Source organism: Lewinella sp. W8, from assembly GCF_004375085.3.
Classification (GTDB): domain Bacteria; phylum Bacteroidota; class Bacteroidia; order Chitinophagales; family Saprospiraceae; genus Neolewinella.
In genome coordinates this window covers 1-57,671 of record NZ_SNAQ03000017.1, presented here as the reverse complement: position 1 = coordinate 57,671, position 57,671 = coordinate 1, and the positions used below count along the sequence as shown (strand labels likewise).

General features: G+C 55.9%; 41 protein-coding genes and 5 tRNA genes (1 of these 46 running past the window's edge). 31 read left to right on the top strand and 15 right to left on the bottom strand.

Going from position 1 to position 57,671, the window contains the following annotated elements:
* The 10 genes from E1J53_RS17775 to E1J53_RS17730 all read left to right on the top strand — a co-directional run.
* Positions 1–614: the 3' portion of a response regulator transcription factor gene (locus E1J53_RS17775; protein WP_134273775.1), read on the top strand. Its footprint begins 58 nt before the window's first position; only the last 614 of its 672 coding nucleotides appear in the window; the start codon falls outside the window, past its left edge; the stop codon is at positions 612–614.
* Positions 615–626: 12 nt separating this feature from the next.
* Positions 627–2,192, top strand: a complete 1,566-nt coding sequence (locus E1J53_RS17770; protein ID WP_134273778.1) for a C1 family peptidase — start codon at positions 627–629, stop codon at positions 2,190–2,192.
* A gap of 13 nt (positions 2,193–2,205) precedes the next feature.
* Positions 2,206–5,502, top strand: a complete 3,297-nt coding sequence (locus tag E1J53_RS17765) for a caspase family protein (protein ID WP_134273780.1) — start codon at positions 2,206–2,208, stop codon at positions 5,500–5,502.
* Positions 5,503–6,052: 550 nt separating this feature from the next.
* Positions 6,053–7,030 carry a ribonucleotide-diphosphate reductase subunit beta gene (locus tag E1J53_RS17760; protein WP_134273783.1) on the top strand — a complete coding sequence of 326 codons (978 nt, stop codon included), beginning with the start codon at positions 6,053–6,055 and terminating at the stop codon, positions 7,028–7,030.
* A 240-nt stretch (positions 7,031–7,270) separates the two neighbouring features.
* Entirely contained in the window at positions 7,271–9,808 is a 2,538-nt protein-coding gene (locus E1J53_RS17755) for a ribonucleoside-diphosphate reductase subunit alpha (RefSeq protein ID WP_134273786.1), read from the top strand.
* Positions 9,809–10,094: 286 nt separating this feature from the next.
* Entirely contained in the window at positions 10,095–10,667 is a 573-nt protein-coding gene (locus tag E1J53_RS17750; RefSeq protein ID WP_134273788.1) for a TlpA disulfide reductase family protein, read from the top strand.
* Between the two features lie 85 nt (positions 10,668–10,752).
* Positions 10,753–11,430: a thioredoxin family protein gene (locus tag E1J53_RS17745; RefSeq protein ID WP_134273803.1), complete on the top strand. Its 678-nt coding sequence runs from the start codon at positions 10,753–10,755 to the stop codon at positions 11,428–11,430.
* Between the two features lie 145 nt (positions 11,431–11,575).
* Entirely contained in the window at positions 11,576–11,791 is a 216-nt protein-coding gene (locus E1J53_RS17740) for a DUF4177 domain-containing protein (RefSeq protein ID WP_134273806.1), read from the top strand.
* 4 nt (positions 11,792–11,795) lie between these two features.
* On the top strand, positions 11,796–11,993 hold the full coding sequence (locus E1J53_RS17735; RefSeq protein WP_134273808.1) for a hypothetical protein: 198 nt from the start codon (positions 11,796–11,798) through the stop codon (positions 11,991–11,993).
* Positions 11,994–12,012: 19 nt separating this feature from the next.
* A complete protein-coding gene (locus E1J53_RS17730; protein ID WP_134273811.1) occupies positions 12,013–13,392 on the top strand; it encodes an ADP-ribosylglycohydrolase family protein in 1,380 nt (459 codons plus the stop codon).
* Positions 13,393–13,494: 102 nt separating this feature from the next.
* Here E1J53_RS17730 and E1J53_RS17725 read toward each other — a convergent pair whose 3' ends face one another.
* Positions 13,495–13,851, bottom strand: coding sequence for a hypothetical protein (locus E1J53_RS17725; RefSeq protein WP_134273813.1), 357 nt, complete (start codon positions 13,849–13,851; stop codon positions 13,495–13,497).
* A gap of 119 nt (positions 13,852–13,970) precedes the next feature.
* On the opposite strand from E1J53_RS17725, the gene E1J53_RS17720 reads away from it, so the two are divergent.
* The 3 genes from E1J53_RS17720 (at position 13,971) to E1J53_RS17710 (ending at position 18,115) form a co-directional block, all read left to right on the top strand.
* Positions 13,971–15,260 carry a Gfo/Idh/MocA family protein gene (locus E1J53_RS17720; protein ID WP_173021548.1) on the top strand — a complete coding sequence of 430 codons (1,290 nt, stop codon included), beginning with the start codon at positions 13,971–13,973 and terminating at the stop codon, positions 15,258–15,260.
* A 564-nt stretch (positions 15,261–15,824) separates the two neighbouring features.
* Positions 15,825–16,691: a hypothetical protein gene (locus tag E1J53_RS17715; protein ID WP_134273819.1), complete on the top strand. Its 867-nt coding sequence runs from the start codon at positions 15,825–15,827 to the stop codon at positions 16,689–16,691.
* 257 nt (positions 16,692–16,948) lie between these two features.
* Positions 16,949–18,115 (top strand): adenylosuccinate synthetase, encoded by a 1,167-nt coding sequence (locus E1J53_RS17710; protein WP_134273821.1) that lies wholly within the window; start codon positions 16,949–16,951, stop codon positions 18,113–18,115.
* On the opposite strand, the gene E1J53_RS17705 is transcribed toward E1J53_RS17710, so the two are convergent.
* Positions 18,112–19,107 carry a hypothetical protein gene (locus tag E1J53_RS17705; RefSeq protein WP_134273824.1) on the bottom strand — a complete coding sequence of 332 codons (996 nt, stop codon included), beginning with the start codon at positions 19,105–19,107 and terminating at the stop codon, positions 18,112–18,114. The genes E1J53_RS17710 and E1J53_RS17705 overlap by 4 nt on opposite strands.
* Before the next feature lie 57 nt (positions 19,108–19,164).
* Here E1J53_RS17705 and E1J53_RS17700 point away from each other — a divergent pair, with 57 nt between their 5' ends.
* The 16 genes from E1J53_RS17700 to rpoC all read left to right on the top strand — a co-directional run bounded on the left by E1J53_RS17700 (position 19,165) and on the right by rpoC (position 36,285).
* Positions 19,165–20,181 carry a lipopolysaccharide assembly protein LapB gene (locus E1J53_RS17700; RefSeq protein ID WP_173021547.1) on the top strand — a complete coding sequence of 339 codons (1,017 nt, stop codon included), beginning with the start codon at positions 19,165–19,167 and terminating at the stop codon, positions 20,179–20,181.
* A gap of 250 nt (positions 20,182–20,431) precedes the next feature.
* The gene (locus tag E1J53_RS17695) at positions 20,432–21,361 is read left to right on the top strand and encodes a tyrosine-type recombinase/integrase (protein WP_134273830.1); all 930 of its coding nucleotides are present in this window, start codon (positions 20,432–20,434) and stop codon (positions 21,359–21,361) included.
* A 106-nt stretch (positions 21,362–21,467) separates the two neighbouring features.
* A tRNA-Thr gene (locus E1J53_RS17690) sits at positions 21,468–21,540 on the top strand.
* Between the two features lie 51 nt (positions 21,541–21,591).
* Positions 21,592–21,673 (top strand) — tRNA-Tyr (locus E1J53_RS17685).
* 118 nt (positions 21,674–21,791) lie between these two features.
* A tRNA-Gly gene (locus tag E1J53_RS17680) sits at positions 21,792–21,867 on the top strand.
* Between the two features lie 88 nt (positions 21,868–21,955).
* Positions 21,956–22,027, top strand: a tRNA-Thr gene (locus E1J53_RS17675).
* Positions 22,028–22,181: 154 nt separating this feature from the next.
* A complete protein-coding gene (tuf, locus tag E1J53_RS17670; RefSeq protein WP_134273832.1) occupies positions 22,182–23,384 on the top strand; it encodes an elongation factor Tu in 1,203 nt (400 codons plus the stop codon).
* A 659-nt stretch (positions 23,385–24,043) separates the two neighbouring features.
* Positions 24,044–24,116, top strand: a tRNA-Trp gene (locus E1J53_RS17665).
* A 335-nt stretch (positions 24,117–24,451) separates the two neighbouring features.
* Complete coding sequence (gene secE / locus E1J53_RS17660; RefSeq protein WP_134273835.1) at positions 24,452–24,643, top strand: preprotein translocase subunit SecE; 192 nt, start codon at positions 24,452–24,454, stop codon at positions 24,641–24,643.
* Positions 24,644–24,652: 9 nt separating this feature from the next.
* Positions 24,653–25,198 (top strand): transcription termination/antitermination protein NusG, encoded by a 546-nt coding sequence (gene nusG / locus E1J53_RS17655; RefSeq protein WP_134273838.1) that lies wholly within the window; start codon positions 24,653–24,655, stop codon positions 25,196–25,198.
* Positions 25,199–25,268: 70 nt separating this feature from the next.
* Positions 25,269–25,712, top strand: coding sequence for a 50S ribosomal protein L11 (gene rplK, locus E1J53_RS17650; RefSeq protein ID WP_134273840.1), 444 nt, complete (start codon positions 25,269–25,271; stop codon positions 25,710–25,712).
* 103 nt (positions 25,713–25,815) lie between these two features.
* On the top strand, positions 25,816–26,508 hold the full coding sequence (rplA, locus tag E1J53_RS17645; protein ID WP_134273843.1) for a 50S ribosomal protein L1: 693 nt from the start codon (positions 25,816–25,818) through the stop codon (positions 26,506–26,508).
* Between the two features lie 23 nt (positions 26,509–26,531).
* Positions 26,532–27,059 carry a 50S ribosomal protein L10 gene (rplJ, locus tag E1J53_RS17640; RefSeq protein WP_134273846.1) on the top strand — a complete coding sequence of 176 codons (528 nt, stop codon included), beginning with the start codon at positions 26,532–26,534 and terminating at the stop codon, positions 27,057–27,059.
* Between the two features lie 113 nt (positions 27,060–27,172).
* The gene (gene rplL, locus E1J53_RS17635; protein WP_134273849.1) at positions 27,173–27,550 is read left to right on the top strand and encodes a 50S ribosomal protein L7/L12; all 378 of its coding nucleotides are present in this window, start codon (positions 27,173–27,175) and stop codon (positions 27,548–27,550) included.
* Positions 27,551–27,856: 306 nt separating this feature from the next.
* The gene (gene rpoB / locus E1J53_RS17630; RefSeq protein ID WP_134273852.1) at positions 27,857–31,681 is read left to right on the top strand and encodes a DNA-directed RNA polymerase subunit beta; all 3,825 of its coding nucleotides are present in this window, start codon (positions 27,857–27,859) and stop codon (positions 31,679–31,681) included.
* Positions 31,682–31,923: 242 nt separating this feature from the next.
* Entirely contained in the window at positions 31,924–36,285 is a 4,362-nt protein-coding gene (rpoC, locus tag E1J53_RS17625) for a DNA-directed RNA polymerase subunit beta' (RefSeq protein ID WP_134273855.1), read from the top strand.
* A gap of 110 nt (positions 36,286–36,395) precedes the next feature.
* Here the strand turns inward: rpoC and E1J53_RS17620 are convergent, their stop codons facing one another.
* From E1J53_RS17620 to E1J53_RS17590, 7 genes are all read right to left on the bottom strand, one after another.
* The gene (locus E1J53_RS17620) at positions 36,396–36,701 is read right to left on the bottom strand and encodes a PLDc N-terminal domain-containing protein (protein WP_134273857.1); all 306 of its coding nucleotides are present in this window, start codon (positions 36,699–36,701) and stop codon (positions 36,396–36,398) included.
* Positions 36,702–37,098: 397 nt separating this feature from the next.
* Positions 37,099–38,766, bottom strand: coding sequence for a hypothetical protein (locus tag E1J53_RS17615; protein WP_134273860.1), 1,668 nt, complete (start codon positions 38,764–38,766; stop codon positions 37,099–37,101).
* Between the two features lie 72 nt (positions 38,767–38,838).
* Entirely contained in the window at positions 38,839–39,978 is a 1,140-nt protein-coding gene (locus E1J53_RS17610; RefSeq protein WP_134273862.1) for a hypothetical protein, read from the bottom strand.
* Positions 39,971–41,179 carry a CHASE2 domain-containing protein gene (locus E1J53_RS17605; RefSeq protein WP_134273865.1) on the bottom strand — a complete coding sequence of 403 codons (1,209 nt, stop codon included), beginning with the start codon at positions 41,177–41,179 and terminating at the stop codon, positions 39,971–39,973. The genes E1J53_RS17610 and E1J53_RS17605 overlap by 8 nt, the downstream gene beginning before the upstream one ends.
* 16 nt (positions 41,180–41,195) lie before the next feature.
* Positions 41,196–42,173, bottom strand: a complete 978-nt coding sequence (locus tag E1J53_RS17600) for a M48 family metallopeptidase (protein ID WP_134273868.1) — start codon at positions 42,171–42,173, stop codon at positions 41,196–41,198.
* A 69-nt stretch (positions 42,174–42,242) separates the two neighbouring features.
* The gene (locus E1J53_RS17595; protein WP_134273871.1) at positions 42,243–43,484 is read right to left on the bottom strand and encodes a caspase family protein; all 1,242 of its coding nucleotides are present in this window, start codon (positions 43,482–43,484) and stop codon (positions 42,243–42,245) included.
* Positions 43,485–43,611: 127 nt separating this feature from the next.
* Positions 43,612–46,035 carry a caspase family protein gene (locus tag E1J53_RS17590; RefSeq protein ID WP_134273872.1) on the bottom strand — a complete coding sequence of 808 codons (2,424 nt, stop codon included), beginning with the start codon at positions 46,033–46,035 and terminating at the stop codon, positions 43,612–43,614.
* Between the two features lie 200 nt (positions 46,036–46,235).
* Between E1J53_RS17590 and E1J53_RS17585 the strand changes: the two genes are divergently transcribed.
* Positions 46,236–47,810: a hypothetical protein gene (locus E1J53_RS17585; protein WP_134273875.1), complete on the top strand. Its 1,575-nt coding sequence runs from the start codon at positions 46,236–46,238 to the stop codon at positions 47,808–47,810.
* Positions 47,811–47,943: 133 nt separating this feature from the next.
* On the opposite strand, the gene E1J53_RS17580 is transcribed toward E1J53_RS17585, so the two are convergent.
* Together E1J53_RS17580 and E1J53_RS17575 are read right to left on the bottom strand one after the other, a co-directional pair.
* Positions 47,944–49,731 (bottom strand): bifunctional isocitrate dehydrogenase kinase/phosphatase, encoded by a 1,788-nt coding sequence (locus E1J53_RS17580; RefSeq protein WP_134273878.1) that lies wholly within the window; start codon positions 49,729–49,731, stop codon positions 47,944–47,946.
* Positions 49,732–49,810: 79 nt separating this feature from the next.
* Complete coding sequence (locus E1J53_RS17575; RefSeq protein WP_134273881.1) at positions 49,811–51,373, bottom strand: sulfatase-like hydrolase/transferase; 1,563 nt, start codon at positions 51,371–51,373, stop codon at positions 49,811–49,813.
* A 350-nt stretch (positions 51,374–51,723) separates the two neighbouring features.
* Here E1J53_RS17575 and E1J53_RS17570 point away from each other — a divergent pair, with 350 nt between their 5' ends.
* Positions 51,724–53,031, top strand: a complete 1,308-nt coding sequence (locus E1J53_RS17570) for an aminotransferase class I/II-fold pyridoxal phosphate-dependent enzyme (RefSeq protein WP_173021546.1) — start codon at positions 51,724–51,726, stop codon at positions 53,029–53,031.
* An 84-nt stretch (positions 53,032–53,115) separates the two neighbouring features.
* Here E1J53_RS17570 and E1J53_RS17565 read toward each other — a convergent pair whose 3' ends face one another.
* The 4 genes from E1J53_RS17565 to E1J53_RS17550 all read right to left on the bottom strand — a co-directional run bounded on the left by E1J53_RS17565 (position 53,116) and on the right by E1J53_RS17550 (position 57,221).
* Positions 53,116–53,835, bottom strand: coding sequence for a DUF5131 family protein (locus tag E1J53_RS17565; RefSeq protein ID WP_134273887.1), 720 nt, complete (start codon positions 53,833–53,835; stop codon positions 53,116–53,118).
* Between the two features lie 20 nt (positions 53,836–53,855).
* Positions 53,856–54,701 (bottom strand): three-Cys-motif partner protein TcmP, encoded by an 846-nt coding sequence (gene tcmP / locus E1J53_RS17560; RefSeq protein WP_134273889.1) that lies wholly within the window; start codon positions 54,699–54,701, stop codon positions 53,856–53,858.
* 70 nt (positions 54,702–54,771) lie between these two features.
* Positions 54,772–55,689 (bottom strand): DUF6602 domain-containing protein, encoded by a 918-nt coding sequence (locus tag E1J53_RS17555; RefSeq protein WP_134273891.1) that lies wholly within the window; start codon positions 55,687–55,689, stop codon positions 54,772–54,774.
* Positions 55,690–56,243: 554 nt separating this feature from the next.
* Positions 56,244–57,221, bottom strand: a complete 978-nt coding sequence (locus tag E1J53_RS17550; protein ID WP_134273894.1) for a hypothetical protein — start codon at positions 57,219–57,221, stop codon at positions 56,244–56,246.
* Positions 57,222–57,671: the final 450 nt, after the last annotated feature.

Below are 57,671 nucleotides of genomic sequence, written 5' to 3'. Positions count from 1 at the left end.
TGCGCGCTGACCTGGCGCTGGTGGACAACGTCAGACTCGTAGGGGATTACCGTACCGGCCGGGCCGTTGTGGAAGGTATCCAGGCCCTGGACAATCTGCCCGATCTCATCTTTATGGACATCGACATGCCCGAATTGGATGGCGTGGAGGCCACGCGGCAAATCAAGACCAGGTTCCCCCAGATTCGTATCCTCATGCTTACGGTTTTCGAAGATGAGGAGCATTTGTTCCGGGCGATCAGGTCCGGTGCCGATGGCTACCTCCTCAAGGGAGCAACCCCGGAGGAGTTGGAACGGGCCATTCAGGAAGCACTCAACGGCGGCGCTCCGCTTTCTCCCTTGATGGCCAGAAAGTCTCTGCTCTTCCTGCGGTCTTCCGTTGAGGGGGCAAGGGAATCGGGAACGGAGGCCAGGGAGGTGGAGCCGCTCTCCGAACGGGAGACCGAGGTGCTGCAGCAACTGGCGGTGGGCCTGAAGTATCGGGAGGTCGCCAAAAACCTTCACCTGAGTGAGGGGACGGTAAGAAAGCACGTCGAAAATGTGTACCGGAAACTGCGGGTAAACAATAAAACCATGGCGGTGGCTCGGGGTCGAGACGCCGGACTCATCCCTTAAATATGTTTCAATATGTCTGTTGTTTTTCCACGGTGCCGGGCCATTTGCCCGGTAAGCCTGATGACGCTGCTGTGCCTGTTCTTGAGCTATACGACGCTGGAGGCGCAACGATACCCGACCGGAGAGGTCTTCGACGCCGAGGTCTATAATGCTCTGCCGCTTAAGGCCAAAGTGAGCACCCGAAGCATTTTGCCCCCCCGGGTAAGTCTGGAGCAATACACTCCGACCCCCGGCGATCAGGGAGCCTTTATGACGTGCTCGGCGTGGAGCTCGGCCTACCACTTCCGTACCATCATTGAAGCCAAACAACGCGGAATTACCGACCGGACCCAAATTGATAAACTTACCTTCAGTCCCACCTGGGTCTACGAAATCCTGAAGTCCGAAGACGATAATTCCTGCGGTGGCGGCCTGATGACGGCTAAAACCCTATTAGTATTCAAGGAGCTGGGCGTCCCCTCCTACAGCAGCCTGCCCTTTACCTGTTTAGCGGGTAGCCAGCAGGAGCGTTTTTCCCAGTTGGACCCGCTGATGGAGGAAGCGGCCCGGGCGAGAATCCGGGACCTGCAAATCCTTTTTCTGGCCAAGGAGGGGGTAGACCCTCAGGAGAAAATCCAGGCGATCAAGAAGGTGCTCGCGGAAGGCTACCCGGTATTGATCAGTCATACCCTCTACGACAGCTTTCACAGCGCCGAAGAGGTGTGGTACACCCAGGCCGGAGAGGATCAGGCCAGCGACCGCCACGGAAGCCACGCCATGGTCATCGTCGGCTTTGACGACGATAAGTACGGGGGTGCCTTTCGGTACATGAACTCCTGGGGAAGCAACTGGGGAGACAACGGATTCATCTGGGTGCCCTACGCTACCACCGGTAAACTCTGCTACGGAGCCTACCAGGCCTTTCCCTTTGCTCCGCAGGCGCCACCGGCGCCCGCTCCCGTGCCCGCCCCGGCACCTGCGCCTGCGCCCACCCCTGCTCCCGCTCCGGCCCCGCCACCCCCGCCCCCGGTAGCGGCATCCCTTCCCGCCGGTAGCCTGGATTTTGTCCTGCGCAGCGGAGAAGCCATGCCCGTCAGCCGGGTCAGCACGCGTAATCTGATCGTGGAAGATGATGTCGTGCCGGTGAGCACCTACCGGATGCAAACGGCTTACCCCAGTGGTACCCGCTTCCGCTTCTACCTCAACACGGAAACGGAGGGTTACGTCTACGCACTGGCCACCGATTTGTCCGGAAAGATCAATCAGATTTTTCCCTACGCCCCCGGCGTATCTCCCTTGGTGGGTAGCAGCTCCGTTATCGCCTTTCCGGCGGACGATAAGGTCATCCGGATGGATAACCAGGCGGGCACGGATTACCTGCTGGTCCTCTTCAGCCAACAGGCCCTGGACTTACCGGCCATCAAACGAGACATGGACGCCCTGTCGGGTGGTTTGACCGAGCGACTGGGTAAAGTACTGGGAAAGGCCCTCGTCGATCCGGGCCAGGTTCAGTATGAGGCCGGCCGGGCGGGCTTCCGGGTGCGGACCGGCGCTACCGGAACCGTGGTGCCCCTGATGGTGGCCATTGAACACCTGTAAAACGAATTAAAGCATGACTCGCTCCCTTCTCCTACTCTGCCTGCTTTTTATGGGATTTACCCTCCCGGCCCAGTCGCCGGAACTGGTTATTCCCGGCAACCCTCCCTACCAGATCCGGGACGTGGAGGTAAGTCCTGACGGACAACTGGTGGTATCCTCTTCCGGGGCTCAGGTGCGCTTTTGGGATTATGCGTCGGGTAAGCTACTGCGTACGCTGCGCATTCCTAACGGGTCGGTCTTCACCGACAACATCAACCACCTGGCCTTTAGTAACGACGGGCAATACCTGGCGGCGGTTAGTGAGAACACCTTCAGCCTGCTGTCGGTGGCGGACATGGCGGTAGTGGACCAACGGGAAATTTATCCCGCAAAGTTGGACCGGACCCGCTTTCTGGGGGACGTGACGGCCCATCCGAGCCGAAATGAGTTTTACTTCTTTCTCGCCGGCGGAAAGGAATGCCAGATTGCGATGTATAAAATCGGGGAACGGGCCCTGTTTACGAATACCAAGTACACCTACCCGGGGGAGGAGCCGAGTCCCGCCAAGCGGCTGAGCTTTACGCCCGATGGACGTCAATTACTGGTCACCTACCTGGCCCGTCGGGAAGCGTCCATTGTGGACATTTACGCCGCTACGGCCAGCGCACTCCCCGGCGGGCAGGCAATACTGCCCGACGGCAACTTCCTGTACGAAGATCGTCAGGATGGTGCCATCACCCTGACGGTCGCTAAGACGGACGGACAGCTGGTCTGGAGGAAAAGAATCACCCATCCAGACATCAAAAAGCTCGGAAAGCTATACCAGAACTTTGTCGCCGATGCGGGGCAGGAAACCTTCTACTACGGGCTGGAAGGGGAGGGGATGATCAGCGGAAATTACCGGACCGGTGCGGGCGTAGCCTACGTGACCAAACCGGGCGGCAGCTCCAACAGCGTGCTGCAGTTGTACCGGTCGGGCAAATTGCTCGTCACCAACCGGGACCCTAACCGGATTGCGGAAGCAAGAAACGGTCAGGTATTCCGCCATTTTGGTGCCCCCCTGCTTTCCGTCAGCGACCTGCGCACCACCCCCGATGGACTTCAGTTTGCGATGGGCAGCCGCTCCGGAGAAATCCGGCACGTTCGCCTGACGGATCGCGGGCCCCGCCAGGCGATTATTTCCCCGGTGGGAAAATCGGAACATCTGGCGATCAGCAGGGGGGGGCGGTACGTGGCCTCCAGTCATCCCGATGGCCGGGTGAGCTGGAGTGATGCCCAAACCGGCAGTACGGTCATGGTGACCCTCGCGTATCCGGAACCCCGGGCCGTCGGCCTGGATGAGCAGGGGAATATGCTGGTTGCCAGTCCGGGAGGCGTGGCCTACTATCCCGCGGGAAGCACCCGGGCCAGCTGGACGGTGAAGGGCAACGATTACCCCAAGGCTTTTGCCGAGCATTGGTTCGTAGCCTTTTCCCCCGATGGACGTCAGGTACTCAGCAACGATTTTGTGGAGGTTGATAACCCGGGCCAGGCCACGGTACTTACCGCCTACGATACCCGCCAGGGGAAGGTACAATGGCGGTCCCGTATCCCTTGCGGGACCTTTCAGTACCGGCCGGACGGCAAGACCGTCATCGGTGGTAGTTTCCTCAAGGACGTGGTCACCATCAACGCCCGCGATGGTAAGGTGATCAGGACGTACACCCGTCGGGACGGGACGCACTTCGAGGCGGCCTTCAACGCGGCGGGGGATAAGCTTACGGGGCAGGAGCGCCCCACCGAAGGAAGTACGGACGAAACGATTACGGTGGTCGGGGCCGCCAGTGGGCAGATTGAACAGCGCCTCGCGGGGCACCAGGGCACGGTGAACGCAACCGGTTTCCTGGACGGAGATTTTCTCCTCTCGGCGGGCTTTGACAACACCGTTCGCCTGTGGGATTTGCGCTCCGGGCGGGAGGCCGCCAAGTTGTTTTTCTTCGATGACCGTGGCGACTGGGTGATCATTACCCCCGACGGTCGCTTCGACGCTACACCGGAGGCCATGAAGTACATGTACTACACGCTGGGGAAGGAAATCCTGCCGCTGGAACAGTTGTACGCGGGCTTCTTTACGCCGGGATTACTCGGGGCCGTCCTGAGTCGTAGTGAAGGGCCGGTCCGTCCCCTCAGCATCGGGCAGGTGGAGAATCCGCCTTCGGTCTCCATCCGCTATTCCTCGGGCACCCGTAACCTGATCGTAGAGGATGATCAAACGGAAGAAATAACCAAAGTTTTGGCGCAGGCGCAGGATGCCGTGCTGACCCTTTCGGCCGTGGGCAACGGTGGTGGTGTGGCCGATCTGCGGTTGTACCACAACGGGAAGCTCGTGGGAAGTGGTGCCCGCAATCTGATCGTAGAGTCGGATAGCGAGGCTGATTTGGAGCGGGATTACCGCCTCCAGCTGCTGGCGGGAGAGAACCATTTTCGGGCCGTAGCCATCAACGGACAGGGCACCGAAAGTGCGCCGGCGGAACTGATCGTGAGCTTTCAGCCCCCAAAACCCGCCGCCGGCCCCGCCGCGGAAGACGTCATCACCCTACACCTGCTCACGGTGGGCATCAACCAGTACAAGAACCCCCGCTACAACCTCAACTACGCCGAAGCGGATGCCGCCGGACTGGAGGCGGCCCTCCTGTCGGGCATGGGGGGCATCGTGGGACAAACGAAGGTGTACAGCGTCCGGAACCAGGCGGCTAAACGGGAAGATATTCTGACGGCCCTGCAACAGGTGACGGCCGCCGCAAAGCCCCAGGACGTATTCGTTTTCTACTACGCTGGCCACGGTACCATGTCCGAAGGTGCCGAGCCCGATTTCTTCCTGGTACCCCACGATGTTACCCAGATTTACGGCAACGAAACGGGCCTGGCCCAGCGCGGGATTTCGGCTACGGAGCTGCGCACCCTGGCCGCCGCCATTCCCGCCCAGAAGCAGCTGTATATCCTGGATGCCTGTCAGAGTGCCGGCCTGGCCAGCAGCTTCGCCCGCCGCGGGGCGGCGGAGGAGCGCGCCATCGCCCAACTGGCCCGCAGCACGGGAACCCACTGGCTGACGGCTTCGGGAAGTACGCAGTTTGCGTCCGAATTCGATGAGCTGGGCCACGGAGCCTTCACCTTCGTACTGCTGCAGGGATTATCCGGCAAGGCCGCCGGCAGCGACCGGCGGGTGAGCGTCAACGAACTCAAGGCTTATCTGGACGCCGAAGTGCCGGAACTGACCCAGCGGACGAACGGCGTACCGCAGTATCCGGCCAGCTTCGGGTTCGGGCAGGATTTTCCGTTGAGTGTGCATTAGCGGCCATTCCAGGAGAGGAAAATTTATACAACAAAAAATTATATAATGCGAGGCGCCGGATTCCGGCGCCTTTCGCGTTTATTGACCTGACAAGAGTGTGGAAAGGGTTTTTATCCACAAATTTTTGAGGTTTTCCACATGTTGATAACATTATCCACATTGTTGATAAATTTCATTTATGGCCTAAGTAGCTGTTTTATAATTGGATACAAATTAATTTCCACAGGCTGTGGATAAAAAATGGTGAAATAGGTGCCCGGAAAGCATATCTTAGCCTGAGCACGAGAGAAAACAACGAATTGTTAGTGGTTTTCATCCCGTAACGGACTTACTGATACCACTTGGGCTAAGGCGGCATCTTCCTTGAGGTGCCGCCTTAACTAGGCCCGAAAGCAAGGGCTCCGGTAGTCCTTGAACCTACTCACGAACAACGACCAGGGTTTTACTATCTGCTCTTTCAGGGTGCTGTCCGCCCGGAAGAGTGCGGGAAAACCTCGGCATTTATTTCACAGTGCATTAACCCTCTTTCGCACCTTATTAAATCGTCATCATGACCGCACCGATCGAACCGATCTTAGTTGACAATCCCAACCGCTTCGTGCTTTTCCCCATCGAGCACGACGATATCTGGCAATTCTACAAGCTTCAGGAAGCCTGTTTCTGGACGGCAGAAGAAATTGACCTGAGTGCTGATCTGAACGACTGGGCCAATAAACTCAACGACAACGAGCGCCACTTCATCAAGCACGTCCTGGCCTTCTTCGCCGCTTCTGACGGTATCGTAAACGAGAACCTGGCCGAAAACTTCGTTTCCGAGGTACAGTATACGGAAGCCAAATTCTTCTACGGTTTCCAGATCATGATGGAAAACATCCATTCGGAAACCTACTCCCTGCTCATTGATACCTACATCAATGACCCCAAGGAAAAGGATTACCTCTTCAACGCCATCGAAACGATGGACTGCGTGAAGAAAAAGGCCGACTGGGCCCTGCGCTGGATCGAGAACGGCAACTTTGCCGAGCGCATCGTGGCCTTCGCCGCCGTAGAGGGTATTTTCTTCAGTGGTTCCTTCTGCTCCATTTTCTGGTTGAAGAAGCGCGGCCTGATGCCCGGACTGACCTTCAGTAACGAACTGATCAGCCGGGACGAGGGCATGCACTGCGACTTCGCCTGTCTGCTCTACAACGAGCACATCCAGCACAAGCTGGATCCCCAGGTAGTGCGCGACATCATCGCCGATGCCGTGGCCATCGAGAAAGAATTTGTTTCGGACGCCTTGCCGGTGAACCTGATCGGCATGAACTCCGACATGATGTGCCAGTACATTGAGTTTGTCGCCGACCGTCTCCTGGCGGAACTCGGGCAGCCCAAGATTTGGAACGTAGAGAACCCCTTCCCCTGGATGGACATGATCAACCTCCAGGGTAAAACCAACTTCTTCGAGAAGCGGGTAGGGGAATACCAGAAAGCTGGGGTAACCAGCGACCGCGAAAAGCAGTCCTTTTCGCTGGACGAAGACTTTTAACTCGTACCGTACCGGCGCCCGGCAGTGGGGCGTCGGTACGGTTACCATACTCGCTTCACTGCCGCCGCTTATTCCCACATGGGATCGTCACCGATTCAGGCTCCCGGCTTAATAGTATTGTCGCACATCTCGCTCGGAGCCCTCCTGTATTCACCAGTCATTAAAATCCACGCGAACACCTTCCTGCTGGGCACCCACATTTCCCTCCGGTTTAATATCGCGCCTTAAATATTCCATCCTATGCAAGTAATCAAACGTTCCGGACGCCGCGAGGACGTCTCCTTTGATAAGATCACCGCCCGTATTAAAAAACTGTGTTACGGACTGGACGAGAATTTTGTCGACCACATTACCGTTTCCAAAAAAGTCATCCAGGGGCTCTACGACGGCGTTACTACGGTAGAGCTGGACAACCTGGCGGCCGAAACGGCCGCGTCCATGAGCACCGTACACCCGGACTACGCCCAACTGGCCGCCCGGATCGCCATTTCCAATTTGCATAAGGAAACCAACAAGTCCTTCAGCGAGACGATGGAAGGGCTCTACAACTATCTCGACCCCAAGACCGACGAACCCGCCGGTCTGATCGGCGACGATACCATGGCCGTAATCCGGGAGCACGCCAATCGCCTGGATGCAGCCATCATCTACGACCGCGACTTTGAGTTCGATTACTTTGGTTACAAAACCCTGGAGCGCAGCTACCTGATGCGGATGGACGGTGCCGTCGTGGAGCGCCCGCAGCACATGCTCATGCGCGTGTCGGTGGGTATTCACGGGGAAGACATCGAAAGCGCGATCCAGACCTACCAGTTGATGAGCGAAAAGTGGTTCATCCACGCTACGCCCACGCTGTTCAACTCCGGCACGCCCAAGCCACAAATGTCGAGCTGCTTCCTGCTCAGCATGACTGAGGACAGCATTGAAGGCATCTTCGAAACCCTCCGTCGTTGTGCGCGCATCAGCCAGAGTGCCGGCGGTATTGGCCTGAGCATCCACAACATCCGGGCCACGGGGTCCTACATCAAGGGTACCGGCGGCACCAGTAATGGTATCGTACCGATGCTGAAGGTGTTCAACGATACGGCCCGCTACGTGGACCAGGGCGGTGGCAAGCGCAAGGGCGCCTTCGCCGTTTACCTGGAACCCTGGCACGCCGACATCTTCGAATTCCTGGAACTGAAAAAGAATCACGGCAAGGAAGAACTCCGCGCCCGCGACCTGTTCTACGCCCTGTGGGTGAACGACCTGTTCATGGAACGCGTGAAGGCCGACGCCGAATGGAGCCTCTTCGATCCCAACGAAGCCTCCGGTCTCTTCGACGCACACTCCGGAGAATTTGAGGCGCTGTACCACCAGTACGAGGAGGAAGGCAAGGCCCGCAAGACCATCAAGGCCCGTGACCTGTGGAACGCCGTGCTCGAAAGCCAGGTGGAAACCGGAACGCCCTACATCCTGTACAAGGATGCGGCCAACAAAAAGAGCAACCAGCAGAACCTGGGAACCATCCGCAGCAGCAACCTCTGCACGGAGATCATCGAGTACACCAGTCCCGACGAAGTGGCCGTGTGTAACCTGGCCAGTCTGGCGCTGCCCAAGTACGTCAAGGAAGACCGGACCTACGACTTCGATAAGCTCTACGAAATCACCCGCGTGGTGACCCGTAACCTAAATAAGGTCATCGACCGGAACTACTACCCGATTGAGCAGGCCCGGAACTCGAACATGCGCCACCGTCCCATCGGGCTCGGCGTGCAGGGCCTGGCCGACGCCTTCATCATGATGCGCTACGCCTTCGACAGCCCCGAAGCGAAGCAACTCAACAAGGACATCTTCGAGACCATCTACTACGCGGCCCTCAAGGAGAGTATCCAGCTGGCCAAGGAAGATGGGCACTACGAAAGCTACCCGGGGAGCCCCGCCAGTGAGGGTACCCTGCAGTACGACATGTGGGGCGTGACCCCCAGCGATCGTTGGGACTGGAAGGGCCTGAAAAAGGAAATGGCTAAGCACGGACTGCGAAACTCCCTGCTGGTCGCTCCGATGCCCACCGCCAGTACCAGCCAGATTCTGGGCAACAATGAATGTTTCGAGCCCTACAGCTCGAACCTGTACACCCGCCGCACGCTTTCCGGAGAGTTCATCGTGGTGAACAAGCACCTGCTGCACGACCTCATCGGGCTCGGACTGTGGGACAACAGCATGCGCAACCGCCTGATGGCCGCCAACGGCTCCATCCAGGCCTTTGACGACGTGCCCCAGCACCTGCGGGACCTCTACAAGACGGTCTGGGAGATCAGCCAGAAGGTCGTCATCGACATGGCCGCCGACCGCGGAGCCTACATCTGCCAGAGCCAGAGCATGAACCTCTTCGTGGAGAACGTCAACTTTGGCAAGCTGAGCAGCATGCACTTCTACGCCTGGAGCAAGGGCCTCAAGACGGGCATGTACTACCTCCGCACCAAAGCCGCCCGGGACGCGATCAAGTTTACCCTAGACAAGAACGCCCTCCAGAAGGCCGGCGATCAGGGCGACGGTCAGGTCAAGCAGGGCGCACGTACGCAGACGAAGCGTGAGGGCGCAGACGCGCAGGTGCAGGGAAATCCCGAGCAGAGCAGTGCGCCCGAGGCCGCCGTGGCCGTACCCGAAGTGAAGGAAAAAACCGCCGCCAAGCCCGTTGACGCCAATGGCTTCGAGGAGCTCAGCGCCGAACAAACCGCCGCCGTAGGCAAGGCCTGCAGCCTGGATGATCCGGACTGCATCGCCTGTAGCGCTTAAGTGCTTGTTTGAACTTTAGTAATCGACCTCCATTTGGCCTTTTTTGGCACTAGCCGCGTTGGAAAAATCCTCATTTAGCGCTGCTAAACTCCGGTTTTCCCGCCTTGCTATTACCAAAAAATCTCAAATTCGGCCAGACGACCAAAATCCAAACAAGCCCTAAGACGTAAGATTGTCATTTTTCCTATGATGGAGGGGGACGCGGCGAAATGTTGCGTCCCCTTTTTTCGTCGGGTGCAATCCAACACCACCCCTTTTGCGTTAAACCCCAATAAATTATACACCCATGCATCGCCTCCTTGTTCTGGCCTTACCCCTCCTCCTGCTCACCGCCTGCGCCCAACAGCCCAGTGGCGGTGGGGGAACCAACGGTGCCACGGAACCCCCCGCCCCCAGCGGCCCCAACGCCACCGTGGAGGCCCTGCTGACCCCCAACGAAGATGGCCTGACCTACCCCGTCTACGAAACTTACGACGAAATTGACGCCCTGCTGCGGCAGGAGGATGGCCGGACCTACGTGATCAACTTCTGGGCCACCTGGTGCGCCCCCTGTGTGGCCGAAATGCCCTACTTCGAGCAACTCGCCGACGAAACCGATACCGAGGTTATCATGGTCAGCCTGGACTTTCGGCGGGACATCCGCACGAAGCTGAAAACCTTCGTTGAAAAGCGGGAGCTGGACCTCCCCGTCGTCGCGCTGGCCGACAGTGATTACAACTCCTTCATCGACCGCGTGAGTCCGGAATGGAGTGGTGCCATCCCGGCAACGGTCATCTACCGCAACGCCGACCGGAAATTCCACGGCGAGAAATTTGCCTCCTACGAAGAATTGCGGGATGCCGTTGCTGAATTACGGTAAAACAATTAGCCTCCACACTTGAACGTTTGGAAACCGGATCAAACGCTTGCCGCTGTAGCAAGAAACAACCATTAAACCAACCACAATGAAAATCCTTTCACTATCCCTTTTACTTTCGCTGTCCGTACTGCTCGTGGCCTGCGGCGGAGAAACCGCCACCGCGGAAGCGACCGAAACCGAAACGGAAGTAGCCCCCGTAGCCGAAGAGCCCGCCGTCAGCGGACTGCAGATCGGTGACGTAGCCCCCGACTTCTTGCTGGAGGGCATCGACGGCGAAATGCACAGCCTGGCCTCCACCATGGACGCCAACGGTGAAACCCCCAAGGGCTACATCGTGACCTTCACCTGCAATACCTGCCCCTACGCCAAGGGCTACGAAGAACGCCTGGTGGCCCTCCACGAAAAGATGTCCCCCATGGGATACCCCGTCGTGGCCATTCAGCCCAACGACGTTACGATCAAGCCCGGCGATAACATGGAGGCCATGCAGGCCCGCGCTGCCGAAAAAGGCTTTGGCTTTGCCTACCTGCTGGATGCCGAACAGACCATCTTCCCCCAGTACGGCGCCACCAAGACGCCCGAAATTTACCTGCTGGACGCTAACCGCGTGCTGCAGTACCACGGTGCCATCGACGACAGTGCCCAGGACGCCGAAGGTGTGACCGAGCGCTACGTGGAAATGGCCGTGGCGGCCCTCGAAGCCGGCCAAATGCCGGAGCCCACCGAGGTCAAAGCCATCGGTTGTTCCATCAAGGCCAAGTAAACCGATAACTATCGGAAAAACCAGGAAAGAGGGGGCAAAAGTCTGAGGCTTTTGCCCCCTTTCTATTGGTCGGATTTCGTCCCTGGTTGATCGAGGAGGTTTGTCCACCAGCGACCGGCATACGATATTGAAGCAAAATGCTGTCATGCCCAATTTCGAATATAAATCCATCATCGTGTCCGGTAAATTTCGGGATGATGCTGATCTCGTTCACCTGGATAAGAATATCAATTCGGCGGCCGAAAAAGGCTGGGAACTGGTCAGTACCACCGCGGTGGCCCACAATCTCTGGGATCACGGAAAAACCAGCGGTATCGTACTTACTTTTCGCCGACCCATTATGGTCCCCGACAATACCTAGTGTGATGAAGAAAAAACTGGTAGACGGATTATTGGCGCTCGGACTGTTTTCCATCATCATCCTGTTACTGCTTGATGTGGCGGAGGTTTACGTACTGAATGACTATCTCAAGGCAGGGTTGTTCTTACTGAATGCCGTGCTCATCTTAACGGTGTACTTCCGAAGCAACCGACAACGCCAAATAAAGGAGGGGCGTCCGTAAAAGGACGTATTTTTCGGGTATGCGCTACGTTATTCTTTGCTCCCTTACCCTTGTTCTCTGCACCTGCGCGCCGCCGCCCAATGTAGAGGTGATCACCACCACGATAACCATCAGTCCAGCGGAATACGAAGACCACCTCTACGGATTTTGGCTGGGACAGTGCATCGCTAACTGGACGGGCCTCGTCACCGAAATGGATAAGGTGGGTAATGTGGGAGAAGTGCAGACCGGCGACTTTTACACCCGGGATGATTGGGGCGGACCGGACCAACCTAACATCTGGTCCGGCGACGACATCAGCGACATTTCGCCGACCATCGATTTCGTTTTTGCGGACCCGGACAGCCTGTGGGGAGCCGACGACGACACGGACATTGAGTACCTGTATCAGCACCTGTTGTATACCCACGAAACGAGCACGCTGACGCCCGAGCAGATTCGCGATGGCTGGCTACGGCACATCCGTCAGGAGGAAGAAAACTACCTCTGGGTATCCAACCAGCGGGCGCTGGACCTGATGGGGAAAGGCGTTTTGCCGCCGATGACGGGCGATTCGAGCCTGAACGAACACTACGCCATGATCGACGCCCAACTGACCACGGAAATATTCGGACTTTTTGCTCCGGGGCGCCCCGACGTGGCGCTGAAGATGGCCCGGCTGCCGATTCAGACCACCGCAAGGTATGAGGCCCAGGAGATCGCGGAGTTCTACGTCATCATGCACGCCCTGGCGGCCCACGCGCTGGCGATTGAAAAGGGCGAGGAGGCGGAGGAACCCGTGGATTTGACGGAATTGGTGCGCTGGATGGCCGACAGCGCCCGCCAGCACCTCACCGATTCCCGATACCCCGCCAGGATGTACGATTTCGTCCGCGATCGTCATGCCGCCGGGATCCCCTGGGAGCAGGCCCGGGATGAAGTGTACCAACGGTATCAGGTGGAGAGTGCCGATGGCTACGACATCACCGCACAAAACCTGTACTGCAACGGCTGCTTTGCGGCGGGCATCAACTTTGCCGCCAGTTTGGTGAGCCTATTCTACGGGGAAGGGGACCTGAAGGAAACCATCAAGATTGGTACGCTCTGCGGCTGGGACAGTGATAACCCCACGGCCACCTGGGGTGGCCTGCTGGGTTTTCTACTGGGCAAAGAGGGGGTAGAAACCGCCTTCGGGAGAACGTTCGCCGAACGGTTCAACATCCACCGGACCCGCCAGAACTTCCCCAACGAGGGCATCGATACTTTCTCCGAGATGGCCCGGCGGGGCGCGGAGATTACCGAGCGGGCCATCATTTTCGAGATAGGTGGTGGTACGGAAATGCCCATGGCCGCTCATCCCGGAGCGGCCTGGACCATTCCACTGGTGGATCTTCCCCCGCCGATGCCACAACAAAAGTGACTCACCCGAAGGGTGTTCTTCGGGCAAGTCATGGCATACGTCGGGCGGCCGCTAGTCACCACCCGGTCAGATGAGTTCATCCGAAAACCCAGTCTTTTTCGATCATCGGTTCGGGCTCGACTTATCGATGATGCGGTCCAGGGCATCCTTGTCGCCGGTGCGGCGCATGGCCTTGAGCTGCTCAATTTGCTTGGGGTCCAGGTACTGAGTGATGGCGCGACGAATACGCTTCTTGGCCTGCATTTTCTGCTGCTTGGTCGGATTGCGGGGGGCACTGCGCAGCAGTTGATTCAGGGCGTTTTCGATGCTGCTCATCTGCCCTGAACGGAGATCCGTCAGCCGGTCATCCAGCCGGTCCAGCAGTAAGTCAGCCTTGAACCAGGGGGGAAGAGAATCGTCAATTTGTGCTTGTGCACTGAAACCCATGGCGACGAAGAGGAGAAGGAAGAAAGTACGCATGTCTGGAGTGATTGTTTGCCCTAGGGACGGTGAAGAAGAGAAGTTTCCATAAGGTAGGGTGAATTTTTAGTGGTGCACCCCTGCTCATGCGTCTTTTGGGGGAACCTCAATACCTAATCATGTCCACTGCTTCCCGTCGTCAATTCCTCCGGACCTCAGCGGCCACCAGTACCGCCCTGTTTTTCCCCTACCTACTGCGTGGTGGCATCCGCCGGCCCAGCCCCAACGCCCGCCTTCAGGTGGGCATCATTGGTTGCGGGCGCCAGGCCGTGGGCCTGGCCAACCACCTGGCGGGTATGGAAGAGGCCCAGCTGGTCGCCATTTGTGACGTCTACGCCGGGAAGATGGCCTACCTTCTGGGGCGCCTCACTGCACGAGCGGCCACGCTGGGACAGGATGACTTCAACGAGCAAGACATTCGGCAATACGCCGATTACCGGGAATTGCTGCAGCATGACGGACTGGACGCCGTCCTGATCGTCACCCCGGACCACCAGCACGGCCGTATGTGCGTCGAGGCCCTCAACCGCGGGTTGCACGTGTACTGCGAGAAACCACTGGCGCACACCATCGAGGAAGGCCGGGCCATTGTCGCGGCGGTAAAGGCCAGCGGGAAGGTGCTGCAAACCGGCAGTATGCAGCGCTCGATGTACAACTTTTCTAAAGCCGTGGAGCTGATTCAAGCCGGTAAAATTGGTGAACTCCGCCACGCGGTCGTGAGTATCGGTCCACCGCCGAAGGTATTCGATCTGGCCGCGCAGCCGGTACCGGAAGGACTCAACTGGGAGGCCTGGGTGGGCAATTCGGTGATGCGCCCCTACAACCAACTCCTGGCGCCCGATCCCGGTCAGCGCATCTGGGCCAAGTGGCGCGACTACGCGGAATACGGCGGTGGGATGGTTACGGACTGGGGAGCACACATGTTTGACATCGTGCAGTGGGCCCTGGGCATGGACGACAGTGGTCCGGAAAAGTTCTTTCCGCCCATGGGGGAGGCACCCCAGGAAGGACTCACCATGGTGTACAAGAATGGGTTCCGGGTGGACCATCGCCGCTTCGGTCGGGGGAACGCCATCCGCTTTGTGGGCAGTGAAGGAGCCATCGAAGTAAGTCGGGGTTTCCTGGACAGCACCATTCCGGGCTTGATCCCTCCGAAGCCGATGGCTTCCGGGGAGGAGATCCACACCAATGTTCGCCACTTGCGGGATTGGTTCACCGCCATCCGGGAAGGCACCCCGGTACTTTGCCCGGCGGAGACCGGGCACCGCTCCGCCAGCGTCTGTACGCTGACCAACATCGCCTACCGGACCGGGAAGCCCATCATCTGGGACCCCGAGAAAGAGCGGATCACCAACGACCGGAAAGCCAACAAGCTGCTGGGCGATGCGTACCGGACATCTTTGGGGTAGGGGGTAATGGGGCTAACGATTGTATAGTGCCGTTGGCAATTACGTGTACTTTAATTAAAGACGGATCATGGTATGGTCCGGTGCTTTCATTTTGGAGTAGCCATCATTAAAGTCTTCCGTAGCGACGGCTTCAGCCGTTGACCTTGAGTATTCGCCGGATGTAGGGTGATGAAAATCCACTGTTCTGATTACTATAGTCTACGCAAGTCGTTGGTGAAATTTTTTATCGTAGTGTTGATCATTTCTCACACAAGCGTACAGGACCCTGATTATTTTGTTGCGAAGGCGTAGCCGAGTGAAACGGCGTCCGACCACTTTTGGACTCAACATTCCAAGCGCGAAATTTTTATCACCCTACGCCGGATGAATCCGGCGCTACAGCACCATTTTACCTGTCTGGTAGCCACCGGGCAGGGGTGAAATCGATGAGAAAGAAGAAAAGATTTTCCACTTTACTTGTTTTTTAAGTAAAGTAGCCCTATTTTTGTGTCGTTCAACTTAGTTTAATTTCAAAACTAAGTATTTTTTATGGCCAACTTTCTGGCCACCTAAAATCACTGCCCTATGGGATACGGAAAATGGTCTTCCTCTGAGTACGCCGGTTATCGCCGCAGTTATGCGCGCAAGGGCCGGGACGAAATTTTCACCGCCAACAAACACCGTCGCATCGACCCCAAGCTCGACCCCTTTCGGGTAGGGATGCGCGAGAGCCGGGACTCCGCCGAGCACCCCGAAAGCCTGGCAATTGCCATGTTTCTGGACGTCACGGGCTCGATGGGGCACATCCCGCACGACATGGTGAGCAACCAACTGGGGAGTGTGATGGACACCCTGCTCGACCACGAAGTAAAGGACCCGCAACTGATGTTCAGTGCCGTGGGTGACCACCGCTGCGATAAGGCGCCCCTGCAATTTGGACAATTTGAGTCCTCCACCCAGCTCATCAACGACGGGCTTACCCGCTTGTTTCTGGAGGGTGGGGGAGGAGATGCCCCGGAAAGCTACTTCCTGGCCTGGCACGCCGTGGCCCGCCACACGAGCATCGATTGCTGGGAAAAGCGCCGGCAGAAGGGATTCCTCTTCACGGTGGGCGACGATACCAGCCACGATGTTTTTGAGGCCCAGTCGCAGCTGCAACTCTTCGGCTACGATCACGCTCAGGCCGTTAACGCCCGGGCGCTCCTGGCCGAGGCCCAGGAGCGCTACCACGTCTTCCACATTCACGTGGGCCGGGGAGGGCGTCAGGGCAACCCCCGCGTGATGAATTACTGGAGTGACCTGCTCGGCAAGCACTTCATCGTACTGGACGACTACAAAAAGCTCGGCCTGCTGATCGCCATGATCGTGGCCATGCATACGCGTCCTGCGAGCGGGGCCATCGCTCAGCTCGAAGATGAAAGCGTTCACCGCGCACTGGAGAGCGTCCTCTAGTCGAACAAATGTTTTGGGCGGGGACCGCAGGTGCCAACTGATCGGGTATCGGCCATGACTTGCGGTCTTCCTCCCCCCCGGTCGAGACCTCCCAGGTTGAGCCCTTGCCCGAGCCACCAATCTTCCCCCCGGTCGAGACCTTCCAGGTCGAGCCGTAACCCGAACCAGCAATCTTGCCTGGAATGACTCTTCACGATCAACACTTCGAGACCACCCTAAATAACCAATCCCTCCCTCACCCATAAAATCATCACCCCATGAAAACTTCCATTATTCTCGGCCTCGGTTATGGCGACGAAGGCAAGGGCGTTACGACGGATTATCTGTGCCGCCAGGCCGTGCGTCCCCTCGTGGTGCGCTTTAGTGGGGGGCACCAGGCGGGACATACCGTCCGCAGCCCCGAAGGCGTGCACCACGTCTTCAGCTCCTTCGGAGCGGGCACCCTGGCCGGTGCCCCCACCTTTTGGAGCCGCTACTGCACCTTTTACCCCGTCGCTTACCGGAACGAACTGGAGGCCCTGCGGGATAAGGGCATAGAGCCGGAACTGTTCGTGGACGGTCGGTGCCCGGTAACTACGCCCTACGACGTGCTGGCTAACCGGCGTCGGGAAAGCGAACTGCGCCACGGCAGTTGTGGCGTGGGCTTCGGCAGCACCGTTGCCCGCCACGAAGGTCCCCACAAGTTGCACGTGATGGACCTGCTGGACGAGTTCGTCCTCACGGCAAAACTTCGTTCCGTGGCCGATTACTACGCCGGTCGGGGAGTTGAATTTGCGGCCGAAAGTCTGGAGGAAGCCCTGGAGTCCTTTCACCTTGCGGTGGACACGGTACGAAGGAATCTGCGGATTGTTTCCGAGCGGGGTTTTTTCCGGAGCGCGTGCTCCGACTTCGATGCCATCATTTTTGAGGGAAGTCAGGGCATCTTACTCGATCAGGAATTTGGCTACTTCCCCCACGTCACCCGCGCGCACGTAACGAGCCGGCAGGCGCTGGAGATGATCCAACGCAACCAATTGCCGGACCCCTGCATCTATTACGTGACCCGGGCCTACCAGACCCGTCACGGCAATGGTCCCCTGAAGAACGAAGACTTACCCGGTCCGGAATTAACACCTACTCCCTACGAAACCAACACCACCAACCCCTGGCAGGGAGCACAGCGCCGGTCCCTGCTCGATCTCGGCCAACTCCGCTTCGCCCTACGGGCGGACGCCCACTACGCTGCGGGACTTCCCCGGGCCCTGGTCGTCACCTGCCTGGATCAACTGACGCCCCCCTGGCGGGCCACCGAAGGAAAGGACGTCATCACCCTTCCGTCCCTGGCGTATCTGGGCCGGAGCCTAGGGGGATTTCAGGACGTGTGGGGTAATTATGGGCAGGTGGGAGATTTGAAAAAATTAGTGGACTCCTTCGAGGTGGCTTAATCAGCGGAAGCACTTCGCAGCACTTCCTCCAGCACCCGTTCCCGCCAGTTAAAGGGGGCCAGATCCCCGAGGCCTAGGATGGTAACGGCGGCCTCGATTTCTCCCTCCCGATCGCCGTCGAAGCTGAAGGATTTGCCGGCTTTCCGTAGGTACTTTTCGGGGATCAGGCCGAGGAGCTCGGAGCCGGTGACCCGGGTGCCGAGCCCCGTGGCGAGGTTGACGGCCGTCAGGTAAACCCGGGCGAGGTCGGTCTTGTCCGGGTTAATTAGGTCGCAGGATATCTGCCAGCGATCGTTGGGAGCCGTACGTTCGCCGGTGGCCATCAATCCAGGGAAAAGCCCCGGTGTTCCCTCGGGGCCGTTGCCGGAGAGCTTTGCCGCCAGGGTGTGGGCCTGCTCCGGGCTGGCCCCGGGGGCCAGGTTGATGTTCCAGGCAATATGGAAGGGGTGCACGGCTATCACGGTGGCGCCCAGTTGGGGGTGGGGAAGGGCGGGGCCGTAGTCGGGCTGTGCGACGGAACCCCGGAGCTTTTCGGCAAGGCCCTGGTATGCTCCGCGGCGGATGTCGGCAAGGACTTTCTGATCCGGAGAGGCTGCGGACTGGACATCGAGAAAGACCGGCAAGTGAAAATCTTGCGCTACCCGTTGGGCCAGCACCTGCGCTTGCGCCATCAAATCCTTCTCCTTCACGCCGGAAATGGGAACAAACTGGCACACGGTCACGGCATCAATTCTGGAGTCGTCTGCCTGATCTTGCTGCGGGTCGGGATGAAGCGCAGCGTAGGCGTATAACTGATACGCCCCCGCGAAAACGGCATCCGGCTGACCGGCAAGGGTGAGAACCGCTTGCTGAGTGTCAGGGTGGGTGTCCTGACGCAAAAGGTAGCAATCCGGGATGGAGGAGAGGGCCGCCGCCAGTCCCCGGAGGTTCTCTGAATCCCTTCCTACGGAAACCTGGGCGATACATTCGACGATGGGATGACTTTTTGACATAGGAAAAGGATAGGAATGGACGTTAACTACCTTTGCGGCGAAAATACTTTCCTCCGGATGAATCGACTCCTTTATTGCACTTTGTTTTGCTTCCTTTTCTTACTGGCTGCCTGTGAGCCGGATCAACCCGCTACCGAAACAGCCGGGGCGGAAGTACCCGTCAGCAGTGATCCGGGGATTGCCCGCCTGACGGAGGCCATTGCCCAGAACCCCGAAAATGCGGACCTCTACGCCCAGCGGGCGACCATGCATTACGACAAGCGGAACTACGAGGCGGCCATTGCCGACCTGGGGGTAGCGCTGTCCATCGACAGCACCAATATTCCCTATCACTACAACCTGAGCGACGTATACATGGAGTATTACCGGAGTCGCCTGGCCCTCCGGACGCTGGAACGAGCGGCGGCCCTGGACCCCGATCTTGTGGAAACCCAGCTACGACTGGCGGAAACCCAGCTACAGTTAAAGCAATATGAAGATGCCATTGGCTCCCTGAATGAGGCCACCCGGATTGATCCCCGTAATCCGGATGCCTACCTGCTCCTCAGTCAGGTGTTCGAAGAAACGGGGGATACGGCCCGCGCGATCAAGGCGGCCGAGGAGGCCACGCAGATTGATCCCGACATGATTGACGCCTACATCACCCTGGGGCAACTGCTGTTTGCGAAGGGACTGCCGCGGGCCGAACAGTACTTTGATGCGGCGGTGGCCATTGACCCCGAGGACGTTTATGCCCTGCACGCCAAGGCGGACTATCTCCGGGATATTGGGAAGCTGCCCGAGGCCATCGAAACCTACCGGCAGGCCAGCCTGGCGGACCGGCAGTACGTGGCCGGGCACTTTAACGCCGGCTTACTTTTGATGGAATTAGACAGCGCGGCCCGTGCCTACGAGGAGTTTAACCTCGTGATCCAGAATGACCCCGTCCACATCCGGGGATTTTTCTTCCGGGGGTACGCCAGCGAAGTATTGGGAGATACGGCGAAGGCACGGCGGGACTACGAAACGGCCCTGCGTTTTGCCCCCGACTACGAGCTGGCCCAGCAGGGGATGGCCCGCATCGGTGGCCAGTAGCAGAATTGAGCCGTAGCTTTGTTGGGTTACTCAAAGAATCTGGGGTGACAAAAATTTCGCGCCTGGGATGCTGAGTCTAAAAGTGTTCGGACGCCGTTTCACTCGGTTACGCCTTCGCGAAACAGCGCCGACCACGGTTAAACCCTGGTCTGAACGGTACATGACGTTGCCCCCCGATAGCTATCGGGGGGCAAGGAGTGTCTGGTCAGACCAGTGGATTTTCATCACACATCATTGAATCACCGCTCCCGTGCAGTTTATCGAATTTCTGGCCCACCTGCGCCATCAGCGGCGACTAAGTGACCACACCCTGTTGGCCTACGAGGGAGATTTGCGGCAGTTTGCCCGCTACTGCGAACTTCAGTACGAAGTAAGCCAGGCCAGGGAGGTGAACCGGGCGATGGTGAAAAGCTGGCTGGCCCAGATGGTGGAAGAGGGGATGGCGGCGACGACCATTCGACGGAAGTTGTCTGCCCTCAAGGCCTATTATAAGTATCGTCAGGCCAGGGGGCAACAAAAGGATAATCCCACGCTACGGATTCCCACCCCCAAGGTGGGGCGTCGTTTACCCACCGCCGTGGGGGGAGGGGAGATGAAAAGACTGTTCAACGCTTTCCCGGACCCCACCCATAACCAGGATTTCTCCACCCTGAGGGACCAGCTGCTCCTGACCATATTATATAGTTGCGGACTGAGGAGGGCCGAATTAATCGGGCTGCGGGAATCGGACGTGGACATGGACCGCCGCCGCCTGACGGTTCGCGGAAAGGGAAATAAAGAGCGTCTGGTTCCCTTCGGTCCGGCCCTGGCGGAGCTGATTGAGTATTATGCACACTTGCGTCAGCAGGTGGTGGCCGCCCCCGAGATCACGGAACTGCTACTGACGGATCGTGGGAAGCCCATGTATCCCAAGTATGTTTACAACCGGGTAAAGCAATATCTGGAAGCCTTTACGACCGAGGACAAGAAAAGTCCCCACGTGCTACGGCACACCTTTGCCACCCATTTGCTGGAGGGCGGGGCGGACCTCAATGCGGTCAAGGAGTTACTGGGCCACGCCAATCTGGCGGCGACGCAGCTTTACACCCACAACAACGTAAGAAGACTGCGGGAAATCTACCAACAGGCGCACCCGGAAGGCGGCGGCGAAAAAGAGAATAAAAAAGGAACTAAAAAATAATTTCGTGGTGTTTTGCCAATTGTGAGAAAGGACTTACCTTTGCAATCGCTTTTGGAAAACGTCCAAGAGTTGACTTGAAAAAATAGCCTAGATCACCGGCTCATCAGCCGATATAGCTCAGTTGGTAGAGCAGCTGATTTGTAATCAGCTGGTCGGCGGTTCGAGTCCGTCTATCGGCTCAAAATTGTCATTTTCCTTCCGGGGAAATTGGTCGTGATCTAGAAACCACCGGGGGTGCGCCACAGTTGGAGAGGTGGGCTGGACTGTAAATCCAGTGTTTCGGCTGAGTAGGTTCGAATCCTACCACCCCCACATTATCTTGATATTTGATACGCGACGTTTGACGTATGATGTTGAGGGAAATGCTTTTCTTGAAAGAGTGAGCACCCAACAACATCAAATCTCAAATCTCAAATCTCAAACATCACTTGCGGAAGTAGCTCAGTTGGTAGAGCATCAGCCTTCCAAGCTGAGGGTCGCGGGTTCGAGTCTCGTCTTCCGCTCCACTACGGTGGAGGTATTGATGGACCATTAAATTGGTCTTGCGTGCTTTCACTGGGCGACCATAACGATGGTTGCCGCTACTTGAAATTTGCCGACGTAGCTCAGGGGTAGAGCACTTCCATGGTAAGGAAGGGGTCGTGAGTTCAAATCTCACCGTTGGCTCATTTGGAATGAAATTCAGGTTTTATTTCAGATTTGCGGGCTTGGTCCGCAAGTCACAAAAAGTCTCCGGATTTTCCGGCAGATAGGGGCGGCCGGGGTGCGGTTCGCACCCTGACCAAACTAGTTTTTTAATCCCCTTAAATCTTATCCTGTAATGGCTAAGGAAACATTCAATAGAGATAAGCCGCACGTCAACATCGGTACTATCGGTCACGTTGACCACGGTAAGACCACCCTGACCGCTGCGATCACGACCGTACTGGCCGAAGCTGCTGGTGGCGGTAACGTTATGTCCTACGACAGCATCGACTCCGCTCCCGAAGAAAAAGAGCGCGGTATCACGATTAACACTGCTCACGTTGAGTACGAAACCGCGAACCGTCACTACGCTCACGTTGACTGCCCCGGCCACGCTGACTACGTAAAGAACATGGTTACGGGTGCCGCTCAGATGGACGGAGCTATCCTCGTAGTTGCTGCTACGGACGGCCCCATGCCCCAGACGCGTGAGCACATCCTCCTGGCTCGTCAGGTAGGTGTACCCAATATCGTAGTATTCATGAACAAGGCCGACCTTGTTGATGACGAAGAGATGCTGGAACTCGTTGAAATGGAAGTACGCGAACTGCTGAGCCAGTACGAGTACGACGGCGACAACGCAAGCATCATCATCGGTTCTGCCCTGAAAGCACTCGAAGGAGACGCTGACGGTAAGCAGCAGATCATGGACCTGATGGCCGCCGTTGACAGTGACATTCCCGAGCCCGAGCGTCTGGTTGACCTTCCCTTCCTGATGCCCGTAGAGGACGTATTCTCCATCACGGGTCGTGGTACAGTTGCTACCGGTCGTATCGAGCGTGGTGTCATCAACGTTGGTGACCCCGTTGAGATCCTGGGTATGCAGAAAGAAGGTGAGAAGGCACTGACCTCCACCATCACGGGTGTAGAAATGTTCCGTAAGCTTCTCGATCGCGGTGAAGCTGGTGACAACGCCGGTCTGCTGCTTCGCGGTATTGAGAAGGAAGCCATCAAGCGTGGTATGGTAATCTGTAAGCCAGGTTCCGTAAAGCCCCACAAGCACTTCAAGTGTGAGGTTTACGTACTGTCTAAAGAAGAAGGTGGTCGTCACACCCCGTTCTTCAACGGCTACCGTCCTCAGTTCTACTTCCGTACCACGGACGTAACGGGTGATGTAACTCTCCCCGAGAACGTGGAAATGGTAATGCCCGGTGATAACGTAACCCTCGAGGTTAAGCTGCTCGCCGAGATCGCCATGGAAAAAGGTCTTCGCTTCGCTATCCGCGAAGGTGGCCGTACGGTAGGTGCCGGTCAGGTTACCGAAGTACTCGACGCTTAAGGAATCTACGTCGGGCGTCCGCCCGATTCCTTGATAAAGATGTGAAAGTTAAGTACCCTCTGGTGGGTGCTTAACTTTCACTTTCTTACCTGCCTGCATCTCCTCGCCTCCTTTGGCACGGTTTTTGCGACAAGCGCAGGTGCAACCTTACCCTGAAAGCAGGGTGAATCCGTTGCCGTCTTTTACACCTTGAACGCAAGGTGCACTCTTTGAAATAACCATACACGGGTATAGCTCAATGCGCTTCGCGACTACTTCGTGGTGGCAGAGCACTGGTCTCCAACCACCTTTAGGTAGCCGCGCAGCGAAACCAGGGGCTGTTCCCATACCCACCTTGAACGCAAGGTGCACTCTTTGAAATAACCATACACGGGTATAGCTCAATGCGCTTCGCGACTACTTCGTGGTGGCAGAGCACTGGTCTCCAACCACCTTTAGGTAGCCGCGCAGGCCAACCAGGGGCTGTCCCCGCACCCACCTTGAACGCAAGGTGTATTCTTTGAAATAACCATACACGGGTATAGCTCAATGCGCTTCGCGACTACTTCGTGGTGGTAGAGCACTGGTCTCCAACCACCTTTAGGTAGCGCCGCAGGCCAACCAGGGGCTGTTCCCATACCCACCTTGAACGCAAGGTGCACTCTTTGAAATAACCATACACGGGTATAGCTCAATTGGTAGAGCACTGGTCTCCAAAACCAGGGGCTGGGAGTTCGAGTCTCTCTACCCGTGCAGAACTTCGGATGGAAAGATTCTCTCCGAGCTTCAGGTCTCCAACCGCCGCAGGCAGCCGTGCCGCGTAGCAAACGAAACCAGGGGCTGGGAGTTCGAGTCTCTCTACCCGTGCAGAACTTCGGATGGAAAGATTCTCTCCGAGCCTCAGGTCTCCAACCGCCGCCAGCAGTCCGCGCATAGCAAGCGACCGCGAAGCAGCGCCGTAGGCAAACCAGGGGCTGGGAGTTCGAACTTAGCGAAGCGGTCTCACGGCCTGACGCTAGTCGGACGTAATCTCTCTACCCGTGCCTCATTACGGTCAACTTCGGTTGGTCGTACATAATAATCCTCTGATGAACAAAATCGGACTTTACCTGCGGGAAAGCTACAATGAGCTGGTGCACAACGTGACCTGGCCCAGCTTCTCCACGCTTCAGACCAACACCATTCTGGTACTGATCGGCTCCGTAATCTTTGCGCTGCTGATTATGGTAATGGACTTTGTTTGGAAAAATGTTGTAGACCTTATCTACGGCGCCGTCTAATTAAGTTCCATGGCAGTCACCAAATGGTATTCATTGCGGGTCATCTCCGGTAAGGAGAAAAAAATCAAGGAGCGGATCGAGAAGGAGATCGCTCGGAACAACTGGGAAAACCACGTGACCAAGATCGTTGTACCCACCGAGAAGGTATACAAGATTCGCGGTGGTAAGAAGGTTATCTCAGACCGAAACATCCTTCCCGGCTACATCCTGGTGGAGGCAGATCCCTATGCCCTCAACGCCGAATTGGTGGATGCCATTACCAGCCTTCCCAACGTTATTCACTTCCTGGGTAAAGCGGAGCCGATCCCGATGCGGGACAGCGAAGCTAACCGCCTGCTCGGTAAGGTTGACGAAAACCTGGAGGCTGATGATACCATGATCGAACCCTTCATCGAGGGAGAGACGGTGAAAATCATCGACGGTCCGTTCAACGAATTTGTCGGGGATATTCAGGAAGTCAACGAGGAAAAGAAGAAACTCAAAGTTATCGTCAAGATTTTTGGCCGCGGCACCGAAGTGGAACTCAACTTCATGCAGGTCGAAAAGCAGTCGTAACCCCAATCATCTGGAACATAGTCGGAGAATTCCCCCGTGGTTTTCGCTCGTACGACGCAAATAAGCTAAAATGGCTAAAGAAGCAGAAGGTTTTATCAAACTACAGGTACGCGGTGGAGCCGCAAACCCTGCTCCTCCGGTAGGTCCCGCACTGGGTGCCAAGGGGGTCAATATCATGGAGTTCTGTAAGCGCTTTAACGCCGCTACGCAGGACCGCCCCGGAAAAGTACTTCCGGTAGTCATCACCGTTTACAAGGATAAGTCCTTTGACTTTGTCATCAAGACGCCTCCCGCGGCCGTTCAGCTGCTGGAAGCCGCAAAGATCAAGAGCGGATCCAAGGAGCCCAACCGGGACAAGGTTGCCAAGGTAAGCTGGGACCAGGTGCGCGCCATCGCCGAGGACAAAATGTCTGACCTCAACTGCTTTACCGTAGAGAGCGGCATGAAAATGGTGGCCGGAACGGCCCGCTCCATGGGTATCGTTGTGGACGGAACTCCTCCCTGGGAAGCCTAAGGCTGCCCCGTTCGGGTAATCTATTCCCGGGCATTCATCTAATCTTGTAATCAATGTAGGGAGCATGCCTCCGGCATGCGCTTCACCTCAAATTTCTATACTAATGGCTAAACTTAGTAAGGCCCGCAAGGCCGCCGCTGAGAAAATCGACGCCGAAAAGCAGTACACCCTCGCGGAGGCCATGGCCCTCGTGAAGGAAGTAAATACTGCCAAGTTCGACGCTTCGGTTGACGTACACGTGCGTCTTGGCATCGACCCCCGTAAAGCTGACCAGGCCCTCCGTGGCACGGTGACGCTCCCTCACGGTACGGGTAAGACCAAGCGCGTACTCGCTTTTGTAACTCCGGATAAGGAACAGGCTGCCAAAGAAGCCGGTGCCGACTTCGTCGGACTCGACGACATGGTCACCAAGGTGTCTGAAGGCTGGACCGACTTTGACGTTGTTGTGGCCATGCCACAGACGATGGCTAAAGTTGGTCGTCTCGGTCGTGTACTCGGCCCCCGTGGCCTGATGCCCAACCCCAAATCCGGAACGGTAACGATGGACGTTGCCCAGGCCATCACCGACGTTAAGGGCGGTAAGATTGCCTTCCGGGTTGACAAATTCGGTATCATCCACTCCAGCGTAGGTCGTGTCGGTTTCACCCCCGACCAACTGAAAGACAACGCCAATGAACTGCTGGGAACGGTGCTCCGCATGAAGCCCTCCAGCGCCAAAGGCACCTACGTCAAATCCGTTACCGTGGCCTCTACCATGAGCCCCGGTATCAAGGTAGACCCGAAATCCATTGCTTAACCGTCACTTAAAGTAAGTTAACTATGACTAAGAACGAAAAAGCGGCGGCCATCGAGCAGCTAAAGGAGCGCTTCGAAAATAACGAGTACTTCTACATCGCCGACGCCTCGACGCTGACCGTCGAGCAAACCAATAAGCTGCGCGGAATGTGCTTTGAAAAAGGCGTATCCATGCAGGTGGTGAAGAACACCCTGGCCCGTAAGGCCCTGGAAACCTTCCCCGAAGAAAACAACTACAGTGCAGTTTTTGACGCGCTGAAGGGCCCCACCGCCCTGATGTTCGCCGAAGTTGCCAACGCCCCCGCCAAGGTAATCAAGGAGTTTCGTGGAGACGGCGAACGCCCCATCCTGAAGGCCGCCTACATTGCCAGTGCCGTATACTCCGGCGACGAGCAACTGGACGCACTGTCCAAGTTGAAGTCTCGCGAGGAAATGATCAGCGACCTGCTTACCCTGCTGCAAAGCCCCATGCAAAACCTGCTTGGTGCCCTGCAAAGCGGTGGCAGCAATGTCGCCAACCTCCTCAAGGCGCTCGAAGAGCGTGAGGCGTAAACCTGGTGAACGAGTACTTTTTAATGAGTACCCAATTGCCGCTTAATTAATTTTTTGGCTTCCAAGCTGATACGCGATACTCTATCGTACATCACTTTTAAATACTTTATATTATGGCAGACGTAAAAGCCCTCGCCGAACAGCTCGTAGAACTTACCATCAAAGAGGTAACCGAGCTCGTAACCATCATGAAAGACGAGTACGGCATCGAGCCCGCCGCTGCTGCGGTAGCCGTTGCTGGCCCCGCCGGTGATGGTGGCGACGCTGGTGCCGCCGCTAAGACGGACTTCGACATCGTACTCGAATCCGCTGGTGGTAGCAAACTCAAGGTTGTAAAAGAAGTGAAGAACCTCCTGGGACTTGGCCTCAAAGAAGCTAAGGAACTGGTGGACGGCGCTCCTGCTACGATCAAGGAAGGCGTTGCTAAGGAAGAGGCCGAAAGCATCAAGGCTGCTCTCGAAGAAGCAGGTGCTACGGTTGAGCTGAAGTAATTCAGCCTCCTGTCTGAAGAAATAGCTGGGGGCAATTACCCCGGTAATTGCCCCCGCTACTTCTTTTACACTGAAAAAGGTCTTTTGGGGCCTTTGGACGGCTTAGCGGGCGGTATTGTCCGGCTAAGCTATCGTCGTATAGAGAATTGTCGGATAGGCAAAACTTTATTCGGGGAGCTGCTGTTTACCTAATTCGCACTCCCTAATCCCCGCCCGGGCAAACGCGCCCGGTCCATATAACATCCCCCCGGCTACTAGTCACCGCGGAAGTCTGGTACCTGGGCCAAATATAAAGGAAAACTGCTAATGACGTCAAACGGCCAGATCCTTAATGCCGAAGAACAACGGGTCAGCTTCGGTAAGATCAAGCTAACCGATCATTCCCCCGACCTTCTAGAAATTCAATTAAAATCATTCCAGGAATTCTTCCAGTTAGAGACCACTCCCGAAAACCGGGCGTTGGAAGGTCTCTATCGGGTATTTCAGGAAAATTTCCCGATCTCCGATACGCGGAACATTTTCAACCTGGAGTTTCTCGACTACTTTGTCGATCCCCCTCGCTACACCATTCCTGAGTGTATGCAGCGTGGACTCACCTACAGCGTTCCGCTGAAGGCCAAGCTTCGTCTTTCCTGTAATGACGAAGAACACGTGGATTTCAAGACCATCGTACAGGACGTCTTCCTGGGGAACATCCCCTACATGACGCCCAAGGGTACGTTTGTGATCAACGGCGCCGAGCGCGTCATTGTCTCCCAGCTGCACCGCAGCCCCGGAGTATTCTTTGGTCAGAACTTCCACCCCAACGGTACGGCCATCTACTCCGCCCGGGTAATCCCCTTCAAGGGCGCCTGGATGGAATTTGCTACCGACATCAACACGGTGATGTACGCCTACATCGACCGTAAGAAAAAATTCCCCGTAACGACGCTGCTGCGCGCCATCGGTTACGACAGCGATAAGTCCATCCTGGACCTCTTCGACCTGGCCGATGAAGTGCCCAACACCCGCGAAGCCCTCACGGGAGCCGTCGGACGGAAACTCGCCGCCCGGGTACTGCGCGCCTGGACGGAAGACTTCGTTGACGAAGACACGGGAGAACTCGTAATCCTCGAGCGTAACGAAATTATCCTCGAGCGGGATACCGTCCTTACCGAGGAGAACATCGAAGACATCCTGGCCGCCGACGGCATCGAGAACGTCATCCTGCAGAAGGAAGACGTGGGCATGGATTACAGCATCATCTACAATACGCTGCAAAAAGATCCTTCCAGCTCCGAAATCGAAGCGGTTCAGTACATCTACCGCCAGCTTCGCGGCAGTGATCCACCGGACGAAGAAACCGCTCGTGGTATCATCGACAAGCTGTTCTTCAGCGACAAGCGCTACAACCTCGGTGAAGTCGGTCGCTACAAGATCAACCGTAAGCTGAACGCCGGTACCGACGACGAAACCCTGGTACTGACCAAGGAGGACATCATCGCCATCGTAAAGTACCTGGTTGCCCTGATGAACCAGCGCGCGGAGATCGACGATATCGATCACCTCAGCAACCGTCGTGTACGCACGGTAGGGGAGCAGCTCTACGCACAGTTTGGCGTAGGCCTTGCGCGGATGGCCCGCACCATCCGGGAGCGGATGAACGTGCGGGACAATGAGGTATTCACCCCCATTGACCTGATCAACGCCCGTACCCTTTCGAGCGTAATCAACAGCTTCTTCGGTACCAGCCAACTGTCTCAGTTCCTCGACCAAACGAACCCCCTCTCCGAAATCACCCACAAGCGCCGGATTTCCGCACTCGGCCCCGGTGGTCTGAGCCGGGAGCGGGCGGGCTTCGAGGTGCGTGACGTTCACTACAGCCACTACGGCCGCCTGTGTACGATCGAGACGCCGGAGGGCCCCAACATTGGTCTGATCTCCACCCTCTGTGTGCACGCTAAAGTGAACAAGATGGGCTTCCTAGAAACCCCCTACCGCGCCGTTGCGGACTCCAAGGTGGTGATGGACGGTGATCCGATCTACCTCAGCGCTGAGGGCGAAGACTTTAAGAAGATCGCCCAGGCCAACGCCGAAATCAACGAGAAAGGCGCCTTCGTGGAAGACCGGGTAAAGGCCCGTGACCACGGTGACTTCCCCGTACTCGAACCGCATGAACTGGAGTTCATGGACGTAGCTCCCAACCAGATCGTTGGGGTGTCTGCTTCCCTGATTCCCTTCCTCGAAAACGACGATGCCAACCGGGCCCTGATGGGATCCAACATGCAGCGTCAGGCCGTTCCCCTGCTGCGTCCCAGCAGCCCCATTGTGGGTACCGGCCTGGAAGGAAAGGTCGCCCGCGACAGCCGCATGCTGATCAACGCCGAAGGCGACGGGGTCATCGAATACGTCGACGCCAAGGAGGTAATCGTTCGCTACGAGCGTACCGACGAAGACCGTCTCGTATCCTTCGACGACGACCGTAAGACTTACCGACTGACCAAGTTCCTGCGGACCAACCAGGGAACCTGCGTGAACCTGAAGCCCATCGTCCGTCGCGGACAGAAGGTGACCAAAGGGCAGATCCTTTGTGACGGTTACGCTACCGAGAAGGGCGAACTGGCCCTCGGACAGAACCTGAAGGTGGCCTTCATGCCCTGGAAAGGGTACAACTTCGAGGATGCCATCGTACTCAGTGAGCGCGTAGTTCGGGAAGATATCTTCACCTCGCTGCACATTGAGCACTTCGAACTGGACGTCCGGGACACCAAACTCGGCCAGGAAGAACTGACCAACGACATTCCGAACGTAAGTGAGGAAGCCACCAAGGACCTTGACGAGAACGGTATCATCCGCGTCGGTGCCTGGGTGAAGGAAGGTGACATCCTGATCGGTAAGATTACGCCCAAAGGCGAAAGCGATCCGACGCCGGAAGAAAAGCTGCTGCGCGCCATCTTTGGTGACAAGGCCGGCGACGTGAAGGATGCTTCCCTGAAGGCCAGCCCCTCCCTGAAGGGCGTAGTGATCGGAAAGGACCTCTTCAGCCGCCAGAAGAAAGATCAGACGCAGAAGGATGCCGAAAAGATCAAGCTGCAGAAGCTGGAGGACGAGCACAAGATCAACCTCAACAAGCTCAAGACGATCCTCGTCGACAAGCTGGACAAGTTGGTCCGCGGTCGCGCCAGCCAGGGCGTAAGCACCATCTACGGCGAAGCGGTAGTACCCAAGGGAGAGAAATTCACCCAGTCACTGCTCCGTGACCTGGACTACACGACCATCGACTACAGTAACTGGACGACCAGCGACGACCTGAACGGCCTCATCGCCCGACTGCTGCACAATTACAGCATCAAGGTGAACGAGGAGGTTGGTCGCTTCAAGCGGGAAACCTTCAACATCAGCGTGGGTGACGAACTCCCCGCCGGTGTACTGAAGCTGGCTAAAGTTTACCTGGCCAAGAAGCGTAAGCTGAAGGTAGGGGACAAGCTGGCCGGTCGTCACGGTAACAAGGGTATCGTATCCCGGATCGTGCGTGATGAAGACATGCCCTTCCTGGAAGATGGTACTCCGGTAGACATCATCCTCAACCCACTGGGGGTACCTTCCCGGATGAACCTCGGACAGATTTTCGAGACCGTTCTGGGATGGGCCGGTGAGAAACTGGGCATGAAGTTTGGTACGCCCATCTTCGACGGTGCCAGCCAGGATGAAATCGAAGAGTACATCCAGCAGGCGAACCTGCCGAGCCTGGGTCAGACTTACCTCTTTGACGGTGAAACGGGAGACCGCTTCCACCAGCAAGCTACGGTAGGGGTGATCTACATGCTCAAGCTCAGCCACATGGTGGACGACAAGATGCACGCTCGCTCCATTGGCCCCTACAGCCTCATTACCCAGCAGCCGCTGGGCGGTAAGGCCCAGTTCGGTGGCCAGCGCTTCGGTGAGATGGAGGTGTGGGCCCTGGAAGCCTTCGGTGCTTCCAATATCCTGCAGGAGCTGCTTACCATCAAGTCGGACGACATTCAGGGACGTGCGAAGGCCTACGAAGCCATCGTCAAGGGGGACAACCTCCCGGAACCCAATATTCCGGAGTCCTTCAACGTACTGGTCCACGAACTCCGTGGTCTGGCCCTGGACGTCAAGTTCGACTAGGATTACAAAATTTTGTAATCCCACCCCCAGGTTTCCGAGCCGTCGGAAATCATTTTTTGAAAAGTAAACTTTGATGAGGGCGCAAGCGCAGGTGCCAGGGTTGTTTCGAAAGAGCAACCACGGCCGGACGGATTGACCCGGCACCTGCGCTCCGCCGCATTCTGTAAAGAATCGGTGATCCCGACGAGCAAACGGAACTCGGGACCGCCGCCCTCACTAAAGTCCTCCTTATAAATATCAATATGGCATTCAAGAAGAGTAACAGTATCCAGAAGCAGGATTTTGACGCCATCACCATCAGCCTGTCGAGCCCGGACGAGATCCTGGATCGCAGCTACGGTGAGGTACTCAAGCCGGAGACCATCAACTACCGGAGCTATAAGCCGGAGCGTGACGGCCTGTTCTGTGAACGGATTTTTGGTCCCGTAAAGGACTATGAATGTTATTGTGGCAAGTATAAGCGGATCCGCTATAAGGGGATTGTCTGTGACCGTTGTGGCGTTGAGGTGACCGAGAAGAAGGTTCGTCGCGAGCGCATGGGGCACATTCGCCTGGTGGTTCCCGTCGTCCACATCTGGTTCTTCAAGAGCCTGCCGAACAAGATTGCTTACCTGCTCGGCTTTAGCTCCAAGAACCTGGAGAGCATTATTTATTACGAACGCTACGTCGTGATCAATCCCGGTATCCGGGAAAGCGACGAGCTGCAGCATAAAACGCTGATTACCGAGGAGCAGTACCTCGACATTCTCGAAACCCTGCCCCCCGAGAACCAGCAGCTGGAAGACGGTCACCCCGATAAGTTCGTGGCCAAGATGGGTGCCGACGCCGTGCGGGACCTCCTGGAAGGCCTGCAACTGGACGAGCTGTCCGATCAGCTTCGTCACCAGGCGAACACCGAAACCAGCCAGCAGCGGAAGAGCGAGGCACTTAAGCGTCTGCGCGTGGTGGAGTCTTTCCGGGACGCCCAGGAAAACTGCACCAATAAGCCCGAATGGACCATCATTCAGTACCTGCCCGTCGTTCCCCCCGAACTGCGTCCGCTGGTACCCCTGGACGGTGGCCGTTTCGCCAGCTCTGACCTGAATGATCTCTACCGCCGCGTCATCATCCGGAACAACCGTCTGAAGCGCCTGCTGGAAATCAAGGCTCCCGAAGTGATCCTGCGTAACGAGAAGCGGATGCTGCAGGAGGCCGTAGACAGCCTCTTCGACAACAGCCGCAAGAGCAACGCCGTGAAGGCCGAAGGTGGCCGGGCACTGAAGTCGCTGTCCGATATCCTCAAGGGTAAGCAGGGACGTTTCCGCCAGAACCTCCTCGGTAAGCGGGTTGACTACTCCGGTCGTTCCGTGATCGTAGTAGGTCCTACGCTGAAGCTCCACGAATGTGGTCTGCCGAAGGGGATGGCCGCCGAGCTGTTCAAGCCCTTCGTGATCCGTAAGCTCATCGAGCGCGGCATCGTGAAGACGGTAAAGAGCGCCAAGAAGCTGGTCGACCGTAAGGAACCCGTGATCTGGGAAATCCTGGAAAACATTCTGAAGGGGCACCCCGTACTGCTCAACCGGGCACCGACGCTGCACCGTCTGTCGATCCAGGCTTTCCAGCCCAAACTGATCGAGGGTAAGGCCATCCAGCTGCACCCGCTGGTATGTTCGGCCTTCAACGCCGACTTCGACGGTGACCAGATGGCCGTACACGTCCCCCTGAGCCAGGGCGCGATCCTGGAAGCTCAGGTACTGATGCTGTCCAGCCACAACATGCTCAACCCCCAAAACGGTACGCCGGTAACCCTGCCTTCACAGGATATGGTACTCGGACTGTACTACATCACCAAGGAGCGTACGAGCACCGAGGAGATCAAGGTAGAGGGTGAGGGCCGCAAGTTCTACAGCCCGGAAGAGGTCATGATCGCCTACAACGAAGGCAAGCTGGACCTTCACGCCAAGATTCACGTTCGCGTTCCCGTTGAGGACGAAAACGGTGACCTGGTGCTGAAACTTACCGAGACCACCACCGGTCGGGTAATTTTCAACCTGTCCGTTCCCGAGGGCGTGCCCTTCGTCAACGTGCTGCTCACCAAGAAAAACCTGAAGAAGGTTATCGGTGACATCATTGATCGGACCAGCTTCGCCGTTACGGCCGGATTCCTGGACAAGATCAAGGACATGGGCTTCCGTTGGGCCTTCAAGGGTGGACTGTCGTTCAACCTTGGTGACCTGATTACCCCTTCCGTTAAGCAGCAAGTCCTCACCGAGGCCCGCGCTGACGTGGAGGAGGTGATGGATAACTACAACATGGGTCTGATCACGAACAATGAACGGTACAACCAGATCATTGACAAGTGGACCTACGCGGATAACAAGATCACCAATACCCTCATGGAGGAGTTGGCCGAGCACAAGCAGGGTTTCAACTCCGTATACATGATGCTGCACTCCGGTGCCCGGGGTAGCCAGCAGCAGATTAAGCAGCTGTGTGGTCTGCGTGGTCTGATGGCCAAGCCGAAGAAGAGTAACGACTCCGGACCGGCGGTTATCGAGAACCCGATCCTCTCCAACTTCGTGGACGGTCTTTCCGTACTGGAGTACTTTATCTCCACGCACGGTGCCCGGAAGGGTCTGGCCGATACGGCCCTGAAGACCGCCGACGCCGGTTACCTGACGCGTCGACTGGTCGACGTTGCCCAGGACGTAGTTGTCATGGAAGATGACTGTGGTACGCTTCGGGGTATCGATACGACTTCCCTCAAGGAAAATGATAAGGTTATCGAAAGCCTGACGAGTCGTATTGCGGGTCGTTTTGCCCTGGAGGATATCCTGCACCCCGTGACCGACGAAGTGATCGTCAAGGCCGATGGCTACATCGACGATAAAACCGCCGCCTACATTGAGCAGGAAGGCATCGAGGAAGTAACCATTCGTTCCGTACTCACCTGTGAGACGAAGCGTGGGGTGTGTGCCAAGTGTTACGGTAAGAACCTGGCGACCGGCCGCCGCGCCGAGCAGGGTGACGCCGTAGGTATCATTGCCGCTCAGTCCATCGGTGAACCGGGAACCCAGCTGACGCTGCGTACCTTCCACGTAGGGGGTACGGCCTCCGTTACGCGGGTGGAAAGCGAACTGGCCTCCAAGTTCAACGGTAAGATCGTCTTTGACGGCATCCGTACGGTAGAAGCCGAAAACGATATGGGAGAAGTGCAGGAAATCGTGCTTTCCCGTTCCGGTGAAATCCGGATCGTAGACGCGGAATCCGGCAAGCAGTTCGTGACGCACTACATTCCCTACGGTGGTACGCTCTTCGTGAAGGATGGCCAGACCATCAAGAAGGGAGAAATCATCGTGGAGTGGGATCCCTACAACGCCGTGATTGTCTCCGAATTCAACGGTATTGCCCGATTCAGCGACATCGATGAAGGGGTAACCTTCCGGACTGAGCGTGACGACCAGACCGGCTTCGAGGAGAAGGTCGTAATCGAAACGCGTGACCGTAAGAAGATTCCTACCATCACCATTCTGGACAAGGACGGTGCCGAACTACGGAGCTACAACCTGCCGGTAGGTGCCTACATCAGCATCGAAGACGGTGCGGAGGTGAAGTCCGGACAGAAGATCGTCAAGATTCCCCGGAAGCTCGGTAAGATAGCGGATATCACCGGTGGTCTGCCCCGGGTAACGGAGCTCTTCGAGGCCCGTAACCCCAGCAACCCCGCCGTGGTCAGTGAGATCGACGGTGTGGTCACCTTCAGCAAGAAGATCAAGCGCGGTAACCGCGAACTGATCGTCGAAGCGAAGGACGGACAGCGTAAGAAGTACCTCATCAACCTGAGTAAGCACATCCTGGTCCAGGACCAGGACTTTGTTCGGGCCGGTATGCCGCTCTCCGACGGTGCCATCGCACCCCGCGACATCCTGAATGTGAAGGGACCCTTCGCCGTACAGACGCACCTCGTGAACGGTGTACAGGAGGTTTACCGTAGCCAGGGTATCACGATCAACAACAAGCACATCGAAACCATCGTCCGTCAGATGATGCGCCGGGTGCAGATCGTTGATCCGGGTGACACGACCTTCCTGGAAGGTGAAGCCGTGGAGCGTTACGAATTCTTCGAGCAGAACGACTGGATCTTTGACAAGAAGGTCATCACCGACGCCGGAGACAGTGAAACGCTGCGGGCGGGTAAGATTGTTACTATGCGCCAGGTGCGTGAGGAAAACAGCCGCCTGAAGCGGGAAGACATGAAAACCGTGACCTTCCGCGACGCTCAGGCCGCCACCTCCTTCCCGCTGCTGCAGGGTATCACCAAGTCCAGCCTCGGTACGCCAAGCTGGATCAGTGCTGCCTCCTTCCAGGAGACGACCAAGGTACTCTCTACGGCCGCCATCGGTGCCAAGCGCGATTACCTAAAGGGTCTGAAGGAGAACGTTATCGTTGGTAAGCGGATCCCCGCCGGTACGGGTATGCGTCGCTATGACCGCCTCTTCGTGACCACGCAGGAAGCACAGGATCAGTGGGAGGCCCGTCAGGCTGCCTTCGCTGAGGAAGAAGCCGCAGCCAAGGCCGCGGAGGAAGCCAGCGCTCCCGGTGCTGAAGTCGAAAACGCGGAGTAAATCGCTCTTCGGTTCCGACCGAACATAATTGAAAGATTACGCCCCGTCAGCTGTTGCTGGCGGGGCGTTTTTATTCGGTTTTCTTCGGGATGTTTTCTGAAGCAGACAACTTACACCAGATAATCATCCTCCCCCGACGCATTCCCCCGCTCCCGCACCTGGGGGCGGGGAGCATTCAGGTCCAGCACGTCATCATGGTCGTATTTGGGTTGAGCGTATTCCGCCAGTAAATTTTTCCGCTGGGTAAGGTAGATGATCGGGCCAATGCCCCCGAGCAAAAGCACGATGATCAGCCACAGTACCTTGTCCCCTTCCTTGACGAAGGGTTTGGTGGCGATATCATAGGCCGCCCAGATGGTGGCCACCAGGCTGGCTAAGGCCAGGAACATAATCAAGAGGAGGAAGATGGATGCCATAGGTGGGGTAGGTTCAGTAATTGAGGTATTGTACGCGCTTAAAGATAGAACGTGAAGGGATGCGTCCTTAGTGATTCGTTCTCGGGCTTTCTTCGGAAGAACGTAATAAGAAAATTAAGAGCTTGTTTGGGTTTTGGTCATCTGACCGGGTTTGAGCATTATTTGGTGATAGCAAGGCGGGAAAACCGGAGTTTAGCAGCGCTAAATGAGGATTTTCCCAACGACGCTAGTGCGAAATAAGGCCAAACTAAGGTCGATTATTAAATCCCAAACAAGCTCTAAAATGTTATTCTGCATAAGAAGTTATGCAAAGTGGTTTTTGAAGTTTCTGCTCCCCACGATCACCTTAACGGATAAACGGAGCGGGAAGGGTTTTGTCCAAGCGTCGATATAATCCTCACTCCGTCGCGGAGAACAACCACCAGCTCACCAGCACGTCGTCCCGAAGCACAAAAACAATACCGCTCTGCTCGTAGACCAGGGTGAGACCACCGGCGGTAGGGACGAAGTAGTCGGGCTGGTCATATTCCTCGATGATGGCTTCACGGCGGGCACCGAGGGACAACTCCAGGGCGGTTTCCCCGGCATAATTCTCGGTAGGCTGGAAAATCAGTAGTGCTTCCCGTCCGCCGTTGACCTCATGGCGCAACAGCGCCGTAGCACTGGCGTCATCCCGGTAGGACTGCAGCCGAATCCGGTCCGGCCTACGCATGATCATCAGTTCTTCCTGCCATTCGGGGAGTTCGTCGCGTACGTCGGTGATGCTACGGTCATCGAGGGTTTCTTCCATCGCGAAGTCATCGGCGGGGCGTTCCTTCTTTGGGGGTAGGTTGCCGGTGTCGTGGATGGATTGGTTAAGGGCGGTCAGGGGGCTGGCCCCCGCGCGGCCCCAGGCCGCGCCCACCGCTGCGGGACGGCCCTCCAGCGCGGCAACGATCCCCAGCAGGAGGTGGCCGTTGGCCGCCGTTTGGGCCAGACCCCGGGCCTCCGCCCGGCGGATGGCCGCCCGCGCCCGGATGCCGGCTTCCAGCAGGTGATCCCGGGCCAGCTCCGCCTGCTCCGGCGGAGCCGGAGCCTCCTGCATCGACTGCGCCAACAGGGCATGTACGCAGGCCTGATTCAGCTGAGCCACGGCGTACTGATCGTCCAGAAGTTGCGCCCGCTGGAAATTGCGGATGGCCTGCCGGAGGTAGTATTCCCGGGTTTCCCGGTCCACCCCCACGTTGCGGGTCTGCCCGTCCAGCCGGGAATCGAGGTCCAGTTCTACGGGATAGAGGTACTTCACCGTGGCGGCTTTGAACATCGGCAGGGCCGCCTGCACGTAGACGACGCCGAGGTTATTGTAGATCTCGCGACTCTGGAAGTGGTCCAGCACGTGCTCGTAATACGTCAGGGCATCGGGGTAGCGCTGCAGGGTCGTCAGGGCGTTACCCATGGTGAACACGTTGATCAGCCCGGTCAACTCCCGGTGGGTTTCCGTGGCGATCAGCTTTCTTTCCGACAGGGTGGGGTACTTGGCCTGCTCCTCCTCGAGCTCGTAGGCCGCATAGATGCCCTCAAGTACCCGTGGCATGACGTCGGTACTGGGGTATCCGGCCAGATGGGCCAGGAAGCCCCCGAGGTAGTCGGCTTCAATTTCGTCCTTCTTCAGGGCGAAGAGGTTTTCCTTGACCGCGCGCGTGAGCGCGCGCGAGCCTTCGGCGTCCTCTCCCCGAACAACGCTGATGAAGCCGCCTTCCCACTCGTGCTTTTCGTAGTAATGGATCAACTCGTGTCCCAGTAAACCCGCCAGGGCGGTTTCTCCGTCTTCGCCCAGCCCGCTACACACGTCGTAGGCGAGTTCTTCGAGGATGACCTTGCCGTCCTCCGCCCGCGCACCGTTGGCCTTCTGGGTGGTGAAGATGAATTCCGGAGGGGGCATTCTCTGATCTCCTCGCGCCCGCACCAGCTGCTCAAAAATGGCCCGGGCGGCCGCTTCCTTATCCGCGGTGTCGCTGGAGGGAAGGGCCCCAGCACTTACCAGCAAGGAGGAGCATAGGGCTAACAGTATAAAGATGGGTTTCATGGCAATGGGCTTTGAGGAGGTTGGGGAGGCCGGGGGCCGCCTCCGGACAAGGGTAGGCAGCCCCCACGGCCCCTATTCCCGGGGAAGTTTACTGGTCATTTCGACGATTTCCTTAGCCTGGGTCCGCAGGTTCCAGCGGCCGAGGAAGGCCGCATAATTGCGGTTGAGGATGATGTCCTTGGGGGCCACTTCCAGTCCCCGTTGGTAGGCATCGTAGGCGGCGGCCAGGAAACCGGCGTCCTCCAGCAGCATGGCCTCGATGAGCATCTGCTGTTCCGGACGGGAGTATTTCACGTAGAATTCGTCGGAGCGAATGTCGGTCAGTACTTCTGCGTGATCTCTGGCGACGTAGGTGAAGGTGTAGCGGTCGTAATCCGTGGTCGGCTGACTGCGGCGACTGAGTCGCTTGGGACCCGAAGTCGCTGGGGACTGGACGGCCGGGCCGGCCTCCCAGTAGTAGAGGTTTCCGTCCTGAAGCAGTAACTCCTCGAGGTTGAGGGTAATCGCGGGGCGGGAAGTTTTTACTTCCAGTACGACCTGTTCGGAGAGGCTGTCCACCAGTCGGAACTGGTAGGAGGATTTACCGGATTCCTCCGGCCAGCTGAAGGTAATTTCGGTGGGGGAGACCATGCCGCCGAAGGGGAAAACGTCCAGCAGACCCCGGTCACCAAATCCGCGGATATTGCCCTGGGCGTTACTCTGGTTGGCCATGTAGGCCTTTTCGATGCTGCGGGCGGAACTGGACTGGTCCAGGCCACGGCCCACGAAGTTGGAGAAGCGTTGGATGAAACTTTTTCGCTGGGGGGCGGTCCCGAATATTTTATCGAAGGTGACGGTGCCCGGTTCTTTGAGTTCCACAAATTTGTCGTTGTAGATCAGTTCTACCCGACTATTTTTTTTCAGTACGATGCTGCCCTGTTCACTGAGGTACATGCCGGTAAAGACGCGCTCCGATTTACCGTCCGGCTTGGCGAAGCGGACCTCTCCCTCGGCAAACATGACCAGGGGCGGCCGGGTATCCTGGGCTTGAATACCTTGCCCGAGTAGGAAAAAAGCAAGCAGTATGAGCAGGGCATTGGGGCGACGGAGCGGAGCAGCCGTGCGCTTTCTAAAGGGCCAGGCACCTGCGCGCAAGCGCCCAAACAATTCTTCCGTACCCTGAGCGCTACTCCCGAACCCGGAAGGCACCAGGATAGATTGCGACTTATTCATTTTCATCTTCATAGTTCACGTTATTTAAAAAGGGGATTCTTTTCCGAATGAGGCTTTCGTAGATCATCACCACGTCGTAGGCCAGGATGAGGGCCAGAAAGCCCGTAGAGAAATCGATTTTGATCCGGAATTCATTAAACAGAAAGGCAACAAAGAAAAAGAAAATAAGCAACTCAATCAGCTGCATGATCCGGGTGATGCCGTGGAAGGTGTCGGGCAGCCAGTGGTAGATGCGGTGGATGATCTGGACGTTGAAGTAGGTAAAGGCAATGATCAGCAGCGTCCGGACCCATGCGGGCAGTTCATAAATGAAGCGACCATCCAGAATCATGGAAACGATGTTGGCGTGAATCACCATGCCGTACATGTCGGGAATGCTTCTGCCCGTGTACACGGGATTGAGGGGCGTGAAGTATCGGTCTTCAATGGGGGCATCGGGATCCCGACTGTCCGCAAAGCCAACCATTACGATGCGGTCGCGGAACAGGACAGAAAGTTCTTCCTCGGAGGCCTCCAGAACATCACTGCCGTTTTTGCGCAGGAAGCTGCGGTATTCCCCCAGGTAGTCGATTCGTTCGGCCGGATTGTTCCGGCGCAGCAGGCGGCGTACGCTGGCGTCGTCGTACTGCCGGACCAGGGCAACGCCAAAGGCGTCGTGCGTCTGGCCGTCCAGGGTAGACAAGCGTGGGGTAAACATCCGGACGGTCTTGTCTTCTCCCGCCAGGAAGTTGGTGTAGGCGGAGGTGACCCTCCCTGAAAAGGCCGAATCCGAAACGATCATCTCGGGAATGCCCTTCAGGGAATCCACGTAGGGAGCCAGGTTGGCGGCGAGGACAACGTTGGGGATACTGTCAAGGACCCTCCGCAATTCATGATCCCCGAGGCTGTCCTTTTCTCCCCGCAGCAGGATGTCCACTCCGATGACGGCCGGGGAAAAGGCCGCGATGCGTTCGAGCACCGCGGCCAGTTCTTCCCGGGTGGGCTTCTCCACGTGGACCAGGGCAATTCGCGTTTCCCGTTTCACGCGTTCCTTGTCCCGCAGTTGGGAGTAGATGATGTCCGTCACCTCATAGTCCTTCATCCCGTTGTTGAAGGGGTCGAAGTAATGAGATTGGAAAGTAACCAGCTTGACCAGACCGATAAAGAGAAAGATGATCAGGGTGATCGCCAATCCGTGAATATGGAAAAACCGGTTATTCATCGTGGGAAATTACGGTTTAGAAGCCGTAGGTTTCCTTCAACTCCTGATATTTCGGGTACTTCGTCAGGGATTCCAAATCACTGTCGGTGCTGATGTAGTCGTCGTCCAGATCCTCGTCGGCCAGAATATTATCGTAGTAGCCCAACTGCAGGGCGTACTCGAGGTAGCTGAGGGCCGCTTCGTGCTGCCCGGTCAGGGCCGCCGTACTGGCGATCATGTAGGCGATATTGGCGTCGTCGGGAACCGCCTGAATGGAGGCGTAGAAAAACCGCAGGGCATCGTCGTTAAAGTCGAGCTCGTAGTAGACGTAGCCGGCCTGGTCGTACAGGTGTGCGTTGTCTTCCGTGGCGGGATAAAGCTCGGTGTAGGCGGCCAGTTTCGTGTTGCCAATCGTCAGCAGCTTATTGGCGGCTTCCGTGTCTCCTTCCTCGTAGTTCAGGGAGTAGGCGACGGAGGCGGCAGCTTCAAAGAACAGGAGAACGTCATCCTCATTGGTGATGTCTAACTCATCGGCGGCGAATTCGACGTAAAGGCCGGCAGTTTCGTAATCCGAATCTTCGTAGGCCAGTACGGCCTGGGAAAGGTACTCGGTGAAGTAATCCACCTCCTCGTCCATCGTGACGTCCTCATCCATCACCGGAGTATCGTCCATGGTGGGAGTGTCCTCCACCACGTCAGTGCTTGGCCGGGGGGTGGGCGGAACGGCACGGCGAGTACCGTTATCCACCGCTGCGGCTACATTGGCGTTGTTGGCGAGGCCGGCGCGCAGGCGAGCGCCGAGGCCCATGGTGCGGTCGTTGGTGGGGGGAGGGGTCGTAGTGGTGGTATTTGTCCCGGTATTGAAGGTCGTACTTGTCCCGGAGCCCGTCGAAGCCCCGGTGCTGACGGCCGTGGGGGGAGGCGTGGTGGCGGGCGGGTTACTCGTGGAGGGAGCGGTTTGTGCCATCAGCCCGAGGGAAAGGGCTAGGCAAAGGGTAAATAGATAGTATTTCATAAAACAGGTAGTTTGTACACGGGACACCGACAAGGGGTACCAGTGTGATGAGGGTAGTGAGGAGTGCGGTTACCGGAGGGTGTCGACAAAAGCGGCAACCCGACGACGGAGCGCCTCGGGGAGCAGAGGGAACAGCTCCATGGCGAGTTCAAAATCTTCGTTGAAGTATTTATCCTGAATGCTCAAGACGGTTTCTTCACAGTAGTATTGGGCCAACCCGTCTTCGGCGGCATAATCAAAATAATAGGGCGTCAGCACCTCCTGGTCGTAGAAGGCAATGATCCTTTCGGCCTGAAAATCGAAGTTTTCGGTGTCCTCCATCGAAACCTGGTCAATCAGGGCCTTAACCAGGATATAGGGCAGCATTTCGAGGGCCTCTTCGATCTCGAAGGCCGTCTCCCATTCCTTACTAAAGTCAGCTTCGTCGAAGCCGAAGAGCTCAGCGTCATCGTCATCGTACTTCCCGGTAAGTTCGCCGGAGTAGCTGTTGCGGTTATCCCGGAAAATGAGGAATTGCGGTTTTTGGTCCGGTTTGATGTTGTTGACCGTCGTGTTGGTCTTCTTGAAGATGCTGGCCCAGGTGGTGGCCTTGTCGGAGATCAAACCGTCAATCATGACGTTGAGGAAGGCATTGATGTAGTAGGAGCCGAGGTCATCGTTCAGGTAAGCAACCTCCCCGGGCGAAGCGCCCGACGCCAGAATGTGGCCGTTGAACTGGGTGAAGAGGTCAAAATTGTAGTGACCCTCACCACCTTCCGTGGTTCCGGAAGAATGTTCCCGCATCTCCCGGCGCAGTTGTTCGACGTTCCCGTCGGTGAAGGGGTCGTTATTACAGCTGCTGCTGATGGCCATGGACATGCGGATGTTCATGGCTTTGAGTTGGTCGTGAACCCACTTGAGCGAAAGCGTACAGTTTTCGGCGTTGAAGTTCTCGAATTCGGCTTCCTGGCAGTAGTACATGAGTGGCCACCGAGACCGGTTGTCGCTGATCATCCCGTGCCCGGAGAAGAGGAAGACGATGGCATCGTCCATTCCCGGGTCAAGGTTGGTCAGGAAATCGGTGATGCTGGCCTTGTTAAACTGGACGGGATGTTCTTTTACCTGAATGCCCATATCCATCTCCCGGGCGAGTTGCCCGATGGTAGAAAAGAGTTCTTCCGAATTGGTACGGTCTTGCTGGCAACCCTGGAAAATGCCGTCTTGTTGGTGGTCATTGATGTTGTAGATGACGTGCAGGGTCTTCGCCTGGCCCAGCAGGCCCCCGGCGGCGAACAGGAGCAGGATGAAGAGGGAAAATGAGGGATGACGCATGTGCTGATTCGTTTAGTTGAAGGTGATGGCCGAAGCGTCTAACTGATTGGAAGATAACGATTATCGCTTTGGCGGGTAGTGGTGGGCGGGATCAGGTTCGGCAGGAAACCGACCGGACCGCCGTCATTCAGGGAGAGCTAAAAGCCCCACAGTACTTTTTGGTGATTTTTTGGAAGTCGGAGGTTTCCCGCAGGGGAGCATAAAGGCCACCCTCCCGAAAGTTCTTGCAATAGGTTTCCAGGACTTCCTGCTTGCGGGCCTTTTGGTAGCATTTTTTCATGGTCCGGAGGGCTTCCCGGTACTCCTTACGGACCGTGTAAAATCCCGTAAGGTCTACGTAGTACTGTGGAGCGTCTTCCTGCCAGGTAATGGCCAACTGAAAGGCACGTTCCGCCAGTGCTGGATTGCCCTGGTTGAAGAAGCCATACCCAATTAATTTGGCCATATCCGCTCGCTCCGGAAGCCCCGGGTGTTCGGTGCTCAACGTTCGTTGCCAGTGGGGAGATAGGGTATCCAGTAGTCCTAGGTGGACAAAGGCCTCCACCCGGTAAGCGTTGTGGTGCAGGGAAGACTCCAGGGTTTCCATTACTTCCTGCTGCCGACCCAGCTGGGTCCCGAGCTCCCGCAAACGCCCGAAGGCGTGGGGGTAGGAAACGCCCGCGAGGATGGCGGTCCGGTAATGCTGGAAGGCAGAATCCTGAAGACCGAGATGGTCCTGGGCCAGGCCCAGGCCGAGGTGGGCATCCCGGTAGGCCGGGTTCCGGCGCAGCGCTTCCCGGAACAGCCCAATGGCTTCCTGGGTCTTCTGGGGGTAAATGGTGATGCCAAGGTTATAGTAGGCGTCGACGTAATCGGGGCCGAGACTCAGTGCCTTGCGGAGGTAGGGCTCCGCTTCCGCTTGTTGCAGGTTGGCCACCAGAAAGTTGCCGTAGTTCATGTAGGCCGTGGCAAAGTCGGGTTTCAGGGCAATGGCCGTTTCGTACTGCGCCTTGATGTATTCGTAGTAGTCTTTAGGACTGATGCTCTTGTAAAGGCTGGCAATATTGTTGTAGGGCAATGCCCAGGTGGGGGCAATGGTCATCGCCCGGGCGAAAGCCTGGGAAGCCGCTTCGTTGTTGCGGGTCCGTAAATGGAGGAGCCCCAGTTCGTTGAACAGGTAAGCCGCCTGGTCTTCCAGCTCCAGGGCCGCAAGTTGCTCCCGTAGCGCCAGTTGGTAGAGGGAATCCGGTCGTTGGCTCCTTTCTCCTTCCAGGCGTAGGACCAGTCCGCGGAAATAGTGCTTTTTGGCCACCGTGGAGCGGTATCGCGGATCCTGCTCGCCAAATATCCCGGCCGCTCGTTCGAGGTATTCGGGGAAAATTCGGTACTTCTCGTCCAGGCGCTCCCGCTGCATGAGCTCATTGGCGTCGGTATTGAGGTAGGCCCGGATGGCCTGCTGCACGGAATCCAGCAGGGCCACCGTCATCTTCTCCTCAAGCAGGTAGCGAATCGGGGCCAGGCTGGTGTCGGTCCGCAGGCGCTCGAAATAGGCAAAGGCTGACTTCCCCTCCGGATACAGCAATCTGCCGCGCTGCAGGGCGCGTCCGAAGCGGACGTAATCCCGTTGCACGCTGCGGGAGGCGGTTTCCAGGGTGGTTTCCAGGAAGCTCTTGGTCAGCCGTTGGCGGTTACGGGACTGGGAAAGGGCGGCAGCGTCGGCGTCCACGCGGAAGAAGGGGATGCTCTTGCGCCCCCCGACGACTTCCGGGTGCTGACTCCGCTCGGTGGCCCCCCGGACGCGGTCCTGGAGGAATCGCTCGAGCTCGTAGAGGTCGATTTCCCGGTTCTTGTCCGTATCGGCCGTTCCGCGCAGGGCCTCAATTAGGTAATAGGAAAAGGCGCCCCGCCCTTCTCCCCAGCGGGTGCCCTCTTTGGCCAGCTCGTAGGGTTGACAGGACAGGATTTTAATTTCGTTTTGCTGCCGACGGGCCAGCTGGGTGGCCGTGATGATGCGGCCGTCGTTATCGTTGCCGGCCAGGGTGCCGGCGTGGCAGGCGTCGGAGATGACCACGGTGGAGGCTCCCCGGGCGGAAAGGGCCGCCAAATGCTGATTGAGGTACCCAATACCGAGCGCCAGTAGGTTGTAGTTGTTCTTGGGGGTATCGTGGGCCAGGAGATATCCCTGAGTATTCTGCTCACCAGTTTCCACGTCACCGTGCCCGGCGAAGTACAGAATTACCCTGGCACCTGCGCTCGCGCCCTTTAACTGCCAGGCCAGTGCGGACTGAATGCTGGCCAGCGTCGCTTCTTCATCCAGCAGCAAGCGGACCTGATCCGGGCCGAGGCCACCGCCTTCCGGGGAGAAGAGAAAGTCGGCAAACGCCAGGGCGTCGCGGTGCGCGAAGCGGAGATCATCGATGGCCGCATCCTGGTAGTCAGAAATGCCGATGACCACCGCCAGGACGTTACCGTTTTCCTCCTGGGGAGTAAAACCCTGTGCCAGGATGGCCGTAGTGAAGCACCAGCTCAAACAAGCCAGAATCACGGTTTTATGTGCACAGTTTTGCAGCAAAAGGGATGCTTAGATGGAAAAGGCTGGCCCGGGGTGATAAATTTAACCTTTTGTGGGACAAGCCCTTGTTTTCCGAGGGATGGTTTCGGAAAACAACTTAAGGTTGGAGCGAAGAACCTGGAAGTGTCGTGGGGTGAAATAGGTAGAACTACCTACTGATTAGGGTAATTGTTCCGCTATCTTTCCGAAAAAGAAACAACATGATGTCCCTCCGCATACGCCTCCTCCTCGGGGGCATTGGCCTACTGTTTTGTGGTACTTCCGTGATGGCCCAACCCCTGCATATTTACTATAATGTGCTCACCCAGCAGCCGACTTACGTGTGCGGGGGCGACACCCTCGATCAGGCGGTGGTGAAAAACCGCGAGGAGGTTTATCTGCACCTCACGGACCTGAACACCTTCCGCTACGGGGTGGAAGTCACCAAGACCGAAGAGGTGCCCGCAGAGGGCACCGGTGGTGGTTTACCCTTTCTGCAGAATCTCGTGCCGGGGGGCGGACTGCCCTCCTTCGGGGGGATGGCCGGAGGCGTGGACCCGCTGAAGGACATCAGCGGGGACGCGGGAGAAACCTACGATGAATGGAGTGGGGAGGAAACCGTCCGGGGTATGGTCAGTGCGGAGTTTGAGGGCGCGCTGCTGGAATTTCGCACCCGCTTTGAGGACCTACTCTTCGAAATGGACGACACCGAGCGTAAAATGCAAAAGCTGAATACTACCCTCAGGGCCACCATGGCACAGCGGGATAAAGTGGAGTTGGCGCGGCGAGAAATAAAGTACCTGAAGCACTATCCCAACCTGAAGCCGCAGCAGATTACCACCATCGCGGAAGAGTTCATTAAAAACGCCATCGGGAACAAACCGGATGATTTTGATATGTTGTCCATCGCCGAGGAGCAGGCTAAATCTCTCCGGACTGACCTGGCGAAACTGGAAAAACTACGGGGGCAATATCACCAGCAGACGCAGACCCTGAACGAGATGCGGGAAGAGTTGTACCTGATGGGCGTACCCCCGGGGAACGAGCTGGTACAGGAGCTCGATAACTCCATCGGAGAGGTGCACACCGCGTCGCTTAAAGTGGAAGAAAACCTCGCCAAGAACCAGGCCAGCGTGGAAACGATCGTCAATACCAACCAGATGGCCTACACCCGCAGCCTCATTGAGTTGCGGTACGAGATCGAGCAAATCCGCAGTGCGACCTTTACCTACACGGAGCGATTTGCGGCGGATGGTGGAGCCTTTCGGCTCAACCCCTCCCTGTACGCCCTGGACACGGCCGGCAACCGCACCGGGGCCGCGGCGGTCAAGCTGACGCCCGTTCGGGTGGGGGTTCGGGGTGGCCTCCGGATCAGTTCCAGCGTTGGGCTAAGCCTCGGACAGTACTTCTCCGCGCCGCAGGATTATCTGGTGCGGGAGGGTGTTGTCGTCGGTGCGGACAAGGACCGCTTCCTGCCCATCGTCAACACCTTTTTTCACTTCCATCCTTATTCCAACGGAAAGGCCAGCCTGGGGGGCGCTCTGGGGGTCGGGCTGCCCCTCACCGGCACGGATGCCGCCCAGTCGGCGACCTTCCTGCTGGGGCCGAGCCTGGTGCTCGGCAGCCGGGACAAAGTATACCTCAGCGCCGGACTGATCGGCGGGCGGGTGCAACGACTGGGCGCCGGTCTGGAGGTCGGCGACCCCTTCTCCAACCTGGACGGGGTGCTGCCCACCACCAGCCGCTACGAGCTGGGATACTTTTTCAGCCTGTCGTTTAAGTTGTTCGGGCAGTAATCTCCTGGAGCGAGGAGAGGTTGGCCTCTCGGCAGAATACTAGGGTTTTGCTTTGCCCTGGCGACCCTCAAAGGACCTCAAAATCTGTTATTTTTCGGACTCTTCGAGGACGCAATCAACCCCCAACCTGAGGTTACTGCAGAAACCGCTGGTCCGACCGGTAGGGGAAAACGTCCATGATCTCCCCGGCCAGTAAGCGGGCCTTGACGTCGTTCCAGAAGTCGGCGTCGAAGATGTCGCCGTGCACCTGCCGGAGGTAGGTCAGGTGCGGGCCCGCCCGCATGAGGAAACCGGGGAATTCTTCGGGGAAAATGTCGTGGGGACCGACGTAGTACCAGGGCTGACTGGCCATTTCCTGCTCGTAGGTCTGGGGCTCGGGGATGTGGCGGAAATTACAGTCCGTGACCAGTTCGATTTCGTCGTAGTCATAGAAAACGACCCGCTTGATGCGCGTCACCCCGAAGTTTTTCAGCAGCAGGTCTCCCGGAAAAATATTGGCGGCGGCCAGCTGCTTGATGGCCCGGCCGTAATCCCGGAGTGCTTTCTGGGCCATCTCCTCGTCGGCGTCCTGCAGGAACAGGTTGAGGGGCACCATTTTCTTTTCGATGTACACGTGGGAAATGTGCACTTTCCCGTCCTCGATGTTGACCTTGGACGGTGCCGTTTCCAGCAGTTCCCGGAGGCAATCCGGGTGGAAGCGCTCCTCGGGCAGGGCGAGTTGCTCGAAGAGGTAGCTGTCGGCCATCCGGCCGACGCGGTCGTGGTGCTTCACCAGTTCGTACCGCTCCTTCACGTGGGCGGCGCTTACCTGCTTCGGGGGGGCGAACTTATCCCGGATCACCTTGAAGACCATGTTCAGGCTGGGGGTGGTGAACACGTACATCACCATCCCGGCGATGCCGGGGGCGGTAATGAAGGGGTCACTGGGCTCCTTAGGGGTAGCGCTGGCATCCTGCGTCCGCGCCAAATCATCGTCATCCCCGGCTCCACTGGTCTGCCGGAAGTGCCGGATGAGTTCCCGGTAAAAGACCGTTTTTCCGTGCTTTTCAAACCCGATGGCGTTGTAGAGCTCGCTGATTTGCTTGCTGGGCATGCAGGTTTGGAGGAAATCGACCATGTCGCTGGGCACGGTAATGTCGGCCAAAAAGTAGGAGCGATGGTAGCTGAAAATGGAGGTTACCTGGTCGCTGGCCAGCAGCAGGGCGTCGATCATGATGCCCCGGCCGTCGGGGTGGAGCAGGGGGAGGATGAAGGGGTAGATGTCGTCCTGGTGGAAGAAGCGCCCGACGATGTAGGCCGATTTGTTGCGGTAAAACACCGACCGCAGGACCTGGAGCCGGTCCTCAGTCCGGCGCCCGCCGTGGTGATCGATCATGCTTTGCCAGCGATCCGCCACGAGTTGGATGTCCCGCTCCTGGTCGTCCCATGCGGCCCGGAAGGGAAAGTGATGGAGCAGGTCCCGCACGATGTCCGCCAGGTCCTTCTTGCCCAGCTGATAATCGTGGCTGATGGCCGTCCTTCCCTGATACTCCCGGTAGCTGCCCGTGCGGGCCACGAACATGAGGTCGCGGTTGGCGCCAATCTGGTGGAAGTGGCGGTAGACCGAATTATAGAAGGTCTCGGCGATGTTCCGGGTGTCAAAATGGGCGATTTCTTCGGCGTAGGCGGCCTTCGCTTCGGCCCAGAATTCCGGTCCCGGACGCTGGCCGTCCAGTAATTTTTCGATGCGCTCGGTGGTTTTGCCCACGTCCTCGCGGTACAGCGAAATCCGGCTGCGGGCGTCGGCCTGGGTGCCGTGCCAGTCGCGGTTTTCAAAGCGGATCCGGGCCCGCTTCGTGATCAGCTTGAAGCGGTAGTAATAATCTACGTAACCCATCAGGATGTTGTGGGCGACGTTAAAGTGGCGTAAGGCGTCGAACATCGGGTCTAAGGTAAGGCAGGGGGCGACGGCGCGCAGGTGCAATGTTTTGCGGAAATGGAATTAGTAAACGGTAGGATGCCTACCGCATCGGGTCGGGAATCCACTGCTCGGCTTCCGCCAACGAAAGGGTATCGCCCATCAGTTGTTGCTGCGCCCGCAGGGAGCGCAACATCGACTGTATCCGTTCCCGGTGGGCGGGCTTCCCGGCCAAATCTTCCGTTTCCAGCGGGTCCGCCACCAGATCGTAAAGCCTCAGGGTGGGTACTCCGGGATAGACCAGCAATTTGTGCCCATCCTCACGAATCATCCGTTGGACGTGCCGGTACGCTCCGTAAATGGCGGGGTAGGGCGACGGCGCTCCCTCCATCAGGGGCAGGAGGGAATGGAAGAATACGTAGTCGGGCACCGGGACGTCGGCCAGCTCCAGTGCGGTGGGCATGACGTCCTGCAGGTAGACCGGAGCGTCTACCCGTTTGCCGGCGGGTACTCCGGGACCGGCCAGCACCAGCGGGACCCGCACGCTGTGATCGTAGAGATTCTGCTTCCCGATGAAGCCATGCTGGCCTACGGCCAGCCCGTGGTCGGCCGTGAACATGATCAGGGTGTTGTCCGCCTGACCGGTAGCCTCCAGGGCCGCGAGTACACGGCCCAGCTGCGCGTCCAGGTGGGTAATGAGGGCATAATACTCCGCCCGGTGGGTGCGCACGCTGAGCTCCGTGCGCGGAAAGGGCGCCAGGTCTTCGTCCCGCAGACCCGGACCGTTACCCACCTCCCGCGCGTAGGGGTAGTCGGGCAGGAAGTTCGCCGGGACGTCCACCGCCGTAACCGGATACCGATCTACGAACTCCCGGGGTGCCTGACGGGGATCATGGGGGGCGTTGAAGGCCAGGTACAGAAAGAACGGCCGATCATCATCGGCGGCATCCCGTAAATATTCGATGCCCTCGTCGGCCACCACCTCGGACCAGTGCTTCCCCCCCTGCCAGAAGCCACCGCGCAGGCTGTCCGTCGGCGACCAGCTCCGGTCATCGGGAGACAACGGCCGGTTGTACCCGGGCGGTAGCAGCGCCACCAGCGAATCCCGGGGAGGATCGCCATCATGACGCTGAAACAGTGCCGTAATGTCTCCGAAGGGATAGCCGTCCGGCGGCATTCCTCCCCGGACTGTACCTACGGTCTCAAACACCGCCTGGGGCGGGGCGCTGACGTGCCATTTCCCCGTGAAGTAGGTGGCGTAACCGGCTCCCTGCATCAGTCGTCCCCAGCTCTGTTCCAGCGCCAGGCTATCGCCCGCTCTCCAGGATTCGGAATGTGCCCGGGCGCCCCAGACGGCCCGCCCCGAGTTGATCATCGCCCGGGAGGCCAGGCAGATGGCGCCGTTCCAGCCGCCCATGTTGAAGGTGTGGGTGAAGGTGGTACCGCGGCCCACCAGACGGTCGAGGTTCGGGGTGTGGATTTCTTTATTCCCCAGTGCGGCCAGCGAGTGGTAGGTCTGGTCGTCCGTGAAGAGGAAGAGGATGTTGGGGCGGGGGGGAGTATCCGGGGGGGCGTCGGGCGCGTCCCCGCAACTGGTCATGGCCAGTAGCAGGAGGAGTATTCCAGAAAATGGGAAATGGAATTGATTACCGCCCGGGGGATGCATGGAGAGAGAGGTTGTCACGTGATTTATTAGGTTGACGATCAAGCCCCTGAAATTTACGGTAGCGGCAGGAAATTTCCTGCCGCTACCGTTGGCCCTATCGAACAAACGCGATGCTGATAAGGCCTCACGGAACAGCCTACCTGGAGTAGCGGCAGAAAATTTTCTGCCGCTACTATGCACCCTACTGAGCGACCGCGATTCCTGCGGAATCGCTGATGAAACCTCACGGAACAGCCTTCGGGGAGCAAGGTCCGATCACGGAGCGAACTGGGGGGATCAGGTCTCCTAAGTAGTGAAATTAAGCTACTGGTTCGAAACAAATCATGGATAAAAATTGCCACCTTTGGCAAATGCAATCCCCTGAAAGCTCCCTCTCCCGCCGCGGCCGTCGGGCCGCCAGTCACCCCCTCCGCGCGGATTTTGACCTCTTCGCCGAAGCGATGGACAACCATTACCATCCGGAAGACAATCCCGAGGGCTGTCTGCCCCTTTGCATCGCGGAGAACCTCCTGAACTGGGAGGAGATGGAAGCCAAACTCCGCGGCATCGCCGCGGCGGGGCCCACCCCGGACTGGGTGGCCAGCTACACCAGCATCCTCGGGGCCCCGGCATTCCGGGAAGCGGTGGCGGGTTTCGTGGGTAAGCACATCGCTGGGGCGGAGTTGTCACCGGAGCGGTTTGCCGTCTCCGCCGGGGCCACCGCCACCATCGAAATGACGGCCTTTCTGCTGGGCGATCCCGGCGACGTGGCCGTCATCCCCGCCCCGGCCTACGCGGTGTACTCCGGAGACATCGGTAACCGGGCGGGGATGCAGCGCTACGATCTCCACCCCGCGGATGAAGACCCCGTGGCACCGGCTACGGTGTCCCGCCTGCGGGTGGCCGACCTGGAGCGCGCCCACGCCGAACTCGGCGACCGCTTCCGGATGCTCATCCTCACCACGCCCAATAACCCCACCGGTCAAATCTACGCACCGGAGCAACTCCGCGAGCTGGCCGACTGGTGCATCGACCATAAGATCCACCTGGTGGTCAACGAGATATACGCCCTCTCCCTCATCGATCAGCGGGCGTCCGCGATTGCCTCAGATTATGATGACGTTCCGGAATACACTTCGGTGCTTCCCCTCCTCGTGGAACGAGACAGCCCCTACCTCCACTGGTGGTACTCCTTTTCCAAGGACTTCGGCATCTCCGGACTCCGGGTAGGCCTGATCTACACCCACAATACCGCCCTGCTGGAGGCCTGGGGTAATTCCGGGGCGCCGTCCATCACCTCCAACTACGTCCAGTGGCTGCTCTCCGAACTGCTCCAGGACCACGACTGGGTGGCCAAGTACCAGTTCCGCAACCGTCAGCGCTTAACCACCGCCTACGCCACGGTCATTGCTACCCTCAAGCAACACGACATCAACTACGCCCCCGCCGCCGGCAGCCTCTTCGTCTGGTTCGACTGCTCCCGCTTCCTCACGGACGACACCGACGCAGCCGAGCAGACCCTCTGGCGCGGCATCTTCGCGGACACCGGCCTGCTCCTCACCGCCCCCGACGGCATGGCCGCGCCCCGGCGCGGCTGGTTCCGGATGGTGTATTCCGGTATTCCGCAGGACTATTTGGCGGTGGCGACGGAGCGGTTGGGGCGGTGGTTGGCTTCGTAGGTGATTGGTTGGGGTTTGAGGTTGAGTGGTCGGCTGAAATTTTATGGTTTTGAGTGGGTGTGCTTTTTGGGGAAGGCTACATTTTTAAGGGTGTTTTATTTTAGGCATTTCATCATATGTTTTACCATTAAGTAGTCTTCCAGCTTTCTTCTTTCTTGTTCCTCCCCATTGCTTAAAAAAGAACGGAATACAATTTTCAGTACATCTATCTTGAATATTTAATACCCAATCTGTCTCCATTATTCTAGCATGTGGACCACTTTCTCCTCCAACAATAACCCAGTCAATTTTTTTAAGCTTGATTTTCCCTAAATCTTCGAGTAGGGGCTCACAACTCAAGAATTTGACTTTAGCCTTTGTTTTTCTTAGATCCTCTATTCTAAACAATGTTTTTTTATCTTCTACAGAAGTTCCCATCCAAATATTCTGTGTCCATTTAAATTCATTATGTAGCTCTAATAGACGTCCTGATCTCTTAGTCAATACTTGAAAAACATGTTGAGGATTTTCGTTCATTACTTTAAAAACCTTCTTAATGAAATCAAGTGGGACATCCTTATGAAATAAATCACTCATAGAGTTTACAAATACAATTTTCGGTGACTTCCAACTGTAAGGGATGTGTAATGTGTCTTCGTGGGTAATTACTTTCTTGAACCCTTGACTATATTTTTCAACTCCCATTGCTTTGAGCCTTCTAGTCATAATCTCTGCGTAACAATTTTTGCAACCTGATGAAACTTTTGTACATCCTGTAGTTGGATTCCAAGTCAGTTCAGTCCACTCAATAGATGATTGTGCCATAGTGTGCTTACTAAGCTATATTAAAAAAGTGAAATCTGTTTATCAGTATACTTTCTCATATCATTCCAGAACTGGTTGCCTAAATCATGTTTAGAATAAAAAGCGAGATGATACAAAGATAGGTTTTTTACATGACTCCTAACAATTTGTTTGTCTGCGGCTTCTTTATATCCTAACTTTAGCATATTGTCATCGTAGGTGGATGACAAGAATCGCATAAAATCACTGGAATTGATTAAGTTTTCTGTTTTTTTTGTCCAAAAGTCATCATCTATAAACTTGGCAACTTTAGAGCTATTATTTAGTAAATAGCTTTTGAAGTTACGATTAGCATCCATGCCCAACGCTAATAGTATTAGAAAATCCATATTCATCCTGCTTCCTAATACTTTAATAGTATTAAAATCTAAGTTCAACGAAAATGGATCTACAAATGAAAAAGATAATAAAGTATTCCCTTTTCCATATCGAGGAATCGATCTCTTTACTTCCCAAACTTTTTTATTTACATCACCATGGATTAAAGTAACATCAGCAGCTGGAAAGTCTCTAGATACTCTAGTTTTCAGTGCATCAAATTTTTCTTTGTTTTCCTCACAAAGGATATATTTGGTAAAAGGTACAGGTAGTGACAATGCAATTAGAGATGAAGACATCACTAATCTGTTTGTAGATTTTATTCTAGCATATCCAGCACCTGCAAACAAATCCAGATATACCAACTGGTTCCATTTTTTGCACATGGAAGTCGTAAAAATATTAGCATATGAGCCAAGTAAACTATACTTCTCTTCGGACCATCTTCTCACAGTGGGCGTCAGAAGGCCATCTTCTTCCACATCAATAATTGGATCAAACTTACTCATTAGTTTTTATTTAATGTAAACAAAATCAAAGCTGTAAAAACACTTAAAAAATGTAAAGTTCCTATGCCCTTCATTCTATAGGGAGAATGTAGTATTCGTCACTATCAGGAATCTGTAAATCGCCATTCTGGTTGCCATAAGCTACTACGATGTCTTCTGAGCCTAAAATAGAATTATTCATTGAATTGTATAGGAGCAATAATAAATCATAAAAGCAAGAAGATGCTTGGCGGACAGGTCTAAGTGCAGGGTAATATATCTTGTGATTTTCTAAATCATTAAATTTTGCATTATCCTTATTAGCGTTAATGTCGCTATCAGTTACCCAGTGTATTGAATGACTAGATATGACGCCAATAAAATTAACACAATTAGACCTACCAACATCTTGACTTATTTTGACGAAGTCAGTATACATGTCATCGACAGTATATTTGTCATCTAAATTGATTGCCACTATAAATTTAAATAATGGATTCGATGTGCCGATTCCTTTTCCTAGTGTACGGTTTTCAGATATCCTACTGTCAGAAGTAGTTGGCCTGCTCAGTCTACTCGAAATGACTAACTTTTCATAGGCATCAATCAATGTTTTTGGAGTTAAGGTTTGCTTAATTTCCCCTAATGCAAAAACACCCTCAATAGGATAAAATGATTTAATGCTATCATTTTTTCTACCTCCGGTTAGTTTCGGAAACCAATACTCATTAAAAATTACAATGTCATTTTCGCCCGAGTTCTGTCCGCTGCGGTCACAAACTATCCCTTTTCCAATACAGTATCGTTTAGGTAGAATGTCTTCTAAATATTTAGCAACTTGATTTTCTATTTCAAGACCAGTGTCAAAATTATGAAGATTAAACTTTGTTTCATTTTCTACAAATTGTATAAGTTCAGAATCTATTCTTTTACACTTCTGAAATAGGATTTCATTAAAAGTAGGATTATTCGACCGTCTAGGAATCCAATCATCGGTATTAATCGTCATTGAAAATGTGTTGGCGCGAGATGCGAATTTATGATTATGCGATGAACATATTTTGTGTTATTTTTTGTGCCAAACATCAACCTAGGTATTCTACCCCTACGCACAACGTGGTTACCCGGCTCCACCTGGTCGTTGAACGAAGCTGACTTTCTATGGGGATGCAATGGTTGGAACAGGGTTGATGAGGTGATCAGTTGAGGTGTCTTTTCAGCCTTAAGGTAGGTTTTTAGTCCTAAAAAATCAAACGTCAAAAAAGCTTTCTGATCAAGGACCGCAAAGCATGCACACGATCATTCACGTAGCAGAACACTATCCGGCCGAGGGAGCAGGAACGGCGGATAGAAGTTTAGCCACTGGGATGTTCGGGTGAGGGGAAAACGTGGTTTACCGGTCGGTCACCAAATATTACGAACAATTTTTTCATGGTTCATGAACCGCCGTATACGAGAACCGTACGTACGGTGGCCCGCCTCCTTAGTCGGGTAAATATGAGAGGGATAAGTTGGCACTATCGGGTGGCTCCTTACCCTACTCGATTCCGCGAATAATATTTTTTATCTTTTCGAGAATTGTCGGTTATCTGGTATGATCCCGTTCAGCCTTTCCTTCGCTGCATTTCCATGTAATTCAATACATAAATACCACAAATCACTCCAGGATTCGTAAGCAGGATCTTCTGTTGTTGCATTTTCAACAACTTCCATTCTTGCGATATGAGTACCTCCCGAAGTAGTGTACCACCTCAAGATTAGTTTTTCATCGTATAAATAAAGGTAATCATATTCTAAGTAATCCTTTTTTGCTGGTACATAGTATGCACAAATATCATGAGCATCCATTTTAGAAAGTACGTGCTTAGTGTTTTCATCAGGTGTAAGATTTGCTTTTGATATCCCTATAAATCGTATAACCCTTCCACCATAGTCAATAAACTCTTTTTGCAATTTGTATAAATCCTTAGTTTGATCCGGACCATTATCGCTCCAAACTCGTAAACTATTCGAATGGGTAATTCTAGCAATTAGTGGATCCTTTTTTAATTTTTTTCTCCTCTTCTGCTCAATAATCATATTTTCCCAAAAGAGGGAATAAGCGTTCAGGATAGTTTGCTCTCCCTGAATCAAAAAAGAGTCATTTTGAATTTCCAACCTCTTAAAGTACTGGCTTGTTAATTCTAGCAAACTACTCTTTGTAAGTTCATTTCTTCTATCATCGTTGATGTATTCATTCAGAGATTTTAAATTACTATTTATCTGACTTATAGATATTCTATCTTTGATATTATTCGCTTGAAATCTCAAGTTAAGACCAAATTCATTCAGATTTTTTAAAATTCTATCAAGAATGGCAATTATTAAAGATATAGAAAATGTAAATAGAGATATACACAAACTTATTATTAAGTTGCTACCATTAGAAACATTAAGCAGGTAGTTTACCATTAAGGAAATCAAAGCAATTATACCAGTTATTTTAGCCGACGCGACTAATCCGTTTCTAAAAGCACTGTACTTATCACTAAATTTCATCATTATGATTTAAATTTGAAGGTGTAAATATAATCTAGCCTCTTGGCTAATACAATTATTGGATCATTCATGTATTTTACGAGTAATGTCATAGAGCTGGCTTTTTAAGTTCGTCAAGTTCATTTCATTCACAAGATCGAAAATAATTAACCTGCCAGATACCGCTAATTAATTACAGCATTCAAGGCTAAATGCTACAAACTCGCTTTCCTCTGTATCCATTCTATTTTCTTTACCTCAGAAATATCATTGGTAATGATAACTATATTTTCAACCATATTTCCAAGTAATTCTATTCTTTGTGCGTTATCTATCTATGAAGACTAAGAGCTTGTTTGGGAATTTTATTGGGACACAAAATCAGCTGTTGGCCTGTTTTATGAGGTGACTAAACCGATTAAAACATGCAGAGGCGTTATGCTCCGCTGACCAACAGCCAATGGAAAGTTATCA

Bases quoted from the DNA above. Each gene is read 5' to 3' on its own strand.
- secE (WP_134273835.1), top strand. From the start codon at position 24,452: ATGAACAAAATCGGACTTTACCTGCGGGAAAGCTACAATGAGCTGGTG.
- E1J53_RS17580 (WP_134273878.1), bottom strand. From the start codon at position 49,731: ATGTTCGACGCCTTACGCCACTTTAACGTCGCCCACAACATCCTGATG.
- nusG (WP_134273838.1), top strand. From the start codon at position 24,653: ATGGCAGTCACCAAATGGTATTCATTGCGGGTCATCTCCGGTAAGGAG.
- E1J53_RS17620 (WP_134273857.1), bottom strand. From the start codon at position 36,701: ATGGCATCCATCTTCCTCCTCTTGATTATGTTCCTGGCCTTAGCCAGC.
- E1J53_RS17725 (WP_134273813.1), bottom strand. From the start codon at position 13,851: ATGCGTACTTTCTTCCTTCTCCTCTTCGTCGCCATGGGTTTCAGTGCA.
- E1J53_RS17715 (WP_134273819.1), top strand. From the start codon at position 15,825: ATGGGATACGGAAAATGGTCTTCCTCTGAGTACGCCGGTTATCGCCGC.
- E1J53_RS17755 (WP_134273786.1), top strand. From the start codon at position 7,271: ATGCAAGTAATCAAACGTTCCGGACGCCGCGAGGACGTCTCCTTTGAT.
- rplK (WP_134273840.1), top strand. From the start codon at position 25,269: ATGGCTAAAGAAGCAGAAGGTTTTATCAAACTACAGGTACGCGGTGGA.
- E1J53_RS17745 (WP_134273803.1), top strand. From the start codon at position 10,753: ATGAAAATCCTTTCACTATCCCTTTTACTTTCGCTGTCCGTACTGCTC.
- E1J53_RS17705 (WP_134273824.1), bottom strand. From the start codon at position 19,107: ATGTCAAAAAGTCATCCCATCGTCGAATGTATCGCCCAGGTTTCCGTA.
- tuf (WP_134273832.1), top strand. From the start codon at position 22,182: ATGGCTAAGGAAACATTCAATAGAGATAAGCCGCACGTCAACATCGGT.
- E1J53_RS17555 (WP_134273891.1), bottom strand. From the start codon at position 55,689: ATGACGATTAATACCGATGATTGGATTCCTAGACGGTCGAATAATCCT.
- E1J53_RS17750 (WP_134273788.1), top strand. From the start codon at position 10,095: ATGCATCGCCTCCTTGTTCTGGCCTTACCCCTCCTCCTGCTCACCGCC.
- E1J53_RS17610 (WP_134273862.1), bottom strand. From the start codon at position 39,978: ATGAATAAGTCGCAATCTATCCTGGTGCCTTCCGGGTTCGGGAGTAGC.
- rpoB (WP_134273852.1), top strand. From the start codon at position 27,857: ATGACGTCAAACGGCCAGATCCTTAATGCCGAAGAACAACGGGTCAGC.
- tcmP (WP_134273889.1), bottom strand. From the start codon at position 54,701: ATGAGTAAGTTTGATCCAATTATTGATGTGGAAGAAGATGGCCTTCTG.
- E1J53_RS17760 (WP_134273783.1), top strand. From the start codon at position 6,053: ATGACCGCACCGATCGAACCGATCTTAGTTGACAATCCCAACCGCTTC.
- E1J53_RS17550 (WP_134273894.1), bottom strand. From the start codon at position 57,221: ATGATGAAATTTAGTGATAAGTACAGTGCTTTTAGAAACGGATTAGTC.
- E1J53_RS17740 (WP_134273806.1), top strand. From the start codon at position 11,576: ATGCCCAATTTCGAATATAAATCCATCATCGTGTCCGGTAAATTTCGG.
- E1J53_RS17565 (WP_134273887.1), bottom strand. From the start codon at position 53,835: ATGGCACAATCATCTATTGAGTGGACTGAACTGACTTGGAATCCAACT.
- E1J53_RS17730 (WP_134273811.1), top strand. From the start codon at position 12,013: ATGCGCTACGTTATTCTTTGCTCCCTTACCCTTGTTCTCTGCACCTGC.
- E1J53_RS17585 (WP_134273875.1), top strand. From the start codon at position 46,236: ATGATGTCCCTCCGCATACGCCTCCTCCTCGGGGGCATTGGCCTACTG.
- E1J53_RS17765 (WP_134273780.1), top strand. From the start codon at position 2,206: ATGACTCGCTCCCTTCTCCTACTCTGCCTGCTTTTTATGGGATTTACC.
- E1J53_RS17615 (WP_134273860.1), bottom strand. From the start codon at position 38,766: ATGAAACCCATCTTTATACTGTTAGCCCTATGCTCCTCCTTGCTGGTA.
- rpoC (WP_134273855.1), top strand. From the start codon at position 31,924: ATGGCATTCAAGAAGAGTAACAGTATCCAGAAGCAGGATTTTGACGCC.
- E1J53_RS17710 (WP_134273821.1), top strand. From the start codon at position 16,949: ATGAAAACTTCCATTATTCTCGGCCTCGGTTATGGCGACGAAGGCAAG.
- E1J53_RS17735 (WP_134273808.1), top strand. From the start codon at position 11,796: ATGAAGAAAAAACTGGTAGACGGATTATTGGCGCTCGGACTGTTTTCC.
- rplL (WP_134273849.1), top strand. From the start codon at position 27,173: ATGGCAGACGTAAAAGCCCTCGCCGAACAGCTCGTAGAACTTACCATC.
- E1J53_RS17605 (WP_134273865.1), bottom strand. From the start codon at position 41,179: ATGAATAACCGGTTTTTCCATATTCACGGATTGGCGATCACCCTGATC.
- rplJ (WP_134273846.1), top strand. From the start codon at position 26,532: ATGACTAAGAACGAAAAAGCGGCGGCCATCGAGCAGCTAAAGGAGCGC.
- E1J53_RS17575 (WP_134273881.1), bottom strand. From the start codon at position 51,373: ATGCATCCCCCGGGCGGTAATCAATTCCATTTCCCATTTTCTGGAATA.
- E1J53_RS17600 (WP_134273868.1), bottom strand. From the start codon at position 42,173: ATGAAATACTATCTATTTACCCTTTGCCTAGCCCTTTCCCTCGGGCTG.
- E1J53_RS17595 (WP_134273871.1), bottom strand. From the start codon at position 43,484: ATGCGTCATCCCTCATTTTCCCTCTTCATCCTGCTCCTGTTCGCCGCC.
- E1J53_RS17770 (WP_134273778.1), top strand. From the start codon at position 627: ATGTCTGTTGTTTTTCCACGGTGCCGGGCCATTTGCCCGGTAAGCCTG.
- rplA (WP_134273843.1), top strand. From the start codon at position 25,816: ATGGCTAAACTTAGTAAGGCCCGCAAGGCCGCCGCTGAGAAAATCGAC.
- E1J53_RS17700 (WP_173021547.1), top strand. From the start codon at position 19,165: ATGAATCGACTCCTTTATTGCACTTTGTTTTGCTTCCTTTTCTTACTG.
- E1J53_RS17570 (WP_173021546.1), top strand. From the start codon at position 51,724: ATGCAATCCCCTGAAAGCTCCCTCTCCCGCCGCGGCCGTCGGGCCGCC.
- E1J53_RS17720 (WP_173021548.1), top strand. From the start codon at position 13,971: ATGTCCACTGCTTCCCGTCGTCAATTCCTCCGGACCTCAGCGGCCACC.